At 69.4% G+C, this 56038-nt stretch carries 56 protein-coding genes and 4 pseudogenes (2 of these 60 running past the window's edge); 26 read left to right on the forward strand and 34 right to left on the reverse strand.

Features of this window, described 5'->3' with window-relative positions:
• The 4 genes from IPG68_02465 to IPG68_02480 all read right to left on the reverse strand — a co-directional run.
• Positions 1–299: the 5' end (the start) of a N(G),N(G)-dimethylarginine dimethylaminohydrolase gene (locus IPG68_02465; protein MBK6762198.1), read on the reverse strand. The gene continues 448 nt to the left of window position 1, outside the view; the window shows 299 of its 747 coding nt (coding positions 1–299); its start codon is at positions 297–299; its stop codon lies beyond the left edge, outside the window.
• Positions 296–688, reverse strand: a complete 393-nt coding sequence (locus IPG68_02470; protein ID MBK6762199.1) for a nuclear transport factor 2 family protein — start codon at positions 686–688, stop codon at positions 296–298. The genes IPG68_02465 and IPG68_02470 overlap by 4 nt, the downstream gene beginning before the upstream one ends.
• A 2-nt stretch (positions 689–690) precedes the next feature.
• The gene (locus IPG68_02475) at positions 691–1875 is read right to left on the reverse strand and encodes a CDP-glycerol--glycerophosphate glycerophosphotransferase (GenBank protein ID MBK6762200.1); all 1185 of its coding nucleotides are present in this window, start codon (positions 1873–1875) and stop codon (positions 691–693) included.
• A 65-nt stretch (positions 1876–1940) separates the two neighbouring features.
• On the reverse strand, positions 1941–3011 hold the full coding sequence (locus tag IPG68_02480; protein MBK6762201.1) for a CDP-glycerol glycerophosphotransferase family protein: 1071 nt from the start codon (positions 3009–3011) through the stop codon (positions 1941–1943).
• 28 nt (positions 3012–3039) lie between these two features.
• Here IPG68_02480 and IPG68_02485 point away from each other — a divergent pair, with 28 nt between their 5' ends.
• From IPG68_02485 to rnhA, 3 genes are all read left to right on the forward strand, one after another.
• Positions 3040–4035, forward strand: a complete 996-nt coding sequence (locus tag IPG68_02485) for a glycosyltransferase (protein MBK6762202.1) — start codon at positions 3040–3042, stop codon at positions 4033–4035.
• A 282-nt stretch (positions 4036–4317) separates the two neighbouring features.
• The gene (rocD, locus tag IPG68_02490; GenBank protein MBK6762203.1) at positions 4318–5517 is read left to right on the forward strand and encodes an ornithine--oxo-acid transaminase; all 1200 of its coding nucleotides are present in this window, start codon (positions 4318–4320) and stop codon (positions 5515–5517) included.
• Positions 5514–5951 carry a ribonuclease HI gene (gene rnhA / locus IPG68_02495; protein ID MBK6762204.1) on the forward strand — a complete coding sequence of 146 codons (438 nt, stop codon included), beginning with the start codon at positions 5514–5516 and terminating at the stop codon, positions 5949–5951. Before rocD ends, rnhA begins: the two co-directional genes overlap by 4 nt.
• A gap of 154 nt (positions 5952–6105) precedes the next feature.
• Here rnhA and IPG68_02500 read toward each other — a convergent pair whose 3' ends face one another.
• Positions 6106–7422 (reverse strand): NAD(P)/FAD-dependent oxidoreductase, encoded by a 1317-nt coding sequence (locus IPG68_02500; GenBank protein MBK6762205.1) that lies wholly within the window; start codon positions 7420–7422, stop codon positions 6106–6108.
• A gap of 58 nt (positions 7423–7480) precedes the next feature.
• On the opposite strand from IPG68_02500, the gene IPG68_02505 reads away from it, so the two are divergent.
• Together IPG68_02505 and IPG68_02510 are read left to right on the forward strand one after the other, a co-directional pair.
• Positions 7481–8002 carry a shikimate kinase gene (locus IPG68_02505; GenBank protein ID MBK6762206.1) on the forward strand — a complete coding sequence of 174 codons (522 nt, stop codon included), beginning with the start codon at positions 7481–7483 and terminating at the stop codon, positions 8000–8002.
• A 131-nt stretch (positions 8003–8133) separates the two neighbouring features.
• Positions 8134–8799, forward strand: coding sequence for an alpha/beta hydrolase (locus IPG68_02510; GenBank protein MBK6762207.1), 666 nt, complete (start codon positions 8134–8136; stop codon positions 8797–8799).
• Here the strand turns inward: IPG68_02510 and IPG68_02515 are convergent.
• From IPG68_02515 to IPG68_02535, 5 genes are all read right to left on the reverse strand, one after another.
• Positions 8796–9353 carry a two pore domain potassium channel family protein gene (locus IPG68_02515; GenBank protein MBK6762208.1) on the reverse strand — a complete coding sequence of 186 codons (558 nt, stop codon included), beginning with the start codon at positions 9351–9353 and terminating at the stop codon, positions 8796–8798. The genes IPG68_02510 and IPG68_02515 overlap by 4 nt on opposite strands.
• A gap of 127 nt (positions 9354–9480) precedes the next feature.
• Positions 9481–11367 carry a glycosyltransferase family 39 protein gene (locus IPG68_02520; protein MBK6762209.1) on the reverse strand — a complete coding sequence of 629 codons (1887 nt, stop codon included), beginning with the start codon at positions 11365–11367 and terminating at the stop codon, positions 9481–9483.
• A 38-nt stretch (positions 11368–11405) separates the two neighbouring features.
• Positions 11406–12350 (reverse strand): NAD(P)-dependent oxidoreductase, encoded by a 945-nt coding sequence (locus tag IPG68_02525; GenBank protein ID MBK6762210.1) that lies wholly within the window; start codon positions 12348–12350, stop codon positions 11406–11408.
• 21 nt (positions 12351–12371) lie between these two features.
• Positions 12372–13238 carry a universal stress protein gene (locus IPG68_02530; GenBank protein MBK6762211.1) on the reverse strand — a complete coding sequence of 289 codons (867 nt, stop codon included), beginning with the start codon at positions 13236–13238 and terminating at the stop codon, positions 12372–12374.
• A gap of 6 nt (positions 13239–13244) precedes the next feature.
• The gene (locus IPG68_02535) at positions 13245–14705 is read right to left on the reverse strand and encodes an amino acid permease (protein MBK6762212.1); all 1461 of its coding nucleotides are present in this window, start codon (positions 14703–14705) and stop codon (positions 13245–13247) included.
• Between the two features lie 91 nt (positions 14706–14796).
• On the opposite strand from IPG68_02535, the gene IPG68_02540 reads away from it, so the two are divergent.
• Positions 14797–15681, forward strand: a complete 885-nt coding sequence (locus tag IPG68_02540; GenBank protein ID MBK6762213.1) for a universal stress protein — start codon at positions 14797–14799, stop codon at positions 15679–15681.
• 39 nt (positions 15682–15720) lie between these two features.
• Here the strand turns inward: IPG68_02540 and IPG68_02545 are convergent, their stop codons facing one another.
• Positions 15721–15897 carry an antitoxin gene (locus tag IPG68_02545; GenBank protein MBK6762214.1) on the reverse strand — a complete coding sequence of 59 codons (177 nt, stop codon included), beginning with the start codon at positions 15895–15897 and terminating at the stop codon, positions 15721–15723.
• Between the two features lie 248 nt (positions 15898–16145).
• On the opposite strand from IPG68_02545, the gene IPG68_02550 reads away from it, so the two are divergent.
• Entirely contained in the window at positions 16146–17036 is an 891-nt protein-coding gene (locus IPG68_02550; protein ID MBK6762215.1) for an enoyl-CoA hydratase/isomerase family protein, read from the forward strand.
• A 2-nt stretch (positions 17037–17038) separates the two neighbouring features.
• Here the strand turns inward: IPG68_02550 and IPG68_02555 are convergent, their stop codons facing one another.
• Positions 17039–18514: a GMC family oxidoreductase gene (locus IPG68_02555; protein ID MBK6762216.1), complete on the reverse strand. Its 1476-nt coding sequence runs from the start codon at positions 18512–18514 to the stop codon at positions 17039–17041.
• On the opposite strand from IPG68_02555, the gene IPG68_02560 reads away from it, so the two are divergent.
• The 4 genes from IPG68_02560 to IPG68_02575 all read left to right on the forward strand — a co-directional run bounded on the left by IPG68_02560 (position 18513) and on the right by IPG68_02575 (position 22737).
• Positions 18513–20243, forward strand: coding sequence for a DUF1254 domain-containing protein (locus IPG68_02560; protein ID MBK6762217.1), 1731 nt, complete (start codon positions 18513–18515; stop codon positions 20241–20243). The two genes, IPG68_02555 and IPG68_02560, sit on opposite strands and share 2 nt — an antisense overlap.
• Before the next feature lie 116 nt (positions 20244–20359).
• Positions 20360–20572 carry a DUF2892 domain-containing protein gene (locus tag IPG68_02565; protein MBK6762218.1) on the forward strand — a complete coding sequence of 71 codons (213 nt, stop codon included), beginning with the start codon at positions 20360–20362 and terminating at the stop codon, positions 20570–20572.
• An 11-nt stretch (positions 20573–20583) separates the two neighbouring features.
• The gene (locus IPG68_02570; GenBank protein ID MBK6762219.1) at positions 20584–21348 is read left to right on the forward strand and encodes a sigma-70 family RNA polymerase sigma factor; all 765 of its coding nucleotides are present in this window, start codon (positions 20584–20586) and stop codon (positions 21346–21348) included.
• A gap of 15 nt (positions 21349–21363) precedes the next feature.
• Entirely contained in the window at positions 21364–22737 is a 1374-nt protein-coding gene (locus IPG68_02575; protein ID MBK6762220.1) for an MBL fold metallo-hydrolase, read from the forward strand.
• Positions 22738–22807: 70 nt separating this feature from the next.
• Here the strand turns inward: IPG68_02575 and IPG68_02580 are convergent, their stop codons facing one another.
• The 4 genes from IPG68_02580 to IPG68_02595 form a co-directional block, all read right to left on the reverse strand.
• Positions 22808–23428 carry an ABC transporter ATP-binding protein gene (locus IPG68_02580; GenBank protein ID MBK6762221.1) on the reverse strand — a complete coding sequence of 207 codons (621 nt, stop codon included), beginning with the start codon at positions 23426–23428 and terminating at the stop codon, positions 22808–22810.
• Between the two features lie 152 nt (positions 23429–23580).
• A complete protein-coding gene (locus IPG68_02585; protein ID MBK6762222.1) occupies positions 23581–24372 on the reverse strand; it encodes an ABC transporter permease in 792 nt (263 codons plus the stop codon).
• The gene (locus IPG68_02590; GenBank protein MBK6762223.1) at positions 24321–24686 is read right to left on the reverse strand and encodes a hypothetical protein; all 366 of its coding nucleotides are present in this window, start codon (positions 24684–24686) and stop codon (positions 24321–24323) included. Before IPG68_02590 ends, IPG68_02585 begins: the two co-directional genes overlap by 52 nt.
• Entirely contained in the window at positions 24683–25774 is a 1092-nt protein-coding gene (locus IPG68_02595) for an ABC transporter permease (GenBank protein ID MBK6762224.1), read from the reverse strand. Before IPG68_02595 ends, IPG68_02590 begins: the two co-directional genes overlap by 4 nt.
• Positions 25775–25898: 124 nt before the next feature.
• Here IPG68_02595 and IPG68_02600 point away from each other — a divergent pair, with 124 nt between their 5' ends.
• The gene (locus IPG68_02600; GenBank protein MBK6762225.1) at positions 25899–26348 is read left to right on the forward strand and encodes a MarR family transcriptional regulator; all 450 of its coding nucleotides are present in this window, start codon (positions 25899–25901) and stop codon (positions 26346–26348) included.
• Here the strand turns inward: IPG68_02600 and yaaA are convergent.
• Genes yaaA through IPG68_02630 form a run of 6 tightly spaced genes read right to left on the reverse strand, consistent with a single transcriptional unit; the run spans position 26330 to position 31991 of the window.
• A complete protein-coding gene (yaaA, locus tag IPG68_02605; GenBank protein MBK6762226.1) occupies positions 26330–27094 on the reverse strand; it encodes a peroxide stress protein YaaA in 765 nt (254 codons plus the stop codon). The genes IPG68_02600 and yaaA overlap by 19 nt on opposite strands.
• A gap of 17 nt (positions 27095–27111) precedes the next feature.
• Entirely contained in the window at positions 27112–28047 is a 936-nt protein-coding gene (locus tag IPG68_02610; GenBank protein ID MBK6762227.1) for an FUSC family protein, read from the reverse strand.
• 33 nt (positions 28048–28080) lie between these two features.
• A complete protein-coding gene (locus IPG68_02615; GenBank protein ID MBK6762228.1) occupies positions 28081–29295 on the reverse strand; it encodes a hypothetical protein in 1215 nt (404 codons plus the stop codon).
• Positions 29296–29346: 51 nt separating this feature from the next.
• On the reverse strand, positions 29347–29973 hold the full coding sequence (locus IPG68_02620; GenBank protein MBK6762229.1) for a response regulator transcription factor: 627 nt from the start codon (positions 29971–29973) through the stop codon (positions 29347–29349).
• Positions 29970–31247, reverse strand: a complete 1278-nt coding sequence (locus tag IPG68_02625; protein MBK6762230.1) for a sensor histidine kinase — start codon at positions 31245–31247, stop codon at positions 29970–29972. The genes IPG68_02620 and IPG68_02625 overlap by 4 nt, the downstream gene beginning before the upstream one ends.
• A gap of 18 nt (positions 31248–31265) precedes the next feature.
• On the reverse strand, positions 31266–31991 hold the full coding sequence (locus tag IPG68_02630) for a hypothetical protein (protein MBK6762231.1): 726 nt from the start codon (positions 31989–31991) through the stop codon (positions 31266–31268).
• Here IPG68_02630 and IPG68_02635 point away from each other — a divergent pair.
• Both IPG68_02635 and IPG68_02640 read left to right on the forward strand, forming a co-directional pair.
• On the forward strand, positions 31990–32754 hold the full coding sequence (locus IPG68_02635; GenBank protein ID MBK6762232.1) for a 3'-5' exonuclease: 765 nt from the start codon (positions 31990–31992) through the stop codon (positions 32752–32754). The genes IPG68_02630 and IPG68_02635 overlap by 2 nt on opposite strands.
• Positions 32755–32804: 50 nt before the next feature.
• On the forward strand, positions 32805–35048 hold the full coding sequence (locus IPG68_02640) for a heavy metal translocating P-type ATPase (GenBank protein MBK6762233.1): 2244 nt from the start codon (positions 32805–32807) through the stop codon (positions 35046–35048).
• Positions 35049–35055: 7 nt separating this feature from the next.
• Here the strand turns inward: IPG68_02640 and IPG68_02645 are convergent, their stop codons facing one another.
• Positions 35056–35952, reverse strand: coding sequence for a patatin-like phospholipase family protein (locus IPG68_02645; GenBank protein ID MBK6762234.1), 897 nt, complete (start codon positions 35950–35952; stop codon positions 35056–35058).
• Positions 35953–35975: 23 nt separating this feature from the next.
• On the opposite strand from IPG68_02645, the gene IPG68_02650 reads away from it, so the two are divergent.
• From IPG68_02650 to IPG68_02660, 3 genes are all read left to right on the forward strand, one after another.
• Positions 35976–36458 (forward strand): GNAT family N-acetyltransferase, encoded by a 483-nt coding sequence (locus IPG68_02650; GenBank protein ID MBK6762235.1) that lies wholly within the window; start codon positions 35976–35978, stop codon positions 36456–36458.
• A gap of 129 nt (positions 36459–36587) precedes the next feature.
• A complete protein-coding gene (locus IPG68_02655) occupies positions 36588–37124 on the forward strand; it encodes a vitamin K epoxide reductase family protein (protein ID MBK6762236.1) in 537 nt (178 codons plus the stop codon).
• A 2-nt stretch (positions 37125–37126) separates the two neighbouring features.
• On the forward strand, positions 37127–37447 hold the full coding sequence (locus IPG68_02660; GenBank protein MBK6762237.1) for a cupin domain-containing protein: 321 nt from the start codon (positions 37127–37129) through the stop codon (positions 37445–37447).
• Here IPG68_02660 and IPG68_02665 read toward each other — a convergent pair.
• The 4 genes and pseudogenes from IPG68_02665 to IPG68_02680 form a co-directional block, all read right to left on the reverse strand.
• A pseudogene (locus IPG68_02665) lies at positions 37448–38921 on the reverse strand (carotenoid oxygenase family protein).
• Between the two features lie 175 nt (positions 38922–39096).
• Positions 39097–40713 (reverse strand): SulP family inorganic anion transporter, encoded by a 1617-nt coding sequence (locus IPG68_02670; GenBank protein MBK6762238.1) that lies wholly within the window; start codon positions 40711–40713, stop codon positions 39097–39099.
• An 80-nt stretch (positions 40714–40793) separates the two neighbouring features.
• Positions 40794–41132, reverse strand: a complete 339-nt coding sequence (locus tag IPG68_02675; GenBank protein MBK6762239.1) for a winged helix-turn-helix transcriptional regulator — start codon at positions 41130–41132, stop codon at positions 40794–40796.
• 63 nt (positions 41133–41195) lie between these two features.
• Positions 41196–42393: pseudogene (locus tag IPG68_02680) on the reverse strand (thiolase domain-containing protein).
• Positions 42394–42425: 32 nt separating this feature from the next.
• Between IPG68_02680 and IPG68_02685 the strand changes: the two are divergent.
• Positions 42426–43592 (forward strand): acetyl-CoA C-acyltransferase, encoded by a 1167-nt coding sequence (locus IPG68_02685; GenBank protein ID MBK6762240.1) that lies wholly within the window; start codon positions 42426–42428, stop codon positions 43590–43592.
• Positions 43593–43605: 13 nt separating this feature from the next.
• Here the strand turns inward: IPG68_02685 and IPG68_02690 are convergent, their stop codons facing one another.
• The 3 genes from IPG68_02690 to IPG68_02700 form a co-directional block, all read right to left on the reverse strand.
• Entirely contained in the window at positions 43606–44541 is a 936-nt protein-coding gene (locus IPG68_02690; protein MBK6762241.1) for a M20/M25/M40 family metallo-hydrolase, read from the reverse strand.
• A gap of 67 nt (positions 44542–44608) precedes the next feature.
• Positions 44609–45040, reverse strand: coding sequence for a hypothetical protein (locus tag IPG68_02695; GenBank protein MBK6762242.1), 432 nt, complete (start codon positions 45038–45040; stop codon positions 44609–44611).
• Between the two features lie 120 nt (positions 45041–45160).
• Positions 45161–46507, reverse strand: coding sequence for an FAD-binding oxidoreductase (locus tag IPG68_02700; protein ID MBK6762243.1), 1347 nt, complete (start codon positions 46505–46507; stop codon positions 45161–45163).
• Between the two features lie 144 nt (positions 46508–46651).
• Here IPG68_02700 and IPG68_02705 point away from each other — a divergent pair, with 144 nt between their 5' ends.
• Together IPG68_02705 and IPG68_02710 are read left to right on the forward strand one after the other, a co-directional pair.
• Positions 46652–47125, forward strand: coding sequence for a YbaK/EbsC family protein (locus tag IPG68_02705; protein ID MBK6762244.1), 474 nt, complete (start codon positions 46652–46654; stop codon positions 47123–47125).
• Between the two features lie 71 nt (positions 47126–47196).
• Entirely contained in the window at positions 47197–48231 is a 1035-nt protein-coding gene (locus IPG68_02710; protein MBK6762245.1) for a MaoC family dehydratase, read from the forward strand.
• 92 nt (positions 48232–48323) lie between these two features.
• Here IPG68_02710 and IPG68_02715 read toward each other — a convergent pair whose 3' ends face one another.
• The 3 genes from IPG68_02715 to IPG68_02725 are packed head-to-tail and all read right to left on the reverse strand — an operon-like array spanning position 48324 to position 50394.
• Positions 48324–48779 carry an NAD(P)H-dependent oxidoreductase gene (locus tag IPG68_02715; GenBank protein MBK6762246.1) on the reverse strand — a complete coding sequence of 152 codons (456 nt, stop codon included), beginning with the start codon at positions 48777–48779 and terminating at the stop codon, positions 48324–48326.
• A 2-nt stretch (positions 48780–48781) separates the two neighbouring features.
• Positions 48782–49390, reverse strand: a complete 609-nt coding sequence (locus IPG68_02720; protein ID MBK6762247.1) for a DUF47 family protein — start codon at positions 49388–49390, stop codon at positions 48782–48784.
• Positions 49387–50394: an inorganic phosphate transporter gene (locus tag IPG68_02725; GenBank protein MBK6762248.1), complete on the reverse strand. Its 1008-nt coding sequence runs from the start codon at positions 50392–50394 to the stop codon at positions 49387–49389. Before IPG68_02725 ends, IPG68_02720 begins: the two co-directional genes overlap by 4 nt.
• Before the next feature lie 64 nt (positions 50395–50458).
• On the opposite strand from IPG68_02725, the gene IPG68_02730 reads away from it, so the two are divergent.
• From IPG68_02730 to IPG68_02755, 6 genes and pseudogenes are all read left to right on the forward strand, one after another.
• On the forward strand, positions 50459–51112 hold the full coding sequence (locus tag IPG68_02730; protein ID MBK6762249.1) for a hypothetical protein: 654 nt from the start codon (positions 50459–50461) through the stop codon (positions 51110–51112).
• 63 nt (positions 51113–51175) lie between these two features.
• A pseudogene (locus tag IPG68_02735) lies at positions 51176–52362 on the forward strand (TIGR04053 family radical SAM/SPASM domain-containing protein).
• Positions 52363–52398: 36 nt separating this feature from the next.
• Positions 52399–52914, forward strand: coding sequence for a hypothetical protein (locus tag IPG68_02740; GenBank protein MBK6762250.1), 516 nt, complete (start codon positions 52399–52401; stop codon positions 52912–52914).
• A gap of 56 nt (positions 52915–52970) precedes the next feature.
• On the forward strand, positions 52971–53900 hold the full coding sequence (locus IPG68_02745) for an ABC transporter ATP-binding protein (protein MBK6762251.1): 930 nt from the start codon (positions 52971–52973) through the stop codon (positions 53898–53900).
• Positions 53897–54712: an ABC transporter permease gene (locus IPG68_02750; GenBank protein MBK6762252.1), complete on the forward strand. Its 816-nt coding sequence runs from the start codon at positions 53897–53899 to the stop codon at positions 54710–54712. Before IPG68_02745 ends, IPG68_02750 begins: the two co-directional genes overlap by 4 nt.
• A 185-nt stretch (positions 54713–54897) precedes the next feature.
• A complete protein-coding gene (locus IPG68_02755) occupies positions 54898–55854 on the forward strand; it encodes an ADP-ribosylglycohydrolase family protein (protein ID MBK6762253.1) in 957 nt (318 codons plus the stop codon).
• Here IPG68_02755 and IPG68_02760 read toward each other — a convergent pair.
• Positions 55855–56038: pseudogene (locus tag IPG68_02760) on the reverse strand (DUF3427 domain-containing protein) (it continues 2866 nt past the right edge of the window).

Raw genomic sequence — 56038 nt, forward strand, 5'->3', positions numbered from 1 at the left:
AGTCCGAGGGCGACGACCGCATCCCGCGTACCCGCCGTTTCTCCGCGGCGCTCCGGGGCACCGGGCCGGGCGATGAGCGCCTTGCCGCCATGCACGACCACGGTGTCCTCGACGAAGACGCCGTCGGGGTGGTCCGGTGCTGCGGCGACGGCCACCGGCTCCCAGCCCACCGATTCCAGCGCCGCCACGTAGCCGTCCCACTGGCGGCGGGCGAGGTCATAGTCGACGGGGTTGCGGTCGATGTGGGTGAGCAGCCCGTGGGCCAACTGCGGGCTCGGCTCCCGGACCAGTGCCCTCACGTCAGCCGCTGCAGCAGTTCGGCCATCCGCTGATGTACCACGTTCACGGCCTTCAGCGGCCGGACCATCACCTTGAAGTCGCTGATGAGACCGTTGTCGTCCCAGTTGATCATGTCCACCCCGTTGACGTGCACGTCGTCGATCTCGGTCTCGAACTCCAGCACCGCGTCGTTGCCGTCGACGAGTTCCCGCACGTAGCGGAACGACGGGTTGGCGATGACGTGCATCGCCCCGGTCAGGTACAGGGCGACCATGTCACGGCCCTGTTGGGGGCGGAAGAGGATCGGGGAATGGAAGACGGCATCCTCGGCCAGGATCTGATTGAGCAGGGCGGGGTTGCGCGTGCGCACGACCTCGTGCCAGCGCTCCAAACGGGGGTCCACCGCCATGACTATTCCGCCGCCCGGTCGCCGGCGTCAACTCCGGCGAGGTCCAGGACCGCGGCCACGAAGGTGTGCACGTCGCCCGGGGCGAAGTAGTAGTCCGACCATTCGCCCAGGCGCGCTCGCGCCACGGGGGTGGCCGCCGCGTCCAGGGCGGCGACCACCTCGTCGGCCGACTCCACCGACAGCAGGGGCAGGGACGCCAGCATGCCGCCGGAGAGGATCGGCGCCAGCGGTTGCACGGGTTTGGTGACCACCAGCGGCTTGCCGGTGGGCAACCAGTCGACGGCCACCGCCGAGATGTCGCAGAGCAGGGCGTCGCCGACGTCGCGCTGCCACCCGAAACGCGGCGTGGAGTCCACGTAGTGCCCGCCGGGGGCCTGGGCCAGCAGTTCGGCGATCCGCCGGGCCGCGGCGGCGTGCGACGACAGCCGGCGCCCCGCCTGTGGGTGCGGGCGGAAGATGATCCGGCAGGAACCTTCTGCCAGGAGGGCCTGCACCATCGCCACTCCATGGCTGGCCAGCGAGCCGTACTCCATCGGCGAGGCACTGCCCTCCGTGGTCGGCGCGTACACAACCGTGCGGGGGCGGTCGGTCTCCGGAAGGTCGTCGGGCGGCGGCTCGGGGACGTGCAACTGGGGCCTGCCGATGACCCGCAACTTCGTGTCCGTGTCGAAGTCGTGCAGCGCCGCGCGATACCGGTCGACCGCCGCCTGCCCCGCCACGAATGTGACGTCGTAGGCCTTGGCCTGGTTGGAGACCATGTAGACCTTGTCACTCTCCCCGTGACTGAGGAAGACGTGCTGCGGACGGGCGTAGGCCAGCAGATCGAAGTTGGAGACGTTCTGGTTGACGTAGAGGACAACGTCGGGCAGGTACGTGTTCATGAGGTCGTCGAGATCAGCCAGCCACCGGGCCAGCAGCACAGGCAGCGGGGTCATCGAGCTCAGCGCCACCGCGACCCGCGGATCTCGTACGAGCAGCGCGACAGGGGCTTGCTCGGCCACCGCGGCAAGCGGGGCCAGCCAGTCCCGGATCTGGTACAGGTACTGCTCGCCGGAGCCGAAGTAGACGAAGATGCGGCTGTGCTCAGGGCGGGCGACCCCCCGCCGCTGCCAGGCGCGCAGAGCGGTCCGGCCACCGAGCACGGAGCGTCCGCGATCCACAGCGATGCGCAGCGGTCCTCCTGCCATGGGCCCAACCTAATGCGTGCACGACCGGGCGCCGCGAGGAAGTGCCGCGCAAACCCTGAGGCGCCTCAGCGGTCGAGCATCGCCGCGACCGCGCGTGCCGTGGCGAGGCCGTCCTCGTGCGGGCAGTAGCGCGCCCGGGCATCCGTCAGCGGCAACGGCGCCGGCGGTGGGCCACCGGACAACCATGACTGCAGGGTGGCCAGGTCCGCCGTGCGGGGCCCGGGCCACTGGTCCTCGGCGAGGTAAACGCCCCGCGGGTAGTCGACCGGTGTGAAGAACAGCACCTGCGAACCGGTGGCCAGGAAGTCGAACGCGACGCTGGAGAAATCCGTGATGAGTGTCCGGCACCGGCGCAACACCACATTGGTGGTCACCTCCGGCGGGATCAGGAACGGTTGCAGCCGGGGGTCGCGGGCGGCCCGCAGAGCGAGTTTCCCGTGCACCCGTAGCACCGGGCGCAGACCCGACGGGACCGCTGCCGCGATGGCGTTCATCCTGGCGGCGACCTCGTCGAGGTCGTTCACAGCCTGCGTGTACGACGCCTCCTGCCAGGTGGGCGCGTACAGCACCAGATCGGGCTCGTGGTCGGGCGGGAACTGCATGTCAACTCGTGGCGATCCGATCTCCAGCACGTGGTCGGTGGCGACCCCGTAGGCGCCCGCATACATCGTGCTCGTCATGTACTCGCCGCTGGACAGCAGCAGGTCGGCGACCTCGAAGTTGGCCACGGTGTTGGCGATCAGGCTGTACGGCGAGCCGACGTCGCGGCCCATGCGCTTGAGGGGCGTGCCGTGCCAGGTGTTCAGGTAGACCTGCTCGTCGCGCTTGTCGAACAGCGGCGGGAATGTCACGTTGTTCACCAGGTACTTGGTCGTGGCCAGGGCGCGGTAGTACCCCGCGGAGCGGTACCGGACCGACCGGATCCGGGGTTGGTCGAACGGCACCGGGTCCCGCAGGGCCCAGATCAGCGGAAGGTCGGTGTGGTTCAGCACGTGCTCGGCGATGGCCCCCGGATTGCACCCCACCGAGGTGCCCTCGTAGGCCTCGAGCAGGACTTCCTCGCGCAGCGGCGCCCGTCGCCATCGGTCGTACACGCGCCGAGCCGCCTCCCGGGCCACGTTCCGCACGCCGCTCACGCCTGCAGGCTACCCATAGGCTGGAGCGGTGCGGGTCCTGCATCTCATCTCCAGCAGCGGCGTCTACGGCGCCGAGAAGATGGTGGTGGGGTTGTGTGAGGCACTACCGGCCCACGACGTGCAACCGGTGCTCGAGGTGTTCGACAACGCCCACAGCCGCAATGTGGATGTGGCCGAGTACGCCACCGCCGCCGGGGTGCCCGTGCGACTGTTGCGCTGCGGCGGCCGTTTCGACCTCTCCGCAGTCCGCCGCCTGCGGCGCGACATCCGCGACCAGGGCATCGATCTGGTCCACGCCCACGGGTACAAGGCCAACCTCTACGGCTTCCTCGCCACCCGTCGCGGGGTGCCCATCGTGGCCACGAACCACCGCTTCGACACCGGACCGCAGAACCGTTTCGACAAACCCGTCCTGCAGCGCGTCGACGCGGTCTATGCGGTGTCCGACGAGGCCCGCGACAGCCTGCGCGCGGAGTACGGGATCGCCGGCGCCACGACCATCCCGAACGGCGTGGATCCGCGGGGTGCGCACACTGCCGCTGCGACGCTGGACCTTCCGCACCCACTGGTCGGGATGGTGGCGCGGCTGGCACCGGAGAAGGCGCCCGAGGACTTCCTGGCCGTTGCCGCAGCCACGCCGGAGGCCACATTCGCTCTCGTCGGTGACGGCCCGCTGCGTTCCGAACTCGAGCAGCGAGCGGGCCCCAACGTGCGCCTGCTCGGATTCCGTGACGACATGCCAGGTGTGTACGCCAGCCTCGACGTGCTGGTCCAGCCCTCCTACCGGGAGGGCATGCCGATGACGATCCTGGAGGCCATGGCCGCGGGGGTTCCGGTGGTCGCCACCCGGGTCGGCGCGGCGGCCGACGTCATCGAGGACGGGCGCACCGGCCTGCTCGTCGACGCCGGCGACGTGGCCGGGCTCACGCAGGCCGTGGGGTCGCTGCTTGCTGACGATGCCGCGCGTGCGCAGATGGGGCAGCCGCCCGCGAGACGGTCGCGCGCGAGTTCACCGTGGACGTGATGGCCCGGCGGTACGCCGAGGCGTACCGCCGGGTGCTCAGCGCCTGACTAGAAGCGGAACCAGCCACCCCGCGGCTTCGGCTGGCAGGGCGCAACGCTGGTCGGCTGGCAGGTGGCCGAGGATCTGCTCGACATGACTGCCGCAACCGGAGTACGTGGCCTTCTTACAGGTCTGGCAGACAGCAGGACTGCACATGGACGATCCTCCGAGAACAGGGTTGCAGATACCCCCCCACCCTATCAGGAGACCACCGATCGATGGGTTCAGAGGTACGGTGGGGCCATGGACAGCGCGTCGTACATCGCACTTGAGGAACGCTCCGGAGCCCACAACTACCACCCCCTTCCGGTGGTCGTCGCACAGGGGAACGGCGCGTGGGTCACCGACGTCGAGGGCCGCCGTTATCTGGACTTCCTCAGCGCCTACTCGGCCCTGAACTTCGGACACGGCCATCCGCGACTGCTGGAGGTCGCGCACCGGCAACTGGACCGGCTGACATTGACGTCAAGAGCCATCCATTCCGATCAACTCGGGCCGTTCTGCGCCGAGCTCACCGATCTCGTGGGGATGGACCGGGCGCTGCCCATGAACTCCGGGGCAGAAGCGGTGGAATCGGCCATCAAGACCGCACGGGCATGGGGCTACCGCCGCAAGGGGGTGCCCGACGGGGAGGCGGTGATCCTCGTGGCACACCAGAACTTCCACGGCCGGACGACCACGATCATCTCCTTCAGCGACGACCCCGTGGCCCGCAACGACTTCGGCCCGTACACCCCGGGCTTCCAGGTCATCGGCTTCGGGGACATCGACGCGCTGCGGGTCGCCTTGGCGAACCCGAACGTCGTGGCCTTCCTCGTCGAGCCGATCCAGGGGGAGGCGGGGATCATCGTGCCGCCCGAGGGGTACCTGCCGGCGGCGGCCGCGGCCTGCCGCGACGCCGACGTCTTGTTCATCGCCGACGAGATCCAATCAGGCCTCGGCCGCACCGGCCATACCCTGGCCTGCGACGCCGAAGGGGTCGTCCCGGACGTGCTGCTGCTGGGCAAGGCCCTTGGTGGGGGGATACTCCCGATCTCCGCAGTGGTGTCCCGCGACGACGTCCTCGGGGTCCTGCGACCCGGTGAGCACGGATCCACGTTCGGCGGGAACCCGCTGGCCCTGGCCATCGCGCGCGAAGTGATCGCGCTGCTGGCGACCGGGGAGTACCAGCAGCGCAGTGCCGAGCTCGGCGCCCACATGCTGCAGCGCCTGCGCGACGAGGCGCCGCCGACGGTACGCGAGGTGCGCGGCAAGGGCCTGTGGGCAGGCGTCGAGGTGCACGAGCAGTACGCGCCGGTGCGCCCGCGCTGTGAGGCGGCACTGGACGCCGGGGTCATCGTCAAGGACACGCACTCCACGACCCTGCGCCTGGCACCGCCCCTGACCATCTCCCGCGAGGACCTCGACCACGGCATCGATGTGGTCCTCAAGGTCCTCGGGTGAGTGTGCACGCTTTCACCGATGGGGCGTGTTCGGGCAATCCCGGCCCCGGCGGATGGGGCGTGGTTCTGCGCTGGAACGACCACGAGAAGGAGTTGTTCGGCGGCGAGTCCGAGACCACCAACAACCGCATGGAGCTGATGGCGGCGATCAGTGCACTGGAATCGCTGACCCGGCCCGCGGAGGTGGTCATCACCACGGACTCGACGTACGTCCTGAAAGGCATCACCGAGTGGCTGCCCAACTGGAAACGCCGCAACTGGCAGACCGCGTCCAAACAGCCGGTGAAGAACGTGGATCTCTGGCAGCGGCTCGATGAGGCCGTCTCCCGGCACACCGTGACGTGGGAATGGGTCAAGGGCCACAACGGCCACCCTGAGAACGAACGCGCCGACGAACTCGCCCGCCGGGGGATCGCCGACATCCGGCAAGGGTGAGCCTCGAGTGTCCGCCTGGTCGGGCGTGTTCGGTGGGGCTCGTGCAGTTGGGTGGGGCTCGTGCAGTTGGTTGAGGTCCGTCGCCGCCTAAGCGTCAACCATCTACCCGAACGCCATCCAACGCCGGCCCACTGATTCCGCGGGACGGCCCGGGCTAGGCCGCTCGATGGATCCGCGGCTCGCGTTCCTCGGTGAGCGCCCCGCGGGACTGCTCCAGGGTGAAGGTGCGTTCGGCGCGGCTGCGACCGATGAACGCCACGGCCCAGTGGCCCAGGGTCGAGATCTTCTCCTGGAAGCCCACGAGGTACAGGATGTGGATGAACAACCACGCGATCCACGCCAGGAACCCGCGCAGTTCCAACTTCCCGACGTTGGCCACCGCACGGAACCGGGAGATGGTCGCCATGCTGCCCTTGTCGAAGTACTCGAAGCGCTCCTTCTCGGGCTTGTCTTCCAGCCGGGCCCGGATCTTGGCGGCGCTGAACTTCGCACCCTGCATGGCCACCTGCGCCACGCCGGGCAGGTCATCGAGGGCGATCATGTCGCCGATCACGAAGACCTCGGGGTGACCGGGCAGGGTGAGGTCCGGCAGCACCTGCACCCGGCCGGCCCGGTCGAGCCCGGCGCCACTCTGCTCGGCCAGTTGCGCCCCGAGCGGCGAGGCCTGCACCCCGGCGGCCCAGATGACGCACCGCGAGTCGATGCGCTCCGCCTGACCGTCGCGGTAGGTGACCTGTACCCCGGCGCTGTCCACGGAGTCGACCATCCCCTGCAACCGCACGTCGATGCCCATGCGTTCCAGCTGTTCCTGGGCCTTCGCCGACTGCTTCGACCCGAAACCGGACAGCACGCCATCGCCACCCTCGACGAGAATGACGCGCGCCTGCCGCGGATCGATGCGCCGGAAGTCGCGCTTGATCGTGCGGCGGGACAATTCCACGATCTGCCCGGCGAGCTCCACACCCGTGGGGCCGGCACCGACCACCACGAACGTCAGCCAGCGAGCGGCGTCTGCGGGATCCTCCTGCAGCTCGGCCATCTCGAACGCCCCGTAGATCCGTGCCCGCAACTCCAGGGCGTCGTCGATGCTCTTGAGCCCGGGCGCGAAGGGCTCGAAGTCGTCGTGCCCGAAGTAGCCGGTACCCGCACCGGCGGCGACGATGAGCGAGTCGTACTCGGTGACGGTGCGCTGCGAGCCCACCGAGGACACGACCGTGCGCGTGGTCAGATCGATGTCCGTCACCTCGCCGAGCAGGACCTGGGTGTCCTTGTGCCGCTTCAGGACCTCGCGGGTGGCCGGGGCGATCTCGCCCTGCGACAGGATCCCGGTTGCCACCTGGTACAGCAACGGCTGGAAGGTGTGGTGGGACTCCCGGGAGATGAGGGTGACGTCCACGTCGGCCCGCTTGAGCCGCTTGGCCGCGAACAGTCCCCCGAAACCCGAACCGATGATCACTACACGATGCCTCATACCTTCACTGTTCCAGGCAGAGGCCGGGGCAAACCGTGATCCGTGGCACATTGGGGCGGTGAACATCGTGCTCATCGGCATGCGGGGGGTCGGGAAGACCAACATCGCCCGCCGGGTCGGCTTCCTGACCAAGCGGCCGGTCATGTCCACCGACGTGCTCGTGGAGTACGAGTCGGGCCTGCCCATCCCGGAGTTCGTCGAGCACCGCGGCTGGCCCGCGTTCCGGGACGCCGAGTACGAAGTGGTCCGCAAGTTGTCGCGCCTCGACGGGCTGATCATCGACGCCGGGGGCGGCATCCTCGTCGATCTCGATGACCAGGGCGAGGAGTGCTACAGCGAACGCAAGGCGGAGCTGCTGAAATCCGGTGGGACGGTCGTCTTCCTGGCCGGGGACATCGAACGCCTGGCCGCAAAGGTCGCCGGCGACCCGCGCCGGCCCACCCTGGACTCCCGGACATCGGCCGCGGCGCTGATGCGGGCGCGGCTGCCTCTCTACCAACGCGCTGCGGACTGGACCATCGACGTGGAGGGCCGCCAGCGCGGGGATATCGCTGCCGACATCGCCGCTGCCTGCACCTGAAATCCCGGTCACTCTTGGCTACGGTGGTGTGGTAATCGCTACTCCGAGGAGGGAAACCCGTGCCGGTTGCCGTCCCCATCGTTGCCGGTACCGCCATCCGAGGCGTGGCCGCGACCCTGATGATGCGACGCGTGCTGGAGCGACACCCGAACGCGTTCCTCATCACCCTGGCCAACTTCGGCGTCACCCTGCCCATGCACAAGTCCCAGGAGCACCTCACCCGGGACATCCAGCGGGGCCTGGAGAAGCAGGGCCGGGCGCCTGACTCACCCGTCGTGCTCGTCGGCCATTCCCAGGGGGCCGTAGCATCGCTGCGCTACGCGGTGGACCATCCGCACCAGGTGCTGCACGTCATCAGCGTTGGCGCTCCCTGGCAGGGATCGCTGAGCGCGAAGCGCGTCTCGCGGATCTTCCGGTGGACCCCCCGCGACATCACGCCGGCGCTGTCCGACATGGCGGAGGGATCGCCCTTCCTGGAGCAACTCCATGACGACCTGCCGGTCATCGCCGACCGGGTGACCAACATCTACAGCACGCATGAGTTGTTCATGAGTCCTTACACCGCGGCGCACATCGACATCCCGGGCGTCACCAACTACCTCATCTCCACCGCAGCCGAGTACAAACGCCACATGGCGGCCTACCCGGATCTGCCGCTGGACGGGCACATCGAGGGCCGAATCACGCACATCGGCGAGATGAACGCCCCGGAGGTGCGGGCGGTGATCTGGGCCAAGGTGCAGGAGATCACCGACGCCGTCCGCCGCGGCGACATCGGTGAGGGCCGGCCCGCTTAGTCCACCAGCCCCTGGTGACCCATCTTGCGTTGCGTGGCACTGCGCGCGGCGGCCACGATGACCCGGGCCAGCGCCGTCAGCAGCGTCAGGCCAACCACCATCTGCAGCATGACCGCGATCTGCCCCGCTTCACTGGTGGCCACGATGTCCCCGAAACCCACCGTGGCCAGGATGGTCATCGTGAAGTAGAGGGCGCTGACCTTCGTCAGCGGGACGTTGAAGTTGCCCGGGTCGCTGGCGCTGAGCGACAAGTAGGTCAAAGCGAATATCACGACCATGGCCGTGATCATCACCGAAAGCAGGACGAAGCCCGTGCGCATGGGGTGCGGCGATTGGTTGATGCGCACCAAGGCCCACACGGCGGCCGCGGAGTACACCAGCAGCACCACCACGATGGTGATGAGCACCGACCAGGGCCGGTCGTCGTCCTTGGGGGTGGGCACCAGCAGGTAGACGGCGATCATCGCCGCCACCACGGCCAGCCCGGCCATGACCCCGGGGACCCACATCCGCACGACATGCCGCGTGCTCGACAACTGCTGCGGGTGGGTCACGCCCCTACGGTGCCACAGTCACGCCCCACCACGGGGGCTGCGACGTGCACGAGGTTGGAGAAGCCACGCGTGCGTCATCCAACCTCGCGGTCAACTCGCGGCTGGGGCACCGTCCCACAGCGCAGCCCTACGGCACCGGCCACGTCGGGGGCGGGTACAGAGGCTCCTTCGTACCCGGGCCGAGCCGGGGACCGATCGCCACCTCACCGACACACGCCTGGACCGCCGGGTCCGTCCCTCGCAGCGTGACCTGCGTGACCGGGCCTTCCACCTGGAAGAAGACGGTGTGCAGCCCCTCCCGCAGCGGAACCTGATGGGTCGTCGGCCCGATGGTCATCTGCGCGGTGGTGTCCGCGGAACTGAGGTAGGACACCTGGGCGACGAAGGACCATTGCGGGACCTCCGTGGTCATCGGCACGACCACCGGCCGGGAGGTGACGGGGTACCCACAGACCCCCTCGGGCTGGGACAGGATGCCCGGCACGAACTGCTGCTCCGCAGCGCCGTCGGGGGCGAATCCGAACAGCCCGTCGGTGGCGTACTGGACGAACGGGCGGAATTCAGGGTCCGGGGAGAAGACCACCTCAGTACTGGCGAAGGGAAGCATGAGCATGGGGTGGACGAGGTCGGTCACCGTCTTCTGCGGCAGGAACTCCGCGTTCTCGGGGATCGCCGCCATGGAACGCCCAGCGGTGTGCACGTAGTCCTTGGTCTGGCTGTTGACCCATCGCAGGCTCGGTTCCACCGCGGACACCAGGCAAGAGGTGGTGAAGGCCGCGGCGACCAGCAGCGCGACGGTGCGCCGTGAGATGCCGCGCGCGGCGAGCCGGTCGGCCAGCCGGCGGGTGCGACTGCCCCAGGGCTGCGCCTCCCCCATCACCGGGTAGAACAGCAGCGGCACGAAGAACGCCAGCAGGATCCAGAAATCCGAGGTGTACCGATACCCGGCTGAGGCGACCAGCCCGCCACCGCGGCCGTACGCCGCCACCGCGGACAGCCCCACCGCGTAGGCGATCATGCACACCAGATAGCCGGTCAGGATCGGCCGGTACCGCCGAACGATGACCACCACCGCGATGAGCAGCACGACCGCCAGGAGAGCCAAGAACGTCGCGTAGCGTGGGATGACAAGGACGCCGTTCCAGGTCTCGCCCTGCGCGCTGAACCACCACCAGGGCCCGCCGGCCGAGCCGTTCACGATGTTCAGCAGGAAGAGGTCGCGGCCGTAGCGCAGGGCCCGCAGCAGGCTCCAATCAGGGTCGCGCGAGATCGGCGCGTGCAGGCGCAGGAACAAGGCGTACCCGATCGTGAACGCGGTGACGAGGACCCAGAAGGCGGGCTTGAGCCGGAACGTGGCCCGCAGGCCGCGGGGACGGGACGCTCCGATCGGCAGATACGCGGCGAACGCCACGAGCGCGAGCAGGAACAGCGTGCCCTTGCTGATCGACATGACCGCTGCCGCAAACGCCAGCCCGGACCACAACCACCATCGGCCCGGCTGCCCTTCCAGCGCACGGACCAGGGCCCACAGCGACACCATCATGAACAGCCCGTACGGCGCGCTCTCGATGATCATGCACCACCACACGCCGACCTCGAACGTGAACGACGACAGGGCGGGCACCAAGAACGCCAGCAGCCCGGCCACCTGTGAGCCGGTCAGCCGCAGGACTATGCGCCACAGCAGCGCGAGCGTGGCCAACTGCATGAGCACCGACCACACCATGAGCGCGGTCCAGGAGCCCGGCCATGCCGCTTGCAGGACCCACTGCGCCAGCAGTCCCCAGGGCTGCACATGGCCGTAGTAGGAGCGGAAGAGGTACTCGGGGGTCAGCGACGACGTCGAGGCCCAGTAGCGCAGGGCGAAGTCGTCGGCGTAGAGGTAACCGGAGAACATCACGGTGCCGCGTACCACCAGGTAACCCAGCAGCGCGAACACCATGAGCCGGTACTGCGGCCAGCGCCGGGCCGGCGCAGGGGCCGGTGCGGCGGTCAGTGTGTTGTCGGTGCTCACCTGGTACGCCTCGTCACGCAGTCGACCGTAGCCGAACCTCAGGCAAGCAAGCCCTCGGCCTGCAGCCAGTCCGCCGTGCGCGCCATCCCCTCCCGCAGGTCCACCGCGGGTCGCCAGTCCAGGAGTCGGTCGGCCTTGGCGATGGAGTACGTGCCCTTGCGATCGGCGAGATACCGCACGGCCGCCGGACTCAATTCGATCGTGCGCCGCAGGCGGTTCGCGACGCCGGCCTGCGCCCCCGCCGCGGCGAGCATGACCGACCGGGGCAACCGCGGCACCGAGGAACGGCCCAGCATGCGCGCGTAGTGGTCGAAGTACTCACCGGTGGGCACCGCCACCCCACCGGACAGCGTGATGATCTGGCCCGCCGCGGGGCCCGTGGTCGCGGCCCGCACGATGCCCTCGGCCACATCCGTGACATAGACCGGGCTGTGCATGCCGGTGGTCGGCGCGGCGACCCGGCGGCTGCGGATCATCTGCACCGGCAGCAGGGTCCACGGCCGGCTGCGCGGACCGTACACGTCGCCGGGACGCACGATGGTCACGTCGATCCCGGAGCGGATGTGCTCGTCGAGGCACAGGTGTTCGGCGGCGATCTTCGTGTCCGCGTACGGCACCCCGGTGGGCCTGGTCGGGTACTCCTCGGTGACGCCGTCGGGGAAGTCGTTGCCGAACACCGTGACGCTGGACAGCAGGACGAACCGGTGGGCGCCGCTGTCCCGGGCAGCATCCAGGACATGGCGGGTACCCAGTGTGTTCACCCGCCAGAACGCATCGGTCCGCGACGGCATGCCGACCATGGCGGCGGTGTGGATGACGGCGTCGACGGCGCCGAGGTCCTGCCAGGCGCCGGGTTCAGCCACGTCGGCCTCGATGTCCGCGCCTGCCAGGTCCAGGCCCCGCACTTCGTGACCGGCGCCGCGCAGCGCGCGCACCACCTCGTCACCGATGAAACCGGCTGCGCCGGAGACCACGACTCGCATCCGGCCACTCTAGGGCCGGACTCAGGTGTGGCGCGGCAGTACGACCACAGGCACCGGGGAGGCGCGCACGAGTTTGTAGGTCATGTCCCCGAGGAACACCCGGCGCAGGATGCTGCCGCCGGAGGCCAGCACGAACAGTTCATCGCCGTTCCAGTCGAAGCGGCGCACGGCGGCCAGGGAGTCGTCGCCAATGCTGATCGCGGCGTCCGCCGAGGTCCCCAGCGCCCGCAGCGCCGAGTCCAGCGCGGTGCGGGCGTCGTCCTCCACCTGCCGGGCCACGAGTGCCTCGCCGTTGAACGCCTGCGTGCTGCCCATCACCCGGTGCCGGACGAGCACCGTCAGCGCCGTCAGTTGCCGGTCGCCGGCGTGTTCGGCGGCCCATTCCAAGGCAGCGTGGCTCTCCGGGGTGTCCTGGAAAGCGACCACCAGCCGCTGCAGCCGCTCCGGGCTGACCCGCCGGTAGCCGGCCGGCGCCAGCGCCACCGGGATGTGACTGCCGTGCAGGAGCTGGTCGGCGGTCGAACCGATCAGGAACCGTCCGTTGGACGCCCCCGGCGCGCTGCCGATCACGATCAGGTCCGCGTGCAGGTCGTGGGCCAGCTCCTCCAGCCCGACGCCACTGGCGCGATGGCCGTGCACCGCGGTGCCGAAATCCGTCAGGCCCCGGCGCGGCGCTTCAGCAGCCGCGTCTGCGACCACCTCGACGGCGTCCGTGCGCAGGTACTCGACCCATTCGGCGTCCACCTTGCGCTTCCCGGACTGGTCGCTGGGCGCGGCGAAGATGTTCGCGAGCACCACCTCACCGCCGAACGCCGCCTGCAGGACGCCCGCCAGGACCATCGCGTCGGACGCGGACGAATCCGGGATCACCCCGACCAGGATCTTCATGGTCGATCACCCCACCACGGGTGGCTCGGGGTCCTGCGTCCAGTCGGCCTCCCCGCGGGCCAGCCGGGACTTGCGATAGCCGTAGGTGAAGTAGACGATCATCCCCACCGTCAGCCACAGCACGAACACCAGCCAGGTGATCGACGCCAACGAGGAGATCAGGTACAGGCAGCCGATGACCCCCAGGATCGGCGTGAGCGGGTACAGGGGGGTCTTGAAGGAACGATCCATGTTCGGCCGGGAACGCCGCAGGCTGATCACCCCGGCGTTCACGATCATGAACGCGAACAGGGTGCCGATGGAGGTCGCCTCCGCCAGTTGCCCCAGGGGAACGAACGCGGCGAGGACGGAGATGATCACCGCCACGATGATGGTGTTGTTGACCGGGGTCTGGGTGCGCGGGTTCACGCGGGTGAACACCTTCGGGAGCAGGCCGTCGCGGCCCATCGCGAACAGGATGCGGGTCTGCCCGTACATGGTCACCAGGACCACCGAGAAGATCGAGATGACCGCGCCGAGGGCGATGATCGCCCCGGCCCACGTGCCGCCGGTAGCCTCGTTGGCCACCCGGGCGAGGACCGCCTCGCTGCTCTGCCCCTCGTAGTCCGCCGGCTGACCACCGTTCGCGCCGATGGTGGCGACGGTGACCAGCAGGTAGAAGACGGTGACCACGATCAGGGAACCGATGATGGCCAGCGGCAGGTCCCGCTTGGGGTTCTTGGCCTCCTCGCCGGCAGTGGAGGCGGCGTCGAAGCCGATGTAGGAGAAAAACACCTGACCGGCGGCCGCCCCGATGCCGGCGATGCCCAACGGGGCGAACGGGGCGAAGTTGCTGCCGTCGAAGGCGGTGAAGGCCACCGCGCAGAAGAAGATCAGGACCCCCAGTTTGAGGATCACCATGATGTTGTTCATCGTGGCTGACTCGCTGGCACCTCGCAGCAGCAGGAACATGCAGGCCAGCACCACGAACACGGCCGGGATGTTGAACACGCCGCCGCCCCCCGGCGGGCTGGCGAACTCCGGTGGGATCGTGATGCCGAAGGTGGCGAGGAACTCGTTGAGGTACTGCCCCCAGCCGACGGCCACCGCGGCCACCGCGACGCCGTACTCGAGCATCAGGCACCACCCGCAGATCCACGCGATGATCTCGCCGAGAGTCGCGTAGGCGTAGGAGTACGAGGACCCGGACACGGGGATGGTACCGGCGAGTTCGGCGTAGGACAGGGCGGAGAAGGCACACACCACGGCGGCGAGCACGAACGAGAGGATGACCGCCGGCCCGGCCTTCGGGATCGCCTCACCGAGGATGACGAAGATACCGGTGCCGATGATGCTGCCCACGCTGAACATGAGCAGCGCGAAAAGGCCCATGCTGCGCTTCAGGCCCCCGTGGTCGCCCTCTTCCACGATGTGGTCGGGGTTCTTGACCCGCATCACCTGCTTGAGCAAGGGCTGGCTGCTGGACATCGGTGCTCCCGTCCGTCGACCCGCAAAGTGCGCGTCGACGGCGCTACGGTACTTGCCTAGGCAGGTGCATTGCAGGATGGCGGGAGTCGCGATGAAGTTGGTAATCGGAGTGGCCGACGACGCCACCTCTGTCGACGCGGTGGCATTCGGTGCGACCCTGGCCCGGACCTTCCGCGCCGAGGTGACCCTGGTGACCGTCAGCGCCACGGCCGACGAGTACATCAACGACCACCTGAACCCCCGGGTGCAGCAACGCCGCGGTGACGAGGCCGCCGACCTCGTCGACGACGTGGCGCAGAGACTGTCCGCCGACCACGGGATCCGGGCCCAGACCGTGGTTCACCACCATCGGTCGCTGGGGACCGGGCTGTCGGAGATCGCCGCGGAACTCGACGCCGACCTGCTGGTGGTCGGCAGCGGGCCCGGCGGGTCGATCGGGCGGTTCACGATGGGCAGCACCACCAACCAGTTGCTGCACCACTGCACCCGTCCGCTGGTGCTCGTCCCGTCCGGCTACGCGCGGCACTCGGTACCCAAGGTCGGCCGGGTACTGGTCGCGTTCGCCCAGGGGCCGGAGGGCGAAGTGGCCCTGGCCCGCGGTGCTGACCTCGCCCGCGCAGCCGGCCTGCCACTACGGGTCCTCACGATCCTGGTGCGCCACCGGGTGTACGGCACCGAACTGGGAGCCGATGCCGAGGGCGGGGTGCTGAACGAGTCGCTGGCCATGCTCCGTGGCTACCAGGAACACGCACTGTCGCTGACCGACATCAAGGGCCTGGACATCAGCACCGACGTGCTCGTCGGCGACTCCCCCCTGGCGGCGATGAGCCGCGAGGACTGGGAGCCCGGCGACCTGCTGGTCGTCGCCTCAGCGGGCGGCGGCATCCTGCGCCGGGTCTTCCTCGGTGACACCAACTACAAGATCCTGCGTGCGGCCACCGTGCCCACGATGGTGTTGCCGCGCCACCACGACTGAGACGTTTCGGTCAGGTCCGCCCGCGTTTCGCCAATCGGGCTACTCGCCGCTGATCGCGCCCTTGGCAGTCTCCGCTGCCTTGTCCACCATGCCATCGACCTGATCCGGGGTCATCTCCTTGACCTTCTCCGCGGCGGTGTCCACGGCGTCGGCCACCTTGTCGGCATGCTGCCCGGCGAGGTTCTTGGCCTGGTTGGCGATGTCTTCGATACCCATGAATGCTCCTTGGTCGGGGTCCCACGGTAAGACCGATGGCGGCCTTGCGCATTTTGTGGTTCGGGTCGCCCACCGGTTGCCGCACCCCCGCGGCGTTGGAGAACGTGCACCGCGTTGGAGAACGCACACGTGGGTTCTCCAACCTCGTGAACAACCTCCAACCTCGCCGTGGGACCGACCGAGGCAGACCGCCCTACCGCCCCCCGGGATCCGGTTCACCGTGCCCGCGGGCATGAAACGATGCGATCATGCAGCTGCCCACCCTGGTCCTGGAGCGCCGTGGACCGGTGCTCACCGTTCGCATCAGCAATCCTCCTGACGACCTGCTCGACGGCCGGGTGATCGCGGACCTCGACGTGCTGGGCCGGCGCCTGCTGGCCGACCGGTCGATCCGGGCCGTCGTCCTCACTGGTCCGCGGCCGGGGGTCTTCATCCCCCACTACGACATCGCGGAGATCGCCGACGGCGCGGAGAGCCTCGGCCTGGCCACCCCCTACGCAGGGGCACGGGTGAGCCTCGCCGCACTCAAGGCCCTTCGCCACGTCCCGGGGGCGTACGGCCTGCTGCGCCACACACCGTTGGCACCCGCCCTGGACCTGCCGACTACGCACGCCGCCCTGGCGCGGTTCAGCCGGTTGCCGCAGGTGGTCATCGCCGCCATCGACGGCGACGCGATGGGCGGCGGCTGCGAAGTGGCGCTGGCCTGCGACATCCGGCTCATGTCCGACGGCGACCACCGCATCGGGCTCCCCGAGATCAGCACCGGGATCCCACCGGGGGCTGGTGGCACGCAGCGGCTCGCGCAGGTCGTGGGACCGGGCCGGGCGGTGGCGATGGTTCTGCAGGCGCGCGTGCTCACACCGCAGCAGGCGCTCGACCACGGCCTGGTCGACCAGGTCTGCGACGACGTGCAGGAGGCGGCCATGGAGGTCGCGCAGCGCGTCGCGGCCTGGAACCCCATGGCCGTGCGCAGCGCGAAGCGCGCGATGCTGCCGCCGAGGGGCCTCGACGTGGAGGCGGCCGGGTTCATGGCGACCGCCTCCCACAAGGAGGCCATCAGCCGTATGCGCGAGTTCGGTGCGCAGCCGCAGTCCCCGTGGCGCGACCGGTCCTGGGTGCACCAGCGCACCGAGGTTTGATCTCAGGCCGCCAACCAGCGGGCACAGGCCCTTTCCGCCAGCGCCGTGATGGTCCAGGAGGGGTTGACCCCGATGTTCTCCGGCACCACCGAGCCGTCCATGACCCGCAAGCCCTCGTAGCCGAACACCCGGTGGTCGGGGTCGACCACCCCCACCGACGGGTCCGGGCCGAGCACCGCGCCGCCAAGGATGTGCGCGGTCGCACCCATCCCGAGCAGGCTCTCCAAGACGGTGGAGTACGCACGGCCACCGGAAACCTCGGCCACCGCCCGCCCCGCCGCGTCGGCCTGCGGAAGGGACACCGGCACCGGGTCCACCCCCACCGGGATCCGCGAGCGCAAGCGCCACCCTGCCAGTCCCTTGCGCAACTCCAGCGCCATCTCGTTGTCGGCCTTCTGCATGACCGTCAGGATCGTGACCCGCTTGTGCCAGTCCCGCGCCCGGGCGTTCGCTGTGGCTGTCCCCGGGTGGCGCAGCATCGCCTTCAGCGTCTGGCGCCGGCGGTTGCCCGACACCAGCGGGCTGAGATACCAGCGCATGAACCCGTAGGACTGCGGGAACCGGTTGTTGGTCACATGGGTGCCCGGGTCGGGGTAGAAGTCCCCTGAAATGGTGGCGCCCTGCGAGATGTCGGTGCCCGGTGGGTGCAGGATCGCCGAGAAGGCCTCAGAGTTCGTCCGCACCTGCCGGCCGAGCATGGGGGACAGATCCGGCAGCGTGCGCCACCGGTCGCGGCAGGCGGACAGCAGTTCCACGGTCCCGAGCACACCGGCGGCCAGGACCAGTTCCTTGGCCTCGACGCTGGACACCTGCCCGGTTACCGGATCGCGGGTCACCACGCGCCACCCCGGGTTCAGTGGGACCAGGACCTCCGCCTTCGACAACGGCTGGATCCGGGCGCCCAGTTCCTCGGCCTGCGCCAAGTAGGTGATGTCGGTGGACTGCTTGGCGCCGTAGGGGCAGCCGGTGATGCACTGCCCGCAGGCCACGCAGTCGGCGAAGTGAATCCCCTGGTACGTCGCGCCGTAGGTGTGACCCACCCCCAGCCGCTCGGCGGCCGCCTGCAGCCACTCGTCCTGCAGCCCGCGCTGCGGGTTGCGTTCGCGGCCCAGCATGCGCCCCGCCTCGTCGAAATGCGGTGCGAGTTCGCCGGCCCAGTCCACTCCCGCCCGCTGCCAGCCCGGAGCGTCGTAGTGCTTGGGTTGCAGCAGCACGGCTGCGTACACGATCGAGCCGCCGCCCACACCGATGCCGCCCACCACGGTCAGGTGCCGCAGGACCGTCTGCCGGAAGTAGCCGTGCAGACCCACACCCGGCTCCCAGAGCAGGGAGGTCGCCCGCTGCGAACCGGCTTGCAGATCCTCGGGCGTCAGTCGCCGGCCCTGCTCGAGGACGACCACGCTCCTGCCCGCCTGCGCGGCACGCAGGGCCGCCACGCTGCCGCCGAACCCGGAGCCGATGATCGCCACGTCGTACATGGGTCCATTACATCGCTGGCTGCTGCGCGTCACGGTTCCGGACCCGGACTGGACCACTCCATGCAGCGTCTGCCGCGGCACTGCGGTGGAAGCTGTTGTCGCAGCCGCCGGTGCCCCGCATAGTCCTTGCATCGCGGGTAGCCTTGGGGTCAACGCGCGGGAGGTCGTTGTGCAACTGGATCGGGAACCGTTCGGTCACGTGCCCGTGACGATCACGACGCCGGACACCGTCGATTCGCGGATCGGTGAGTTGTCGTTCACCGATGGGTTTCCCACCGCAGCGACTGCGGCGCTCCTCCAGGACGAACTCGATTACCTTCACGGTGTCGAAGCGTTCATGAACACCATCCAGGCCGTGTCACTGTGGGCGTTGCGGCGAGGGTTCGCCGATGCCGGCATCCAGGACAACGAGTTCCTCATCTTCTCGGAGATGATGGACGCGACGTCCTTGTTCCTGACCGCGAACGCCGACACCGTGTACTTCTGGAGCAACATCAATCTGGCCGACGGCCCGATGGTCATCGAGACGCCGCCGGGTGCTTTCGGCGTCATCGACGATTTCTGGTTCCGATGGATCGGCGATTTCGGCTTGCCCGGGCCTGATCGCGGCGAGGGAGGACGATACCTGCTGGTGCCGAGCGGGTACGACGGTCCGGAACCTGACGGCTTCATCGTCTATCGCTCCCGCACGAGCCTCGTGATGATGGTGGGTCGCCAATTCCTCGTGGACGACGATCCCGCGCCCGCGGTCGCATCCATCCGCGAGAACTTGAGGGCGTACCGCTACCGCCCGGGAGGGGTCGGCACAAGCATCGGAGCGTTCCTCGCCGGGCGCGCGCCGTTGGTGCCGCTGACCGAGCCGACACCGCCACGCCTCGTGGAAGGCAGCGGCTTGGAGATCCACACGATCCCGCCGAACGACTTCGGGCACTTCGAGATGCTCGATGAGCTGGTGCAGCACGAGTCGGCTGACGCGTTGGATGTCGAATTGGCCGGGCAGTTCGCCGCGATCGGTATCCGGAAGGGCGAGCCATTCAACCCCGACCCCAGGTTGCGGGCCGCGCTGGAACAAGCAGTCGCCGTGGGCAATGCCGCGGCGCGCATGCTGGGGATGGGCGCCGGCCCCTCGGACCAATGGCGCTACTACGGGCCGGAATCATCATGGTGGAATCCGCTCTTCGAGGGCGGATACGAGTTCCTCGACCCGCCTCCGATCGTCACACCGGACCATGCCGTCGAACAGTTCCCGCGGCGCGGAGCCCGGCGATTGCACTCCCGGACCTCGATGTTCTACATAGCCACGGGCGTCACTCCCGCGATGTGCATGCGGCTGACCAATATCGGGTCGCAGTACCTGGTCTGCGCGGTCGACTCGGAGGGGGAGCCGTTCGACGGCTCACGAACCTACGTCATGGCCCTCCCGCCCGACATCCCAGCGGGACGGTTCTGGTCGACGACCGTCTATGACAATCAGTCCCGCTCGATGCTGCGGACGCCGCAACGGTTCCCACGGGCTGGCAGCCAGGGCTATCCGACACCGGCAGCCACTCCCGATGCGGACGGGTTCACGAGGATCTACTTCGGGCCCACTGTGCCCGACGGGGTGCAGCCGGGCAACTGGATCCAGACCGATCCCGCCAGGGGATGGTTCCAAATCCTCCGCTGTTACGCGCCGCTGCAGCCGTTCTTCGACAAGACCTGGCAAGCAGGGGAGGTCGAACCGCTCTAGATGGCGGTTCGGTCTCCAGTGGCGCGATCTGGCTCTCCTTGCGTTCTCGCGCCGGGGGTTTTGTATCCCTCACGGCCGTTCGAACGTCCTGACCGGTGAGAACCCAAGGAGGAACAATGACCACCAACGAATCGACCGCCGACCGCAGCATCCGTGCCTTCGTCGGCGTCGCCGCGCTCATCGCCGCCTTCGTCATCGGCATCGGCAGTGTCGGCGGGATCATCCTCGCCGTGGTCGGCGTCGTGATGCTTGTGACCGCTGCGATCGGCTTCTGCCCGATCTACCGCGTGTTCGGGCTGAGCACTCGCAAGGTCCCGCAGCAGAGGTAGCATTCGGCGCGGTGGACGCGAGTGAACTGGCCGGGGCCCTGCCCGCGCAGATGCCGTCGCTGTACCGGTACGTGCGGTCCATCAGTCGTGACGACGCCACGGCGGAGGACCTCACCCAGGAGACGCTCGCACGGGCCCTGGAGAAGGCTGCCACGGTGAAGTCACCGGGGAGTCTGCGGTCATGGCTTTTCCGCATCGCCCACAACACGACCATCGACTTCTACCGGCGGCACCGCGAGGAGCCCAGCGAGGATGTCGCGCTGGAGGTGGAGAGCCGGTGGCACGACGACGACTACACCGTCGACGCCGCGGTGGTCGTCACCCGCAGCGAGACCGCTGACGAGGTGCGCGACGCCCTGGTGCGCATCCCTGTGAGCTACCGCAGCGTGGTGGTCCTGCACGACGCCGAGGGGTGGACCAGCCAGGAGATCGCCGACGTCATGGACCTGAGCCTGCCGGCGGCCAAACAGCGCCTGCGCCGGGGGCGCATGATGCTGGTCTCGGCGATGGCCCGGGATCACGAACGCCGTGTCGCCACCGCCGATGTCCCGCTGCGCTGCTGGGACGCCCGCAAGCACGTCAGCGCGTACCTCGACGCCGAGTTGCCCGCGGCGACCGCAACTGCAGTGGAACAGCATTTGGCCGGCTGTCCGACGTGTCCACCTCTGTACGCTTCCCTGGTCAGCGTGCGCGACGCGATGTCGTCGGGATTGCAGGATCCGGACACGGTGATCCCAGAGGCGGTGGCGGCGCGCATCCGCACATTGCAGGGGTAGGACCACAATGGAGGGGTGGACCTGTCCCTGACTTTCCTCGGCGCGGCCGGCACTGTCACCGGCAGCAAGTTCCTCATCCGCACCGACGGCACGCAGGTCCTGGTGGACGCCGGGCTGTTCCAGGGCGTCAAGTCCCTGCGCCGGCGCAACTGGGACCCGCTGGGTTTTCCGGCTCCGGCCCTCGACGCGGTCGTGGTCAGCCATGCCCACCTCGACCATTGCGGGTATTTGCCGGCGTTGGTCCGGCAGGGGTTCAACGGCCGGATCGTGCTCACCGGGGACACCGCCGCACTCGCTGAGATCGTGCTGCGCGACAGCGCGAAACTGCAGGAGGAGGACGCGAAGTACGCCGCGGCGAAGGGGTTCTCCAAACACCGGCCGCCGAAACCGCTGTACGACGCGGACGACGTCGAACGGACCCTGCCGTTGTTCACCGTCGTGGACTTCGACACGGAGGTCCCGTTCGCGCCGGGGCTGGCAGTGCGGCTGCCCACGGCCGGTCACATCCTCGGATCCACTTCCCCGGTCGTCAGCGCCGATTCGACGTCCATCGGCTTCTCCGGTGACCTGGGTAGGCCCAACCATCCGCTGCTGCGACCGCCTGCCCCGCCGCCCGCGGCGCAGGCCCTGGTCGTCGAGTCCACCTACGGCGACCGCGTCCACCCACCGAACCCGCAGGACGACCTGGCCGCGGCGATCACCCGCACCATCGAACGGTCGGGGTCGGTGGTCATCCCGGCGTTCGCGGTGGACCGCACCGAGTTGCTCCTGCTGACTCTGCGGGACCTGATCCGCGCAGGGCGCATTCCGCGCGTGCCGTTCTTCGTGGACAGCCCGATGGCGCTGCGAGGGTTGTCCGTCTACCGCGACGCGGTCGCCGCCGGCCACGGCGATCTGCGCCCGGATCTGGCGCCGGACGTGCTGCACGACGGCGACATCCACGCAGCGTCGTCAGCGGCGCAGTCGGAAGCGCTCAACGACCCCTCCGTGCCGTGCATCATCATCTCGGCGTCGGGTATGGCCAGCGGCGGACGGGTGCTGCACCACCTCAAGCACATGCTGCCCGATCCCCGGCACAGTGTGCTGCTGGTCGGCTATCAGGCCGTGGGCACCCGCGGCCGGGACCTCGCCGACGGTGCCACGCAAGTGAAGATCCACGGCGAGTACGTGCCCGTCCGCGCCGAGGTCGTCGATGTGCAGGGGTTCAGCGTTCATGCCGATGCCGACGAGTTGCTGGCCTGGCTGGGATCCGCCCCCGCGCCGCCCACCGTCGTCTACGTCGTGCACGGCGAGCCGGCCGCCTCCGCCGAGCTGGCCCGCCGCATCGCCAGCGAGTTGGGCTGGCTGGCGGTGGTCGCACGCGACGGGGAACGGGTCCGGGTCCGCTGAAGCACGGGTTTGGGTAACGCGGGACAACTCAGTTGTCTGACGTTACCCGGACTTGCACGACGGCCGGCCCTCAGTGCGCCAGCGCGCTCGGCTGCTCCACGTGGGTCAGATGACCGTCGAGGATCTCGAAGACCCGGTCGGTGTACTCGACCATGCGCAAGTCGTGGGTGACCATGATGCCGGTCTTGCCGCGCTGCTTGATCTCGCGCGCAAGCAACTCGACGACCTGCCGGCCCAGCTTGGTGTCCAGCGCCGCGGTGGGCTCGTCGACGAGGATCAGGTCGGGGTCGTTCATCAACGCCCGCCCGATCGCCACGCGCTGCCGTTCGCCGCCGGACAACTGCTCGGGCACGTTCTTGGCCCGCGGCGCCAGGCCGAGTTCCTCGAGCAGTTGGTCGGCCCGCCTGTGCGCCTCCTTGCGCCCGACGAGCTTCTGCAGCGTGGAGACGTACAGCAGGTTCTCCCGCGCGGTCAGGAACGGCACCAGGTTCGCGGCCTGGAACACGAAGCCAACCCTTTCCGCGCGGAACGCGGTCAGGTCCCGCTTCGACAGGCCCGCGACGTCGGTGCCCGCCAGGGCGATCGTCCCGCTGGACGGGGACAACAGCCCACCGATCATGGAGATGAGCGTGGTCTTGCCCGAGCCGGACGGGCCCAGCAGGGCGACGAACTCACCCTGATCGACCGCCATGGTCGCGCTGCTCACTGCGTGTACCTCGGTGTCACCCGACCGGTAGACCTTGCTGACATCGCGGACCTGCAGGATCGCGCCGGCATGGGCCTGGGCGTCCTGCGCCGGATCGAGTCCGGGGTCCAGCGGGTGGGCGGGCACGAAGTCCTCGTTCACAGCGTTCCTCCGATGGCGGTGGCGGGGTCGATCCTGGAAATCCGGCGCAGGGAGAAGGCGGCGCCCACCACGCCCGCGACCACGGTGAATACGGCAATGGTGATGAGGGTCTCGGTGCGGAACAGCGTCGGCACCTCGTCCGGTACGACTGCTCCGAGCCCGCGCGAGGCCAGCGCACCGATCAACACACCGATGGCCGACGCAATGATGGCCTGCACGACCACCCCCGCGCCCAGCTTGCGGGTCGGGGTCCCGAGTGCCTTGAGAGCCGCGAAGAGTTCCCGCTTCTCCAGCACGATCAGCGCGAAGAACAGCGCGACCACCAGTGCTGCCACGGCGAGCGCCGTGTAGATGATCGAGTTCAAGGTGGACTTCTGCTGCTCGACGCCGGGGATGGCCAGTCCGGTCGCCTCCGCGCTGAGCACCGTGAGGTCGCCGATCTCACCCTGGATCTGCTCGGCACTCACTCCCGGCTCGGCCACGATGGCCACGGCGTTGACGTCGTCGGTGACACCGGTGAACTCGGGGCGCACCTCGTTGCGCATGGCCCGCCACGTGTCGATCGACGTCCAGACCGTGGGTTGCAGTTGGTAGGCCGAGTCGCGCACGATGCCGACCACCTCGACGGGCTGATCACCCACAGTGACCTCGTCACCGATGGCCACGCCCTCGTCAGCGAGGTCCTTGTCGATGGCGGCCACGCCGTCCTCCCCCGGCGCCGGCAGCCGGCCATCGGTCAACGTCGTGGGGACCCCCGCCCCGTCCGACTGCACACCGAAGACGGCCACGTCGTACTCACCCGAGGGCGCTTTGCCCGCGGTGAGCAGAATCCCGACCCCGCTGGCCTGCGCCACCCCGGGGCATCGGCGACCTCGCGCACCTGTTGCGGGTCGAGACTGGAGCGGATCAACGATCCCTTGGCGTCGGAGCTGAACGCGTACGCCGTCGCGTTGGTGGACCGTACCGCGCCAGTGGCGCCGTAGAACAGCCCGTCGGACAGCGCGCCCAGCGTGAGGACCAGGAAGACGATCAGGGACAGCGCCGCGATGATCGAGGCGAATCGGCCCCCGCCGCGACGGATCTCATTGAGTGCCAGCATCATCGTGCACCTGCCGCGGTGAAGGGGTCGATCTGGGAGATCCTGCGGATGCTCAGCAGGCCCGCCAGCAGCGAGAAGATCAGGACAGCCCCGATCGTGCCCCCGACCAGGCCGGGCGACAGCGACACCGGAATGCCGGAGTTCAGCCCGCGCACCGCGAGCAGGGTCAGCACGACCGCGATCGCCGAGGCGACCAGGACCACGACGGTGATCTGCAGCGCGACCACCCCGGAGAGCTTCGCAGGCCCGGCGCCGATGGCCCGCAGGAGCGTGAAGGACTTCAACTTCTGCACCGTGAGGATGAGGAAGAAGAACCCGATGACGACGATACCGATGATGAACGTCAGACCCACGAGGATGCCGAACGTCTGGCTGATCGATGCCACCCCGGGGATGAGGCTGACGGCGTCGTCCTTCGTGTACGCCTTCGTGCCGGCAACCTCCTGGTTGATCGCGTTCACGACGGCTGCCGGGTCACCGCCGGTCTGGACCGCCACCGCGTTGACCGGGACGAACGGCACGTTCGGGTTGGTCACCCGCACGAGCTCGCCGTAGACCTCCTCGGTGAGGTAGGCGGTGGGTGAGGCGTTGAACTGCGCACCGCGCAGCAGCCCCACGACGGTCAGCTTCTTCTCGGCGGCGGTCAGGTCGAGGGTGTCGCCGACCTCGTAACCGCCACCATCCATCGCCACCTCCGTCGCGTTCTGCGGCAGGCGGCCCTCGCTCAGGCCCGTCGGTGCCCCCGGCTGCCCGGGCTGGAAACCGAACACTTGCAAGTCCTCGGTCCCATCCTTCAATGCCGCAGACGTGGTGAGAACGGAGATCGGCCCGGCCGCCGTCACGCCGCCGACAGCCGCCACCTGCTCCACCGTGCCAGGTTCCAGCCGGCTGGCTTGCAGGTTGTCGCGCGCAGTCTCGGAGTAGACGAGGACCGTTGCGTCCACGCCCTTCAGGGCCCCCGTGATGGAGTTCACCAGGGCGTTGGACAGCGTGGTGAGCAGCAGTACGAGGAAGACCAGCAGCGACACGGCACCCGCGAGCAGGCCGAACCGCAACTTGGATCTGCGCATCTCGGTGAGCGCGAGGTTCATGCGCGCCTCCAGATGCGGGACCTGTCCACCGGCCTTACCGTCGGAGCAGAAGTTCTCACGGACCCAAATTTACTTCACACCCTGATTGTCAGCAACCTGAGGAATTTCGGGATAGCGTGGGACCGTGACGACCGCCCCCGACGCCCCGGTGGAGAGGTGGCCGCTGAGCCGGCTTCTGATCACGGCCAGCCGCCTGGTCGAGCACGACATCGCCGAGCAACTGCGCCCCTACAGGCTGACCCACGCCAGTTTTGGGGTGCTGGCGCTGGTCTCCCTGGGCCCCATGTCCCAGCGTGCCCTCGCCCGCGCCAGCCGGGTGGAGGAGCAGACGATCAGCCAGACGGTCGACCGGCTGGAACGCATGGGCATGGTGACCAGGGAGAAGGATCCGGAGGACCGCCGCCGCTTCCTCGTGACCATGACAGGTGCCGGCCGCGAGGCCTTCCGCCACGCCACGAGCAAGGACCGCGCCGAACAGGCGCTGGCAGGCCTTCCAGAGGCCGATCATCTGCGAGCTGCGCTCGCCACCCTCATCCGGCGCCTGGGCGGGGAGAACTACGTGCCCGCGGGCTGAGCGCCACCGCGCATCACGTCGAGGCGCCGCCCGTCCAGATCAGCCGCGAAGCCGGCGCCCCGGACCAGCTCGAGCAACTCCCGCGGGGTGCGGGGCTGCTGCGGGGCGCGGGCCAACGCCCGCGCGAGATGTCCCTTCGTGGCCTTGTTGAAATGGCTGGCCGCGGTGCGCTGACCTGCCGGCCCGGTCTGCCATACCTTCACCGTCACCGCACCCGGCGGCAGGCTTACGAAGCCGGCGTACGGGGTGGGCAGCATGTCCACCACCAAACCGCGGTACGCCGCCACCTCGTCGCTGACCGCAAGGCGCCAATAGGCAGGCAACGAACCGACCCCGGGCAGCCGGGAACCACCGGACAGCCGGTAGGCGGGGATGCGGTCAGTGGGCCGCAGGAGCCCGAACAGGGCAGACACGATCGCAATCCTGCGATTCACCCGGCGCAGTTCCTGCCCCGACAGCGACGGATAGCCGAGCGCGGTGTACAGCACTCCCGTGTACACGCGGCTGGCGGCAGTGGTGGCCGCCGTGGCCAGTTCGCTGTTCTGGACCACCAGGGCGAACTGCGTCGGGCCGAGGCCGAGGGCGTCGATGGCGGTCGCCGGATCGGTCTGGCACAAGTGCCGCAGAGTGTCCAGCACCCCGCGGCGCAGGCCCGTGAGTGCCGGGGCCGAGAGCGTCGCGAGATCCAGGGGCCGCCCTCGCGCGGGGGCGTGTTTCGACTCCGAGGGGGGCAGCAGGATCAGCACGCGGCCATCGTGGCAGATCAGCCCGTCGCGGCTGGTTCACTGTCCGGGCCACGCGCCAGGGCCAGGGACAGCAGGCCGCCGGCCACGCATGCACCCACGGTGTAGAGGACCCGCAGGCCGTCCATGTGCATCGTGTCGCCGACCGATCCAGAGCTCACCAGGAAGATGACCATGGGGGTCATGAACGTGACCTGTAGCACGTAGTTCCGCTCGGCCATGTACGCGAACATCAGCATCATGCAGATGGCGGCCAGCCCGATCTGCCACGGTCTGGGCAGCGGCGACAGGACGACCGCGATGATGGCGCCGAGCACCGTACCGACGACCCGCTGGCGGTTCTTGGTGAGCGAATCGATCGTGTAGGGCCGTAGGACGATCGCCAGTGTCATGACCAGCCAGTAGGCCTTCGGCATGTCGTAGTGCAGACCGATCGCCGTGGCCGCGCCACACGCGACCGCCATCACGATGGCGTGCCGCACGGCCGCATCGAACGGCACCGGGGTGGGCTCGAGGTGCGCTTTCAGCAGGTGCACCACGAGGATCACGTACGCACACACCGCGGCCATCACCAGCGCAACCGTCAGCGGCGGATTCGCCGGGGGGTTCATCCCCATCACGGCGGCCACGACCGGCCCCACTCCGAACACCCCCGCGCTGAATCTGCTGAGCAAACCCGCGGCCAGGCAGGTCACCACCACAAGTGCGACCACCGCCACATGGTTGTCGTGCACGGCCGTCCCAAGTGCGCCCACCCCGACCAGCGCGGCGGACATGCCGATCGCCTGCCGGGTCGTGCAGTACGGCACGAAAGCGGTACTCAACAGCGCCATCACGGCGGGCAGTATCGCCTTGCCGCCGACGACCAGCACCGTGGCGATCATGGGCACCAGCACCACGGCCGTGATCTTCAGGGCCGCGGTCAGGGACTTCCCCTGAGGTGGGAACTGGCTCATAGGTTCACTGTGTCACCGGGGGCGGGACGCCGGTCACTGCGATCCGAACAGCGGGCCCACGGTCTGGGTCTGCTGCACGCTCGTGTCCGACGAGGACGTGGCCACCAGCGTGATCTGGTGGGACTTCCCGTCGCACGGCACGTCCGGCACATCGGCCTTGCCGGAGGTCGGCAGCCCCGCCTGCATGCCGGGATCCTCGCCATCCACCTCGAAGGCGACAGTCTGGGCGTCCGTCGTCCGATAGGTGGCCTTCGCCCTCACCGTCGAGCCCTGGCAGCCCTGGGCGTCGAGGGTGTACGAGTCGATGACCGGCTTGGTGCCGCCACCGGAGGGGACGGTCGCCAGGGAGTGCACGACCGATGCCTGCTTGCCGTCCGGCGCGGTGACGACCAGCCCGATCTTCTGGGTCCCGTTGCGGCACGGGACGGTGACGGTGGCCGAACCGCTGGCCGACTGGTCCTTCGCCGCGACCCCGCCGTCCAGAGTCACCTCGGCGCTCTTGGCCCCGGTGCTCTGCCAAACGACCTTGACGTCGACGTCACTGCCCTGGCAGTGCACGGAACTGGCCACGGAGAATTGCGTGATCACCGGGACCGCCGCGCCCTTCACATACTGGGTGGCCTGCACACTCTGGCCGTCGGTGTTGGTGGCCACCAGCGTGATCTGGTGCGACTTCCCGTCGCACGGCACGTCGGGCACGTCCGCCGAACCGGAGGTGTCCAGACCGGCCTGGGCGCCGGGGGCCTGGCCGTCGACCTCGAATCCGACTGTCGTCGCGCCCGTCGTCCGGTACTGCGCCGGGACTGCCAGGGTCGAGCCCTCACACTGGCCGGCGGCCACCGTGAAGGCTTCGATGACCGGGGGTTCGGTGGGCTGCCCCTCGACTGTCTTCAACCGGTGGGTCTCGGAAGCCGTTTCCCCCGCCGCGTTGACCGCCGTGAGCATCACCTCGTGCGTCGCGTCCTGGCACGCGACGTTCACCGTGGCCGAGCCGGTGGGGTCGAGGTTCTTGCTCTCCCGGGTCCCGTCAACCGAGAGCCCCGCCGATTGTGCGCCCCGCGTGGCCCATTTGATCTCGACCGGCACGTTGCGTTCGGTGCAATGCACCGCGGACTTCATGGACAACTCGGTGATCACCGGGGCCGGGGCCACCGTGGTTGATGGCGACGACTGATCGCCGCCGGATCCGGACGAGCATCCGGCCAGCACCACCAGGCAGGCCGCGGTCAGTGTGACGATTCTGCGCACGCGCAGAGCCTAGGGGCGCGACGGTGTCGATGGCGCATCCGCACCGGCGCGTCAGGTGCTGCCGTGGCCACGGGTCGCCCACAGGGCCGCCTGCAGCCGGTCGGTCACCCCCAGCGCGGCGTAGATCGCCGTCAGGTGGGCCTTGACGGTCTTCTCGCTGATCCCGAGTTGCCGCGCGATCAGCCGGTTGGACATCCCGCGGGCCACCAGGTCCAGGACCTCGCGCTGCTTCTCAGTGAGCCGGGCAGGATCGGGCGTGGCGCCGGACTGGCGGGCGTCGATGAGGGCCCGGGCAGCCCGGGGGTCAAGAGGTGACCCACCGGCTGCAGCCGAGCGCAGGCCTGCGATCAGATCGCTGCCGCTGCTGTCCTTGAGCAGGTAACCCACCGCTCCGGCGTCCAGCGCCGCGAGCACCCGCTCGGACTCCCCGAAGGTCGTCAGCACGACGACCGCCGTACCGCTGCGCCCGCAGATCTGCCGCGTGGCCTCCACCCCTCCGACGCCGGGCATGGCCAGGTCCATGAGCACCACATCCGGGTCGTGCTCGGCCACGGCCGCCACCGCCTCCTCCCCGGACGCCACCGCGGCCACGACGGACAGGTCCGGTTCACCGGCGATAAGCAGGGTCAAGCCCTCCCGCACCACCGCGTGATCGTCGGCCACCACGACCCGGATCATGCGGGGCACCTCAAGGCGAAGCGCACCGTCGTCCCCTCGCCGGATGCCGAGGTGACCTGCAGGTCCCCACCCACCTGGGCGGCGAGGTCCTGCATCAGCGTCAGCCCCACGTGGCCGGTGTCACGACGGCCGGGGTCGAACCCCCGCCCGTCGTCACGCACCGTGAGCACCACATCATTGCCCTCCCTGTGCAACGTGATGGCAACCGCGGAGGCGCCAGCGTGCTTCGCGATGTTGCGCACCGACTCCCGGGCCACCCGGTAGAACGCCTGCTGGCTCTGGAGGTCGAGGGGCAGTCCCGGGTCGACGTCGACCTCAGCGTCCACCTCGTTGCCCAGGTCCTGCAAGGCGGACCCCAGACCGGCTTCGCGCAGGTTCGCCGGGTAGATGTCCACCAGCAACGTCCGCAGCGACCCGACCGCCTTGCGCGTGCGATCCGCCGCCCTGCTCGACTGATCAGCCGCGGGCGGCTCGGCGTGCTGGGCCAAAGCGGACAGACTGTAGGAGACCCCGGCGAGGTCCTGGACCACACCGTCGTGCAGATCTGCGGCGATCCGCCTGCGTTCGGCCTCCGAGGAGTTCACCGCGTAGAGCAGCAGTTCCTCGCGCTGCACCCGATCGCGATCCAGGCGCCGCGCCATGCGCCATGCCAGCAGCAGCAGGATCAGTGCCAGGACCGCGAGCGCGCCGAGCACGGCCGGTGCCAGGGCCATGAGCAGCCGTTGCGTGGAAGCGTCCAGCGACGCCTGCCGTGTGTAGACCTCCATGAGGTACGTGGTGCCATCTCCAGCCGTGACCGGAAGATACACCTCGATGAGTTCGCCGTAGGCACTCTCGAAGCGGTTCTCCGGCTTCTGCAGGTCGCTCACCTCGGCCTCGACGCCACCCTCGCGCAGCACCTGCTGCTCCTCGGCACCGAGATCGAACCGCTGGCCGATGAGTTGCGGCTTGTCGGAGTACACGATTGTGCCGTCCTCGCGCCACAGCCGCACTGAAACCACCGGGTCCTGCAGCAGACGCTGCCGCACCACACCGTCGACCTCCGCCAACGCCTGCGGATCACCTGTCGCCAGTCCGGGCTGCAGGTGCGGGCTCACCGCCCAGGCCCGAGCCTGCTGGGCGGCCACCACCGCGTCCCGCACGGACTCCTCGCCGGCCACGTTACGGGCCACCCAGAAGCTCAGCGCCGCCAGCAGACCCAGCAGGGTGAAGCCGGGGATCGCGAACGCTAAGACCTCCCGGCGGACGATCCCGCCCTCGGCGATGCTAGGCACGGGTCGATTGTGCCCGGATCAGGCGTCGATCGAGCAGTCTTCACGCCCGGAGGTGCGCTCGGCAGTGGCGGTGAGCTTGCCGGATCGCTTGGTCCGCACCTCGACACTGAAGGAACCGCTGCGCCCCTTCGTCCTGGCAACGCCCTTGCTGATCGTGGTGCGACCGCGCTGGATCGTGTAGCGCCACTTCTGGCCATTCCGGCCGGAGTCCACCTCGAGTTCGGCCTCGCGGCCCCCATCGCGTTTGCGGACCTTCAGCGTGATCTCAGACCCGGCGCTGCATTGGCCGCTCGTGACCTTGCGGCCACTGTCGTCCCCGGGGCCGTCGTGACTGCCGGGATTGTCGTCAGAACCGATGCCCTGCGCGCCGGTCGTGTCGCAGGTCTGCCCGGCGTGCGTCGCGACCGCGCGGAAGGAGTCCGTGGCCGCACCCGACGCGCGCACCTCCACGCTGAACGAGCCGCTCGGCGCCGTGGTCTGCCGGCTGCCGGTGGCCAGCACCCCGCCCGGGCCGCGCACCGTGTAGTCCCACTTCTGGCCCACCACGTTGGAGTCGACCTCGAACTCGACTTCGACTCCGCCGTCGCGCTCCTTGGCTTTCAGTTCCCAGCGGGCTGAGCCGGTGCACTGACCCGCACTGGACACCTCCACCCGGTCGTCGTTGGCCATGGCCGGTGCCATAGGCAGCGCCAGCACAAGTCCGGCGCCGGCGATCAGACCCGGGATCTTCTTGGTGTTCGACATGGTTTCCTCCTGGCACGTCTTCCTGGGCACCAGCCTGCTGGGCGGGGTGTCCAGGCGGCAATCGGACCTTGGTCCTAGGACCAAGCGCGTCATACCCCCGGCCTACGGTCGCATCGACACCGAAGGAGCGCCGATGTTCACGTATCCGAACAAACCAGCACGCTACGAGCATGGGACCCAGGGCTACGCGGTGGTCGATCTCGAGACCACTGGTTTCGACGCATTCGGCGCCGACCGCATCGTGGAGATCGCCATCGTCCGCGTGGACGCCCACGGCCGGGAACTGGGGTCATTCAGCACCCTTATCCATCCCGGCTGCGAAATGCGGGCCGGAGCCATCCACCACATCGACGACACGATGGTGGCCGACGCGCCCAGGTTCGCCGAGATCGCCCCGTCGGTGCTGGCCTGGCTGGAGGCAGTGGTGGTCGTGGCCCACAACGCCGCTTTCGAGGACGCGTTCCTCACCGCAGAATTCACGCGAGCGGGCTGGGTGACACCCGCCGTCCCCGCCCTCGACACGCTGCCACTGGCGCAGTCGTACGTACCCACCCACAACCACAAGCTGTCCACGGTGTGCCGATGGGCGGGGGTCGACATCAACGGTCCGCACACCGCACTCGGTGACGCGCAGGCCACTGCGCGCATGCTGCCGGTGCTGCTGCGGCGCGCCGGACCGCTGCGGTGGCGCGAACCACTGCCCCCTCTGGGCGGCCGGCTCACCGGGCGCTATCGTCCGCGCGAGATGCTGACGCCGTCGTAGCGACCGCCGCAGGCATACCCTGGAAGAGGCGCCTGGGGGAGGTGGTCCTGATGCGCAGGCCGGGCACGGTGTGGCTGATCGTTGCTGTGGGCCTGCTGGCGCGGGGCGTCATCGTACCCGCATGGCAGGACGCGGTGTGGGCTCTTGGTGGCGCACTGGGAGCAGCGGCCGCCCTGGTCGGGGTCTGGCGTGGCCTGCGCGCCGGGCGTGGCGGTGTGGACATCCTGGCGGTGCTGGCCATCCTGGGGGCGCTGGCCACCGGCGAGTACTTCGCCGCCGCGATCCTCACGGTGATGGTGGGCACCGGGGAGTACCTCGAGGAGCGCGCACAGGCTCGCGCTGAACGCGAGTTGCACCTACTGGCCCAACGGGCGCCGCGGGTGGCGCGGCGAGTGATCGGCGACGAGGTCCATGAGATCGACGTGAATGCCATCGAGGCCGGGGACACCCTGCTCCTGGCCGCCGGCGACATCGTCCCGACAGACGGCCGCCTCACCGCGTCCGGCACGTTCGACGAGTCGGTGCTCACCGGCGAGTCGTTGCCGGTCCACCGCGAGGCGGGCGAGGTGGTCCGCAGTGGCGTGGTCAACGCCGCACACCCGACGACCATGCTGGCCACGGCGCCCGCCGCCGAAAGCACCTACGCCGGGGTGATCCGCCTGGTCTCGCAGGCGCAGGCCTCGGCGGCACCGTTCGTGCGCATGGCTGGCCGCATGGCCTTCTGGTTCGTTCCGCTGGCCCTGGCGGTCGCCGCCTTCGCCTCGTGGTTCAACGGTTCGGCCAACGCGGCCGTCGCGGTGCTGGTGGTGGCCACTCCGTGCCCGCTGCTGCTGGCCGTGCCGATCGCCATCATCGGCGGGGGGTCGCAGTGCGCCAAGCGCGGCGTGGTCGTCAAGGGCGGGGCCGCTCTGGAACGCTTGGCGGCCGGCCGGATCCTGCTTTTCGACAAAACCGGCACCCTGACCGCCGGGCACCCGGAAGTCGTGCACGTCGGCCTGGCCCCCGGGGCCGACGACGCCGACGTGCTGCGGCTGGCGGCCAGCGTCGACCAGATGTCACCGCATGTGATGGCCACCGCCGTGGTCAACGCGGCCCGGCGGCGGGACGTGCGCCTGTCCATGCCGGAATCCGTCCGCGAGATACACGGCAAGGGTGTCGAAGGTGACGTCGATGGCCAAGCGGTGCGGATCGGGCGGCCCGAGTGGATCCTCGGCGACGAGGAGCCGCCGTGGGCGCACCGCGCGCGCCGGCGCGCCGACCTCGACGGCTCGCTGATCGCCTTCGTGTCCGTCGATGACACCCCCGTCGCCGCACTGCTGTTCGCCGACCGCATCCGCTCCGACGCACCCGGCATGGTCCGCACGCTGCGCGCCGACGGCATGAGCCGGATCGTGCTGGTCAGCGGGGACCGGGCCGACCTCGCGGAGTCCATCGGACGCATCGTTGGCGTCGATGCGGTGTGGGCCGGGCAGTCCCCGGCCGACAAGGTGGCCGTCGTCACCGAGGAGAGCGCCCGGGGCCCGTCGATCATGGTCGGCGACGGCATCAACGACGCGCCCGCACTGGCCGCAGCCGGCGTGGGGGTGGCGCTGGCCGCGCGCGGGGCGACCGCATCCTCCGAGGCCGCTGACGTGGTGCTGACCGTCGACCGGATCGACCGCCTCGGAGAGGCAGTCAGGATGGCCCGCAGCGCCCGGCGGACCGCCACACAGGCGGCGTGGATCGGGATGGGTCTGTGCTTCATCGCGATGGGCGCGGCCGCGGTGGGTGTGCTCCCGGCGGCCGCCGGTGCCGTCCTGCAGGAGGGCATCGACGCCATCGCGATCCTGTGGGCCCTGCGCGTGGGCCTGCTGCGCCCGCGCGGCACGCGGCGGATCCCCGCCGCCGATGCGGAAGTGCTCGCCCGCCTGGCCGACGACCACCGCGCCACCCTGGCCCTGGTCGAGCAGGTCCGGGACGTGGCCGACGGCCTGGAGGACGGTGCTGATCTGGCACCGGCGCGGGCCCTGCTGGACGACCTGGACGGCAAGTTGCTGCCTCACGAACGCTCCGAGGAGCGCGAGCTGGTGCCGGCCCTTGCGCGCATCACCGGCAATGCGGATGCAGCCGGAGCGCTCAGCCGCAGCCACGCCGAGATCGAACACCATGTCGCCGGACTGCACCGCCTGCTCGACGAACTCGACGGGGACGCCGAGACCGTCACGGACGTACGGCGCACGCTCTACGGTCTCTACGGCGTCCTGCGCCTGCACAACGCTCTGGAGGAGGAGAACGCCTTCGCCCTCATCGAGTGAGCGACCCTCACCACTGCCCAGCGAGGACCGTCCGGGCATATTCCAGCGCGGCGCGCGCCACCGGCGCCCGCTTGGCGACGACCATCGAGTTGGTGCCCATGATCGCGCGCATGGCGGCATCCGGAGCCACAGTGATGATCCGGGTGCCACCCAGCCTGCGGGCCTCGCGGCGCAGTTGGTTGCGCATCGCCACGCGCGGCAGATTACCCGGGTCGGCGGCCACCCAGTCGGTGGTCGACAGCGGCGCGGAGACGATGACGAGATCGAGGTCACGGCCGGCGAGCAGGTCCAGGCTCACCACCGAGTGCGCCCCGCCGTCGATGTAGCGACGACCCTCGATGACCACGGGCGCGAAGTACCCGGGAACCGCGCAGGAGGCCGCCACGGCATCGCCCACCGAAGGGTGGGCATCCCGGCCGAACACCACCCGCTGCCCGCTGTCGAGGTCCACCGCCACGATCCACAGATCCGCATCCGGCCAGCCCTCGAACAGGGTTCGCAGCCGCTGTGCACCCGGATCCACGGGCCGGGTGCCGGCGGGCAGCCAGGCGGCCAGTGCCACTCCGGGCGGGTAGCGCCAGGGCCGGCGCAGGGCCGAACGACCCAGAGCGGCCGATGCGGGCCGGCGCTCCCGCGCGGCCACGGCTGCCGGTTCGGACAGCGGTGGCATCCCGCCCAGGATGGCCCGTCCGGCGGCCGACATCGGTTCACCGGCCACCCGCGCCACGTAGTCGGTGGGCGGGAAGCCGGCCCGCATCAACGCCGCAGCGGTCGAGCCCGCCGACGTGCCGACGATCACCTCGGCCTCCCGGGCGTCGAAATGCTGGGCCAGCGCATTGAGCACCCCGGCGTGGAACGCAGTCCCGGTGAGCCCACCACCGCCAAGGGCCAGTCCCACTCGCATGACCCCATCCTGACAATGGAGAGGTGCACATCCGCAGGGCCACCCTCTCCGACGCCGCTGCCGTCCGCACGATCATCGAGCAGGTCTACGTCGGCGGCGGCTGGGCAGACCCCGACACCTCGCCTGAGTACGTGCACTCGTTACTCGCTGCCGAGGACCGCATCGTCGGCGCCACGGTCCTGCTCGCCGTGATCGACGGCGAACCCGTCGGCACCGTGACCGCTACCGAGGGCGCTCCCTACGCGAACATCGCGGTCCCGGGCGAACTCGAGGTCCGCATGCTCGGCGTCCTGCCAGAGGTCCGGCGGCACGGCGTGGCGCGGGCATTGATGGCTGCCTGCGAGGACCTCGCCCGGCAGCGCGGGCGGCACCGTGTGGTCCTGTCCACCGAACCGGAGATGACAGCGGCCCAGGCCCTGTACGTGGGCCTCGGTTACGCGCGCACCCCGGATCGCGATTGGACCATCAATGGCTTCGGCCTGATCACCTACAGCCGATCCGTGTGAGTCGGTCGGCACCAGGGTCACGTGTAGCCGACTGCCGTCCGACACACTGGTGCGGTGACCAGCAGTGACACCGTCCCGACCGAGCCGCCCCCGGTATTCGTCCGGCGCCACACCTGGGCCTACACGGAGATGCTGATCTCCTCGCTGCTGGGGCTGGTCGCCTCGCTCGTGCTATCGATCGATGCGATCGCACTCGCCGCGAACCCCAACGCTGACCTGTCCTGCAACATCAACGCCAACATCTCCTGCGGCGCCGTGGGCCTGACCTGGCAGGCCAACCTCTTAGGTTTCCCCAACGCGTTCATCGGCCTCATCGCCGAGCCCGTGGTGATCACCGTCGCAACAGCTGCCCTCGGCGGCGTGCGGTTCCCGCGGTGGTTCATGATCACCGCGCAGGCCATCTACTCGATCGGTTTTGTGTTCGCGCTCTGGCTGTTCTACGAGGCCTACTTCGTGATCGGCGCGCTGTGCCCCTGGTGCCTGCTCATCACGGTGACCACCACGTTGGTCTTCACCTCGATGACCCGGGTGAACCTGCTTGAGGGCAACCTCGGGGAGCACCTGCAACGCTGGAGCCGCAAACCGCTGGCGTACCTCGCTGATGTCGGCGGGACGCTGATCGTGATCGCCATCCTGGCCGCAATGGTGATTGTGAGGTACTTGTAGGTATGAGCGAAATGACATTCCTGCCCGACCTGGGTGAACTGATCGAGATCAACGACGATGCCACCGTCTCCCGGACGGTGCTCAAGGCGGAGGGCGCGCGCGTCGTGCTGTTCTCCTTCGACGCCGGTCAGGAACTCAGCGAACACACCGCCGCGATGCCGGTGCTGATCCACCTCATCGATGGCCGCCTGCGGGTGACCGGGGGCGACGAGACCGTGGAACTGGCCCCCGGCGGCGTCGTCCACCTCACCACCCGCCTGCCCCACGCGATCGTCGCCCTGGAACCGTCCCGGATGGTGCTCACGATGCTGGACGCGCGTTAGTCAGGCCGCGTCCCACCCCGGCAGCGCGGACCCGGGCGCCCACGTCGAGTGGGTGCCACTGCTGATCCGCTCGGGTAGCGTGACCCGCGCGATCGGCCCGTCCGGCGACCCGGGCCGCGTCGAAGACCAAAGCCTGCGAGCGGTCCTCGGGCATGTCGATGGTGAACGTGACCAGGTACCCGTCGTCCTCGCCGGTGCCACCCACCCGGGGGGCCATCGCGGTCTCACTGCAGTAGACCCCCTCCGGCAGCGCGAACCGCTCCTCCCCGCCGGTGACCACATCGTGCTTGACCAACCCGTTGAACAGGAACCGGCCGGGCACCCCGGTCGCGGCGTAGGCGTAGCGGTGCTCCCGGCCACCGTGCAGGCCGTTGATCATGCCGAACTCCGAGATCGTGTCCGACAGGCGCTCCTCCTTCACCAGCCCCGTGGCCAGGTTGAGCCGCCAGCGGTGCAGGTGGGTCTGCATCCCGTCCAGCGACAGGAACCGCGAGATCCGCTCGTAGTACGAGGCGTCGGGCGCCACCTGCGGTTGCGGGTCGTCCTGGAAGAAACCGTCGAGCACGATCTCATCACCGTCCTCGAAGGCGTTCAGCCAGTGCAGGACGTAGGTGGGGGCGGCATCGAACCAGCGGATCTGGTCGGGTGCCCCGCGGCGCGGGATGACCCCGAGGCGGGTGGGAAGTTCCCGATGGAACGCCGGTGCGTACACGCCCTTGCCCACCAGCGCCGGCTCCCAGAACAGCGGGCAGTCGTTGAGGATCGCGTAGTTCTGCGTGAACGCCATGTCGTGCGGGATCCGCGGGCCCGGCAGGTCGATCGGCACGTAGTGGACCAAGGTGTCGCTCGCGTCGACCACACCGTAGTTGAGGTAGGGCTGGTCGACGCTGTAGTTGAAGAACATCAGCTCACCGGTGTGCTCATCGACCTTGGTGTGCGCCGAGGTCCCGCGCTCTGGCGTCCACGGCGCCTTGCCGCGCGGGTCCAGGGTCAGCGGGTCCATACGGTAGGCGTCGCCGCACTCGAAATGGCTGGACAACGCGAAGCCGTTGTGCACCACCACATCGGTGCTCGACGCGTCCTTGAGCATGCGGCGGGCACCCCAGCCGGGGCGCTTGGCCCTGTCCGGGCGCTCGGCCAGTCCCGCCCACAGCGGCCTGCCCTCCTGCTGTTCGGCCAGAAGGGCGTCGGTACGCACGAACTTGTTGCGGTAGAAGGCCCGGCCGTCCTTGAACCCGACGAGGTGGATCATGCCGTCGCCGTCGAAGGGGTGGTACCGGCCGATCGCCGGGTGGACCGGGTTCTCGGTGTTGCGCAGGTACACGCCGTCGAGGTCGGCGGGCAGTTCGCCCTCCACCTCCAGGTCGTCGGCGCGCCATTCGGTGTTCTGCGGGCGCCACGGGCCGGTGCGGTACGGATGGTCGTCGTCCTCGGGGAGGTTGCTGAGCATGCGGCCGACGATCTCGATGTCCATGGGCTTCAGGGTATGCGCGGTGACCGCCGTGCAGCCCGATTGTGATGAAGGTACGGCCCAACGGTCCGAATGCGACGACAGTGCGCCCTTCCGGACCCTGCAACCAGCACCACCATCACAAACCAGCCCCGAAGCCCTACACCTTCGTCACAATCACGGGCCGGGTCGCCGCCGGTCACGCTGCCAGGTGGTGCCCGTCCCGGGCGACATGACGGCGGGCGTGGGCGATGGCATCCGGGGTGTGGGCGAAGGCGTGGTTCTGGCCGGCGAGATGCTCCAGGATGCCGGTCGCCGTCAGCCGTGGCACGAACTTGTCCGGCAGTCCCGAGATCAGCACCGTGATCCCGCGGTGCTCCAGGCTGCGGATGGTGTCCGACAGCACCGCCGCCCCCGTGGCATCGAGGGTCGTCACGTGGGACAGCCGCAGGATGACCACGCGGATGTCGCTGACCTCGGCGAGTTCCAGCAGCGCCGAGTGCGCCCCGCCGAAGAAGAGGGGGCCCTCGAACCGGAACGCCACGATGTGCTCGTCGAGAAGGCTGCGCTCCTCGGCCGTGTGCGTGTCAGAACCCGCGTCCAGCGGGGTCTCCGTGAGCGTCGCCGAGCGTGCCACCTGCCGCAGGGCGATAGCGCCGGCGGCCACGATCCCGAGGATCACCGCGGTGGCCAGGTCGAGGGCGACCGTGGCCACGAAGGTGACCCCGAGCACCAGCGCATCGCTGCGACCGGACCGCAGCAGCGCACGCAGACTGGACACCTCGACCATCCGCAGAGCAGTGGCGATCAACACGCCGGCCAGCGCGGCCAGCGGGATGAGGCCCACCACCGTCCCCAGCGCCAGCACCACGACCAGCAGCACCGCTGAATGGACCAAGGCCGCGAGGCGCGAGACGGCGCCGGTGCGCACGTTGACCGCGGTGCGGGCGATCGCCGCCGTCGCCGGAATCCCCCCGAACAGTGGACTGGCGAGGTTGGCCAGGCCCTGCCCGAACAACTCCCGGTCGGGGTCATGGCGCTGGGACACACTCATCGCGTCGGCCACGCTGGCCGACAGCAGGCTCTCCAGAGCCGCCAGAGCCGCGACGGCAACCGCAGGTGCGGCCAGAATGCGCAGATCCGCCCATGCGAACACCGGGACGGTGGGTGCCGGCAGCGTCGACGGCAGGGCCCCGATGGTGGCCACGTCAAGCGCGGCAACTTGGGCCACGACCGTGGCGGCGGCGACCCCGATGAGCGCCACCGGGACGGCGGGCTTGATCCGCAGCCGCGCGGCCACGATCATCAACCCGGCGACTCCGCCGGCGATGAGGACGGAGACCCACTGCGGCGATGCCAGCCACAGCCCCACGGCCCGAACGGCCCCCACGACCACCTGCTCGCCGCCCCCCTCGACCCCCAGTGCGGCCGGGACCTGCTGCAACGCGATGATCACCGCGATGCCGAGGGTGAAACCCTCGATCACCGGCAACGGGATGAAGCGCACGTAGCGGCCCAGCCCCACCAGCGCCATGACGACCAGCAACAGGCCCGCCAGCAAGCCCACGACGAGCACGCCGTTGGCGCCGAACTGCGCGACGATCGGGACCAGGACGACGGTCATCGCCCCGGTCGGGCCGGACACCTGAACGTTGCTACCCCCGAAGACTGCCGCCACGGTGCCGGCGATGATCGCGGTGATCAGGCCGGCGGCGGCTCCTAGGCCAGAGGTGATCCCGAAGGCCAGCGCCAACGGCAACGCCACCACGCCAACCGTGATCCCGGCGATGAGGTCCCGCTGCGGCGCGATCCGCATCGCCCGGTAGTCCGCCTTTCGCGGGAGCAGCGCCGCGAGGCGTCCGCCCAGCCACGCGGTGGCCTCCCGCGCATCCCCGCTCACTGGCCGGAGACCTGACGCGCGAATTCGTCGACGAGTCCGCCAGGGCCCCCCGCCCGGGTCTGCAGGATCTCCCGTGCGGATGCCAGCAACTGCTCCACCGCCGGTAGCGCCAGCGAGTAGATCACCTCGCGGTTCTCATGCCGCTTGGAGACCAGGCCCGCAAGGCGCAGCACCGACAGTTGTTGGGAGAGACTGGCCGCTTCGATGTCCACGGCGGCACGCAACTCGTGGACGGGCTTGTCGCCCTCTGCCAGCAACTCCAGCACGCGGATGCGCACCGGATGGCCCAGCGTGCGGAAGAACTCGGCCTTCGCCTGGTAGAGCGGCACTGGCATGATGACCCCTGACTTGCAGAACTATGCAACTCTGCAAGTCTACAGCGGGGAGGCGGGGTCGGGTCAGTCGGTCAGCTCCGGCGCCCCCACGACGAAACTCACCGTGGTCGCGGTACTGCCGCCGATGTTGAGCGTCGCGAACCGGCGGGCTCCGGCCACCTGGTAGTCCCCAGCGCCGCCTGTCACCTGCTTGTGCGCGTCCAGCACCATGCGCACCCCGGTCGCCCCCACCGGATGCCCCACCCCGATCAGCCCGCCGCTGGGATTGATCGGAATGACTCCGTCCATGGCGATCGCGCCGGACTCCACGGCCTGCCAACTGCGGCCCGGCGGGGTGATCCCGAAGTGGTCGATGGCCATGTACTCGCTGGGGGTGAAGCAGTCGTGGGTCTCGATCCCGTCGATCTGGCTCACCCCGGCAACCCCAGCGCGGCCGAACGCATCGCGCACGGTGGCCGCCACATGGGGCATCACCAGCTCGTCAGCACCGGCCAGTTTGGCGTCCAGGCCCAAGCCGACCGTGCGATGCCCCCAGCCGAGGATGAGACCCCGGACGGCGCCCGGACCGTTCGCTGACCAGCACCACCCCGGCCGCACCGTCTGTGACCTGGCTGCAGTCGTGGCGGCGCAACCGCCCCTCGACCAGAGGGTTCGCCACGTCGTCGGCGGCGAACGACTCCGGAGTCAGCGTCCAGGTGCGGGTCTGCGCGAGTGGGTTGCGACGGGCGTTGGTCAGGTTCAACTCCCCGATCGCCCGCAGATGGGCGTCATTCAGGCCGTAACGCCGCTCGTACTCGTCGGCCAGCGCACTGAACGACCACGGCCACACGTACTTCGCACCCTGCGCATCCCGGCCGACCCAGGACGCGGCCCCCATGAAGTCGGCGGCCTGGTCCCCGGGGACGCTGCGCTCAAGTTCCACCCCGAGCACCAGCGCCGTTTCGTACCGGCCCGCCTCGAGGTCGGCCATCGCGGACAGCAGCGCGATCCCCCCGGACGCGCAGGCCGCTTCGTGCCGGGACGCCGGTATACCCGCGAGCAGCGGCTCGACCGTCGCCGGCATCGCCCCGAGGTGACCCTGACCGGTGAACAACTGCCCGAACGCGTTGCCGACGTGGATGACCCCGATGTCCTCGGCGTCCACCCCGGCCGCCTGCAGGGTTCCGGAGACGACCTCAGCCACCATCGCGGTGACGTCCGCGCCCTCCTTGGTCCAGTTGCGCGCGAAGTCCGTCTGGTACCCGCCGAGTATCCCGATCATGCGGCCCAGCGTAGGCGCATACGCTGGGCCCCGTGACCGACGTCTACATCCTGGACTGGGTGCGCACCCCCCGCGGCAAAGCCAGCCCCAGGGGCGGACTGCACGACCTCACGGCACTGGACCTGGTGACTGGGCTGCAGGCTGCCCTGGTCCAGCGCACCGGCATCAACACCGACGACGTGCAGGACGTGGTCCTCGGGGTGGCTTCGCAGATCGGTGAGCAGGGGGCCGACCTGGCCCGCACCGCGAACCTGCTGTCCGGATGGCCCGCCCCGGGGGTGACGCTCAACCGCTTCTGCGCGTCCGGCATCGATGCAGTGGCGACAGCAGCCGCCCGCATCCGCGCCGGTGACTACAGCCTGGTCGTGGCCGGCGGGGTGGAAACCGTGTCGCGGGTGCCGATCTTCAGCGATGGTGGCGCGCTGTGGTCCGATGCCGCTGTGGTCGACGCCGTCGGGTCGGTCCACATGGGGATCGCCGCGGACCTCAACGCCACGCTGGAGGGATTCACCCGCGAACAGCTCGACGCCTACGCAGTGGAGACCCACGCGAAGGCGGCGGCGGCCTGGGAGTCGGGGGCGTTCGAGGCCAGCATCGTCCGGCTCAACAGCCTGGACCGCGACGAGTTGGTGCGGCCCGGCACGACTGCCGAACAACTCGCGAGCCTCGCGCCGGCCTTCACTGACCGCCCCGGCGACGACGCCCTTGTCCTCAAGCGGTACGACACCATCGACCACCTGCACACGGTTGGCACCTCACCGCAGATGGCCGACGGCGCGGCGCTGGTGCTGCTGGGGACCGCGGAGCAGGCCGACCGGTTGGGCATCACACCGCAGGCGCGCATCCTGTCCAGCGCCACCGCCACCTGCGACCCCGTGCTCATGCTGACGGCCGGGCAGGAGGCCATGCAGTCGGCCATCGACCGCGCCGGCCTGCAACCGGCGGACATCGACGTCTTCGAATTCGCCGAGGCGTTCGCGGCACGGTGCCTGCGATTCCGCCGGGACCTCGACGCCGGGCCGGACCGGATGAACCCCAATGGCGGGACGATGGCGATGGGCCACGCCTTCGGCGCCACCGGCACGATCATGGTGGGCCAGTGCGTGGACGAACTGCAGTCCCGGCAGGCGCGGTACGGGGTGGCCGGGGTCAGCGGCGCCGCTGGTCTGGGTGTGGGAGTGGTCCTCGAGCGGCTCTAGCCCGTGCGCAGGTCTACAGGGATTTCAGGAACTCCAGCGTCACCTTCGTGAACGTGTACAAGCGCACGCCCGGCCGGTAGGGGTAGTCCCGCTCGATCACCGCGAGGGTGTCGTTCGGGGTGTGCCAGTACGACCCGTGGTCCTCGGTCTGGGTGTACCCGTCCTTCTCGTCGATCTCCCAGTTGGTGGCCTCGAAGGCGACCACCGGGATCCGGGCCTTGTTGAACGCGGTGTAGTCGCTGAAGCCGTTGGGAGTCAGGCCCGCGGGGTACTCGGGGTTCCAGCCGGGCTGGGTGCGCAAGGGCAGATCGAAGCGCTGGGCGATACGCAGCATCCGGTCGCGGCCCCAGGTCTTCTTGTTGGCTCCGGCGTGCACGTACATGTGGTCACCGACGATCAACGAGTCGTAGTTGATCATCAGTTGGGTCCGCGCCACCTGCTTCGCGCTCAGGGACCTGACGTAGCGGTTGGAGCCCACCAGGCCGCCCGGGTTCTCCTCGGCGCCGAAGGCCACGAACTTCACCGTGACCGGGAGGTTCCGGTCGGCCATGCGCCGGGCCACTTCGAGCATCACGCCCACCCCGGATGCGTTGTCGTCGGCTCCGAATCCCTCCACCCGGTTGTCGTAGTGCGCGCCGATGACGATCACTGGGGGCTTCTCCCCCGCCCCCTTGAGCGTGGCGGTGACGTTCTGCGAGCGGTACGTCGTGCCCTTGCGGGTGAACGTGAACCGCTGGGTCTTCGGCGAGTAGCCGGCGTTGCGCAGCCAGGTGCGGATCTTCCCGGCGGCAGCACGCTCCCCTGGAGTGCCCTGCACACGTTGGGCAGAGTTCAGTTCCTGAACAACCTTGTGGGCGAAGTCCCCCACCAGGTGTGGATCGTCCGCGGCCGCAGCAGGGACGGCGATCAGCGGGACGGCGGCACAGACAGCGACGACCGGCTTGAGCATGGCTCAACGGTAGACCCACGATGGCCCGCCCCTGCCGGTGCTGCTGGGACGGGCCGTCGGGTGGCGCCTACAGCGAGGACTGCTTGTACTTCAGGGTGATGGTGGTCGGGGTGTCCGCGGCCTGGAAGGTGCACTTCCACTTGACCTTCGCGTACTCCCCGGCCGTGCCCGGGTTCACCAACGCGTAACTGGTCGCCTTGCAGCGGAAACCCTCCGCCTTGACGATGGTGCCCTTCTTGGTGGCCTCCCCGTCCGTGGCGGCCACGACCTTGCTGACCGACTTGTAGGTCGTCATATTGACGAACGCGCGCGAGACCTCTTGGGCATCAACCTGTACCTTCGGCATCTTGCCGGCCGAACTCAGCGGCCCGACGTACTGCGCGTCGAGAGCCGGGATGACGACCTCGGACGGATCGGTGGCAGCCGCCGCCGGGGCGACCGCCGCCGCCCCCAGAACGGGCACGGTGAGAGCGGCCGCAATGGCCGTCGACTTCTTCATATGTTGCTCCTCCCAATCGGATGACCTCCCCGAGGGTAGGGCACGCACAGGTCAGCCGGTGCGCGAAACGCACGGGCTTGCCGATCGTTTACCGGAGAGGTACCGCGGCGTTGCCCGCACTCAGTCGAGCGGTTGATGCGCGCGCAACATGCCGTCGGGATCGTGCTGCGCCCGGACGGCGCGAAGGCGTTCGAGGGAAGGGCCGAACAGCCGCTGCGGATCGGTGGGTGACTCGCGGAAGTTCGTGAAGGAGCGCGGCGCCGCCACCGCCTGCAGGGTCGCCAGTGCCCCACCCACCGCTGCGGACACCCCGGCCGCCGCCTCGGGCACGGGGACCATCCCGACGGCGAAGCACAAGAAGTCGCCGTCGAGCGCGGCCACCGCACCCCCCTCAGCGCGGTCCGCCCGCAGCGCCCCACCGAGGTGCCGGAACTCCCCGGACAACAGCATCGGATTCTCTGCCGCCCGCACGAAGTCGTTGATCGTGGTCCCGTCCAGATCGTTGAGTAAGAGGCCGTCTGCCAACGCCGGTGACGGGCCAGGGGGATCCATGTGAAGCCCTGCCAGTGCGGGCATCGGGATGCGGGCGAACGTATCGATCGCTGGGCCCAACTGCCGCAACGGCGCCAACAGGTCCGCGCCGGATTCGTCGTCCACGAGCATGGCGGCTTCGACAACCGCGAACGACTTGCCGCGCAGCGGTTCGGGCAACTCCGGCAGCGGCGGCAGGTTGAGCACGCGGGCGACCGATGTCACCGATTCCGGTACGCCGTCCACCCAGGTGCGCCAGGCGGACAGCACCTCGGCTGCGCGGTCTATCGGCCAGAACATCGCCCCGGCGAAGATGTCCGGGACGTCCAGCAGACCGAACTCGAGCGCGGTCACCACAGCGACGTTGCCGCCGCCGCCGCGCAACGCCCAGAAGAGTTCGGGCTCGTGGGTGGCGTCGACCACCCGTTGCTGCGCGTCAGCGGTCACCACCTCCGCCGCGATCACCTGGTTCGCGGCCAGCCCGTGAGCACGCGCCATCCAACTCAGACCGCCACCGAGGGTGTATCCCACCACTCCCACGTCCGGCGACGAGCCCGCCAGTGCCGCGAGCCCGTGCTCGGCGGCGGGTTGGGTCACCTCGGCCCAGACGACGCCCGCCTCCACGCGCGCGGTGCGTGCGGCCGGGTCGATCGTGACACTGCGCATCCTGGACATGTTGAGCAGCAACGTGTCTGCCAACCCGCCCTGGGCTGCGAGGCCTGCTGCACTGTGCCCGGTTCCCTGGACCGCAACGCGCAGGCCGTGGCGGCGGGCAGCCGTCAGCGCTGCCACCACGTCGTCTGCGCCACGCGGATACGTCACCGCGGCTGGCCGCTGATCCACCGCGACGTTCCACGGGGTCCGGGCGGCATCCCAGTCGGGGTCGCCCGGCAGGATCGCGCCGGGCAGGTCGTCTGCGAGGGTCTGCGCCGTCATGGCACCTCCCGGGTCGGGGTGTGGCATCCCTGGACAGGTCCGCACAACGCACACGAGGATACGAGCCAGAGGCCGGTTCCGACAGGCCCGGACGACCGATGGGCCGGGGTACATCCGGCCCACACCGGACCCTGAGGAGCAACGATGACCGCAGCCCCGACCGACCGGGCCCGGGCGGCCATCGAGGCCAGCGGGTTGGCGCACCGGACGACCGAACACGGGCCGGTGGCCAGCCTGCAGGAGGCAGCGCAGGCCCGCGGTCTGACACCGGACCGGGTACTGAAGTCCATCGTGGTGCGGCGCGGCGAGGCCGATCACCTGTTCGTGCTGGTCCCGGGCGGGCGCACGATCAGCTGGCCCAAGTTGCGCGCATTGCTCGGGGTGAACCGGCTGTCCATGCCCAGCGCCGACGACGCCCGCGAGGTCACCGGCTACGCCCGCGGCACCATCACACCCTTCGGATCACTCACCCCGCTACCGGTCATCGCTGACGCCGCCATCCCCAACGGGCCGGTGTCGATCGGCGGGGGCGGGCACGGGGTGGCATTCACCGTGGATTCTGCGGCCTTGATCGCCGTCCTCGACGCCCAGGCGGCCGACGTCACGCAACCCGAGTAACTCGCTGCCCCGGCAGCCGCGGGTGGGAGCCACCGGTCCGGCGGTCCACCACCAAGCGATAGTTTCGGGCCATGAGCAAGACGAACCCCGGCAACTTCTTCGAGGACTTCACCGTCGGTCAGGTGATCGAGCACGCGACCCCGCGCACCGTCACCGAGGGCGACCGCGCCGTGTACGGTGCGCTGTACCCCACACGCTTCGCGGTCCCGTCGTCAGCCTCGTTCGCTGCGGCCGTGGGGCTGGACCCCCACCCCGTCGAAGAACTCATCGGGTTCCACATCGCCTTCGGCAAGACGGTGCCGGACGTCTCGTTGAACGCCGTGGCGAACCTGGGGTACGCCGAGTGCCGATTCCACACGCCAGTCGTCCCGGGCGACACCTTGCGCACGACGTCCACCGTGATCGGGCTCAAGCAGAACTCCAACGGCAAGAGCGGCGTGGTCTACGTGCGGTCGGTGGCGACCAACCAGCGCGGACAGGTGGCCATCGAGTGGGCCCGCTGGGTGATGGTGCACAAGCGGGACGTCGACGCACCCGCCCCGGAAACCGTCCTGCCCGAACTTGCCAAGGTCGTCGACGCGGCGGATCTCGTGATCCCCGCAGGGCTGGACTTCAGCAACTACGACTTCGCCGCGGCCGGTGAACCGCACCGCTTCGACGACTTCGCGGTGGGAGAGAAGATCGACCACGTCGACGGGGTGACGCTGACCGACCCCGAGCACATGATGGCCACGCGGTTGTGGCAGAACACCGCGAAGGTGCACTTCAACACGCAGGCCCGCCCCGACGGGCAGCGACTCATCTACGGCGGGCACATCATCTCGATGGCACGGGCCCTGTCCTTCAACGGCCTGGCCAATGCCCAACTGATCGCGGCCATCAACGCCGGGGCCCACACCTCGCCCGCGTTCGCCGGCGACACCGTCTACGCGTGGTCGGAGGTGCTGGACAAGGCCGAGACCGCGGCGCCCGGGGTGGGTGCCCTGCGGCTTCGACTGGTGGCGACCAAGGACCGCGACGAGTCGATGACCCTGCGCGGGGAGGACGGGAAGTACGCGCCGGACGTGCTGCTCGACCTCGACCTCTGGGCCCTGATCCCGCAGTAGGGGGTTCTGGGTAACCACGTGCAACCCAGTTGCCTGAGGTCTGGGTAACCACGTGCAACCCAGTTGCCTGCGGTTACCCAACTCCGCCGCGGTCACCCGCCCAGCGCCGCGAGGCCCAGCACCGATGCCGCATCCCGGACCGCATCGATCGCGGCACGGTCCGGTGCCCCCACCACTTCGATCGCCGGCACCGCCGCCCGCCACTTCATCGCCTCGGCGATCCTGACCACAGACCGCAACGCACCTGCGGTGTCGTTGTTGCCGTGCACCACCACCCCGTAGGGCAGACCGACGGTCGCATCCAGGCAGGGGTAGTACACGGTGTCGAAGAAGTGTTTCATCGCCCCGCTCATGTACCCGATGTTCGCCGGGGTGAGCAGCAGCACGGCGTCCGCAGCCAACAGGTCACTGGCGGTCGCCGAGAGGGCCGGTTCGAGGGCCACCGAGACCGCGTCGAGCTCCGGCACGCCGGCACCGGCAACCGCGGCCTCCAGCAACTCCTGCACCGCCGGGGACGGGGTGTGGTGGACGATCAGCAGACCGGCCATGGTCACGCCTCCTTGACCACTGCGTACCAGATCCGGTCCGCGACCATCTCGATACACTCGCCGATCCGAAGGCAGCGCTGGTAGTGCTCACGCATGGGCAGCGCATCGTGGAAGTCCGGCAGCGACGCGATCTCCTGGATCCCCCGCGCGTACAGCTTCTCCATGTGCCGACCGCACTTGGTGGCGGCGTCCGCCCTCGCGGTTGCGGCGTCCGGGTCGTCCAGCAGGACATCGAAGGCAGCCGCCAGGTTCTCCACCCCGGCCAGGGCCTCCTCGGCCAGCCGACCCGTGATCGGGGTGGGCGTGACCCCGAGCAAGTCCGCCTCCCGCACGACGTTCTTCGCCGTGTTGATGACCGTGTCCAGCCGCTCGGACAAGGTGAACAGATCCTCCTGGTCCACCGGGGTGGTGAAGGCGTTGCGCAACTGCTGGGCCAAGTGGCGGCGGACATCATCGGCTTCATGTTCGGCCTGTCGCAACACATCGGCCTGCGCGGCATCGCCGGCGGACCAGGCGACGAAGGCCGAGAGCCCGCGCCGTGTCACATCGGCCTGCTCGTGCAAGGTGGCCAACACGTCGGGGGTCTCCGGCAGGAACCAGCGCTTACTCATACGACCATCCTGACAAGCGCACACACCAGTGCACCCAGCAATGCGCAACCAGGCAGCGTCACGATCCACGCCAGCAGGATGTCCCGCACCACCGTCCAGCCCACATGCCGCCGGCGCTGGCTGGCGCCCACACCGACCACGGAGGATGAGACAACGTGGGTGGTGCTGACCGGCGCACCAACCGCGGATGCCAGCCCGATGATCACCGAGCTCGACCCCGAACTCACCAGGCCGTCGAGCGGGCGCAGCCGGTAGATCCGCCGGCCGATGGTGCGCACGATGCGCCAACCACCCAAAGCCGTCCCGACGGTCAGCGCCAGCCCGCAGACGATCTTGACCCACAGCGGGACGACAAACTCCGGGATCACCCCACCGGCGACCAGCGCGAGGGTGAGCAGACCCATGGTCTTCTGGGCATCGTTGGCCCCGTGGGCGAAGGAGAGCGTGGCCGCCGTCACCCACTCGCCGCGCAACACCGGCGTCCGCACCTGCCGCGATGCCCGCCGGGTGGCACGGGTTGCCGCCACCGCGACGACCCAGGCGACAGCGGCCCCGAGCAGCGGGGAGATCGCCAACCCGACGAGCACCCCCAGCACGCCGTACGGGAACACCCCGTTGAAACCGCCCCAGACGACGGCCGACGGTCCGGCAACGACCAGGGCAGCGCCCACCAGGCCACCGACCAAGGCGTGTGAGGACGACGACGGCAGGCCCCGGTACCAGGTGGCGATGTTCCACAGGAGACCGGCGACCAGAGCGCTGAGGAGGACAGCCATCGTCTGTTCCGGATCGACGTCCAGCAGGCCGCCCACGGTGTCAGCCACCGCAGTGGCCACCAGGATCGGCCCGAGGATGGTGAACACCGAGGCCAGCACCACCGCCGGACCCGGGCGCGCCGCACGGGTCGCGACCAGCGCGGCGATGGCGTTGGAGGAGTCGTGGAAGCCGTTGGAGACGTCGAAGGCAATCCCGAGCAGGATCACGAGCAATACCGCCCCCTCCATGCCTCCGGTGTAGCACCCGGACCGGGACAAGCGCCCGCGCATTCCTGGGAGGCACACTGGAAAGGTGCCGGACGAGTCCGAAGAGTTGTCGCTGGCGATGCAGATGCGACCTACGTTGTTCGTCACGCTGCAGACCGACCTCAGGCAAATGCCGACGCCGGTTCAGCCCTATCGCGCCTCCCTCGCGGTGCGGTGGTCGCCCGACGACGGGCCCGATGTGGATCTCGCGGAATTGTCGGAACGCACCGGCGTCGACGTGCGCAACTACGTGCCCGAGGTGGGCAACGTCATGCCCGACGGGCTGGTCGCCAGCGTGGGGGAAGGCCGCTTCACCACCGTCGACCTCAGTGCACCCGACTGCTGGGAGTGTCTGACGGGGAACGGACAGGACCTCGCAATGGTCGGCGAGGCACTGCTCGGCGAGAAATTCGACCAGGCCGAACTGCGCGCCGCCTTCCCAGTGGTGCACCAGCGGGCGGTCATCGTGGAGCACGTGGAGGTTGTGCCGGAATGGCGGGGAGCCGGATACGGCCTGGTAGCCATCGAGATTGTTCTGCGTGAGCTGGGACGGTGTGCCGACGTGGCCGCCCTGTATCCCATGCAACCCGGGCTGACGGATCTGGCCGAACGCCAGGAAGCATCGGAACGGCTCACCCGTCACTGGGGGCGGCTGGGCTTCGCAGACTTCAACGGCATCATGGCCAAGGCGCTGGGGTAAGGCGAACCTTCAGCATTTGCCACAGTTTCTGCGTAGTAAATTCCCTCGTGGGAGGGAGTCCGCATGACGGCACGAGCACTGCGCCGGACCCGCATCGACCTGAGCCAACGGCCCTTCATCGTCATCTGGGAGGCCACACAGGCGTGCGCCCTGGCCTGCAAACACTGCCGGGCCACCTCGGTGCCGCACCGGGACAGCCGCGAACTGACAACGGCGCAGGCCTGCGCACTGATGGACCAGGTCCTCGAGTTCGGGTCGCCCCCACCCTTCTTCGTGATCACCGGCGGTGACCCGTTCATGCGCCCGGACCTGTTCGAACTCGTCGCGCATGGCGCTGCCATCGGGCTGCCCGTCGCGGTGTCGCCATCCGGCACGCCGGCGCTCAACCGGGACAACCTCGCGCGACTGCGTGACGCGGGTGCGCACGCCATCTCCCTAAGCGTGGACGGCGCCACCGCCGCGACCCACGATGCGTTCCGCGGTGTCCCCGGAAGTTTCGATCTGACGCTGCGCGGCTGGCAGGACGCGCAGGAACTGGGCATGAAGGTGCAGATCAACACCACGGCCACGCGGACGAACCTGCACGAACTGCCCGCCATCCTCGACACCATCAAGCGCCGGGGGGTCATGACGTGGAGCATGTTCTTCCTGGTACCGACCGGGCGGGGTCGGCGCTGCAGCAGTTCACCACACAGCAGGCGGAGGACGTCCTGAACTTCTGTTACGAGGCGGACAAGGTCGTGTCGCTGAAGACGACCGAGGCCCCGGCCTTCCGCCGGGTGTGCATCCAGCGCACGATCTGCGAGGAGCAGGGGCTCGATCCCGCCACCGCTATGCGGCTCGGGCCGGACTACCGGGCCCTCACCGCGCAACTGACCGACCTCGGCCTGCAGCCGGATGGTCACCAGCTGCGACGGCCGCCGCTGCCGATCAACGCCGCCCGCGGATTCGTGTTCGTCTCACACACCGGCGAGGTGTTCCCCAGCGGCTTCCTGCCACGCTCGGCCGGCGACGTGCACGCCCGCCCGCTGGCCGAGATCTACCGCGACTCGGACCTCTTCACGATGCTGCGCGACACCGACCGGCCCACCGGACGGTGTGGGCGATGCGAGTTCCGGACCGTGTGCGGGGGTTCGCGGCCCCGGGCCTACGGCGCGACCGCCGACGTGCTGGAGGACGACCCGCTGTGCGGTTACGAACCCGGCACGTTCGGGTTCGGTGAGCGGGTGCGGGCGCTGATCGCGGGCTGAGGCTACCCTGGATAGTCCGGCCTGAGGAGGTGCACCATGCGCGCAGTGCTTGCGGCGGTCGTCCTGCTCATTGTCACCGCACCGGCCGCGAGCGGGGCCACGGTCACGATCCCGGATGACGTCGGCGACATCATCGTCGGCCCGGAGATCTCCGACATCGTCGAGGCGCACGTCACCTACTCCGCCAAGCGCCTGACCGTCAGCGTGACGCACCGCGACTGGCGCTGGGAGTGGGGCCACAAGCGGGCGGCTACCGGCGGTCTGGTGACCTTCGGCAATGGCCGCTCGTTCGTCATCGTGCCCAACAACACCGGCCGCCGGTCCCAGTTGTACACCCGCAAGGGCTTACGGAACTGCCCGGACGGCCAATCCTGCAAACTCCCTGTGACGGCTGGCGCTACCAGGTCGATGAGGACGCGCGGACGACCGCGGTCAGTGTGCCCGTGCGGTGTTTCGGAACCAGGTCCGCCCGAGTCAAGGTGCGGCCGTTCCACGTCATCCCCATCACCGGCCAGCAACCCGTCGTCGACCCGGTGTCCACCAGCCCCTTGATCGCACGGGGCTGAACCGCCGCCCAGCCGGCCACCCCAGTGCCCGAGAATGGTGTCATGAGCCCGCAGTTCGACCCCGACGACGGGGTGGTCGCTGTCACCGGTGTGACGAAGCGATTCGGCCAGGTCACGGCGGTGGACGACTTGAGTTTCGCCGTCACACCTGGCCGGGTGACCGGCTTCCTCGGCCCGAACGGCGCCGGGAAGACCACCACGCTTCGCATGATCCTCGGCTTGGCGACCCCGGATGCCGGCTCGGTCACCATCGGTGGCATCACCTACGGTCAGCGTCCCCGCCCGGCCCAGCACGTCGGTGCGGCACTGGAGGCGGCCAGTTTCCACCCCGGGCGTACCGCCCGCGACCACCTGCGGGTCTACGCACCGGAAGTCGGCGTGCCCGACGCCCCGTGCGATGAGGTCCTGGCGACCGTCGGGCTCGACGACGCCGCCGAACGACGGGTGGGTGGGTTCTCCACCGGGATGCGCCAGCGACTCGCCCTGGCCACGACCCTGCTCGGCGACCCCCAGGTCCTACTGCTCGACGAACCAGCGAACGGACTGGACCCCGAGGGCATCGCGTGGTTGCGGCAGTTCCTGCGATACCTGGCCGGCCAGGGTCGCACCGTGCTGGTCTCCTCACACGTTCTGTCCGAGGTCGAGCAGACCGTGGATGACGTCGTGATCATCGCCAGGGGCCGGCTCGTGCACGCCTCATCGCTGGCGCAGCTCGCGGCCATGGCCCGGCCGGCGGCGCGGATCGTCTCGCCGGATGCCGACGGGCTGGCGCGCGTGGTCGCGGATAACGGGTGGGACGCCGATTTCGACACCCCCAACATCGCCGTCGTCCAGGACCACCATCCGGTGGACGTCGGAGTGGCTGCCTTCCGGCAGGGACTGGAACTGCATGAACTCGCCCCGGCCGGCACCAGCCTGGAGGCGCTGTTCCTCCAGTTGACCAGCCCCGCGGCGCAGGAGGTGGGGCGATGATCACCGCGCTGCGCACCGAACTACGCAAGATCACCACCACCCGGGCCTGGTGGATCAACGCCGTCGTGATGTTCGGCTACATGGTGGTCATGTCGGCGATCATGGCCGCGTCCTTCGTGCTCGGAATGCGCGCGGCCGAGGGGACCGAGGCCTCCCCCGGGGAGCTCGTGCTGGACCCGCAGGCCGCGGCGTCGTCGGTCTACACGCTGGCCGTGGCGCTGGGCTACATCTTCCCCGCGCTGCTCGGAGCCATGGTCGTCACCACTGAGTTCCGCCACCACACGATCACCCCGACGCTGCTGGCCGAACCGCGGCGCAGCCTGGTGCTGGGGTGCAAACTGGCCGCCGTGCTGCCGTTCGGGATCGCGGTGGCGGTGGCGGGCGTGCTGGGTGCGGTCATCGGAGGCGCGGCGACGCTGGCCGTGATGGGCGAACCGACTTTCCTCTCCGACGCCCAGATGCAGCGCACGATCGCCCTGTCGGTGGTCGCCCTTGTGATCTGGTCGCTGGTCGGGGTCGGCTTCGGCTCGGTGTTGACCAACCAGGTCGCAGCGATCGTCGTGCTGCTGGCGTTCACCCAGTTCGTAGAGCCCTTGCTGCGACTGCTGCTCGCACAGTTCGACGCCACGGAGATGATCTCGAAGTTCCTGCCGGGCGCCGCCGGGGAGGCCATCGCCGGCTCGAGCCTCTACGTCAGTTCCGGTCTGGCCGATCTGCTGCAGCCGTGGCAGGGAGTGCTGGTGCTGCTCGCCTACGCCGTCGTGTTCACGGTCATCGGGCGACTGACGACGTTCCGCCGGGACATCGGCTAGCTGCTGCTGCCTGTTGGCCAGCGAGTGGTCCGGGACGACCGCGCCACGACTGCCACAGGTGCTGCCGGATGGCCTGTCGCCGGTCGGTCGCCAGAAGCGTCATCACGTCCAGAACCTCCCCGACGGGGCTCGGTGGAGCATGCTGGATACCAGCCGACGGCAGGGAGAAGCAGATGAACGATTCGATGGACCCCGAGGTCCTGGACCGGGCAGTTGGCGTCCTGCTCGCGTCCGCCTGCGGAGATGCGCTCGGCGCCGGGTACGAGTTCCTGCCGCCGACGAGCATCCGCCCACCCGTCGGCATGATCGGGGGCGGTTCGTTCGCCTGGGAGCCGGGCGAATGGACCGACGACACCTCGATGGCCTGGGTGATCGCGCGGGTGGCGGCGACGGGCGTGGATCTGCGCACCGAAGATGCACAGGACCAGATCACGGCGGGGTGGTTCGCGTGGCAGCAGGAGGCCAAGGACATCGGAATCCAGACCCACGCAGCGCTGGCGCGGGCCGGTCACGAATCCGGCGGGACCCCCACCGCCGCGCACCTGCGGGAGGCCGCTGCGCGCTACCACGACCGGGAGGGCCGGTCCGGCGGCAACGGCTCACTCATGCGGACCGCGCCCGTCGCTCTGGCCTATCTCGACGATTCCGACCGCCTCACGGAAGCCGCGATGCAAATCAGCGCCCTCACCCACTTCGACCCGGAAGCCGGCGAGGCCTGCGTACTGCAGTGTCAGGCGATTCGCCACGCCGTTCGCACCGGGGAGTTGGACCTGCGGGTCGGCTTGCGGCACCTGGATCGGCCACGGGCACGACTGTGGCATTCCCGCATCGACGACGCGGAAGGCCGCACGCCGCAGTCCTTCACGCGCAACGGGTGGGGAGTGGAGGCGCTCATGGGCGCCTGGAGTGCCGTCGTGGGCACCGCCCAGCACGACGTCCAGGGCACTCTGGAGGCCGCGGTGCTGGGCGGGCACGACACCGACACCGTCGCGGCCATCGCGGGGGCGCTCGTGGGCGCCGAGCACGGCGCGACGTCGGTGCCGCGGCAGTGGCGGGAGATCCTGCACGGCTGGCCTGGCAAGACCGGCGACGACCTGGTCGAGGTGGGACTGCGGATCGTGGCGGGAGGGACTGACCAGTAGTCAGCGGGCCACGACGGAGGCCTGCTGAAAGACCTCGCCCGGCATGCGCCGGGCCAACTGCCAAGTGATGGCGATCGGCCTCTCACCGCGGTGATCGACGTACGAGACCGGCCCCAGGCACAGGAACGGCACGGCGCCGAGTTCGTCGGTGGGGCGCTCGCGGACGAACAGCAGGACATGGGTT

The organism is Micrococcales bacterium, assembly GCA_016703125.1.
Taxonomy (GTDB): Bacteria; Actinomycetota; Actinomycetes; order S36-B12; family UBA10799; genus JADKAV01.

Excerpts from the sequence above, each read along its gene's own strand:
- IPG68_02470 (MBK6762199.1), bottom strand. The coding sequence starts at position 688 with ATGGCGGTGGACCCCCGTTTGGAGCGCTGGCACGAGGTCGTGCGCACG.
- IPG68_02475 (MBK6762200.1), bottom strand. The coding sequence starts at position 1,875 with ATGGCAGGAGGACCGCTGCGCATCGCTGTGGATCGCGGACGCTCCGTG.
- rocD (MBK6762203.1), top strand. The coding sequence starts at position 4,318 with ATGGACAGCGCGTCGTACATCGCACTTGAGGAACGCTCCGGAGCCCAC.
- IPG68_02500 (MBK6762205.1), bottom strand. The coding sequence starts at position 7,422 with ATGAGGCATCGTGTAGTGATCATCGGTTCGGGTTTCGGGGGACTGTTC.
- IPG68_02525 (MBK6762210.1), bottom strand. The coding sequence starts at position 12,350 with ATGCGAGTCGTGGTCTCCGGCGCAGCCGGTTTCATCGGTGACGAGGTG.
- IPG68_02530 (MBK6762211.1), bottom strand. The coding sequence starts at position 13,238 with ATGAAGATCCTGGTCGGGGTGATCCCGGATTCGTCCGCGTCCGACGCG.
- IPG68_02535 (MBK6762212.1), bottom strand. The coding sequence starts at position 14,705 with ATGTCCAGCAGCCAGCCCTTGCTCAAGCAGGTGATGCGGGTCAAGAAC.
- IPG68_02540 (MBK6762213.1), top strand. The coding sequence starts at position 14,797 with ATGAAGTTGGTAATCGGAGTGGCCGACGACGCCACCTCTGTCGACGCG.
- IPG68_02545 (MBK6762214.1), bottom strand. The coding sequence starts at position 15,897 with ATGGGTATCGAAGACATCGCCAACCAGGCCAAGAACCTCGCCGGGCAG.
- IPG68_02550 (MBK6762215.1), top strand. The coding sequence starts at position 16,146 with ATGCAGCTGCCCACCCTGGTCCTGGAGCGCCGTGGACCGGTGCTCACC.
- IPG68_02560 (MBK6762217.1), top strand. The coding sequence starts at position 18,513 with ATGGGTCCATTACATCGCTGGCTGCTGCGCGTCACGGTTCCGGACCCG.
- IPG68_02555 (MBK6762216.1), bottom strand. The coding sequence starts at position 18,514 with ATGTACGACGTGGCGATCATCGGCTCCGGGTTCGGCGGCAGCGTGGCG.
- IPG68_02565 (MBK6762218.1), top strand. The coding sequence starts at position 20,360 with ATGACCACCAACGAATCGACCGCCGACCGCAGCATCCGTGCCTTCGTC.
- IPG68_02580 (MBK6762221.1), bottom strand. The coding sequence starts at position 23,428 with ATGGCGGTCGATCAGGGTGAGTTCGTCGCCCTGCTGGGCCCGTCCGGC.
- IPG68_02590 (MBK6762223.1), bottom strand. The coding sequence starts at position 24,686 with ATGATGCTGGCACTCAATGAGATCCGTCGCGGCGGGGGCCGATTCGCC.
- IPG68_02595 (MBK6762224.1), bottom strand. The coding sequence starts at position 25,774 with ATGAACCTCGCGCTCACCGAGATGCGCAGATCCAAGTTGCGGTTCGGC.
- IPG68_02610 (MBK6762227.1), bottom strand. The coding sequence starts at position 28,047 with ATGAGCCAGTTCCCACCTCAGGGGAAGTCCCTGACCGCGGCCCTGAAG.
- IPG68_02620 (MBK6762229.1), bottom strand. The coding sequence starts at position 29,973 with ATGATCCGGGTCGTGGTGGCCGACGATCACGCGGTGGTGCGGGAGGGC.
- IPG68_02635 (MBK6762232.1), top strand. The coding sequence starts at position 31,990 with ATGGTTTCCTCCTGGCACGTCTTCCTGGGCACCAGCCTGCTGGGCGGG.
- IPG68_02630 (MBK6762231.1), bottom strand. The coding sequence starts at position 31,991 with ATGTCGAACACCAAGAAGATCCCGGGTCTGATCGCCGGCGCCGGACTT.
- IPG68_02640 (MBK6762233.1), top strand. The coding sequence starts at position 32,805 with ATGCGCAGGCCGGGCACGGTGTGGCTGATCGTTGCTGTGGGCCTGCTG.
- IPG68_02645 (MBK6762234.1), bottom strand. The coding sequence starts at position 35,952 with ATGCGAGTGGGACTGGCCCTTGGCGGTGGTGGGCTCACCGGGACTGCG.
- IPG68_02655 (MBK6762236.1), top strand. The coding sequence starts at position 36,588 with ATGCTGATCTCCTCGCTGCTGGGGCTGGTCGCCTCGCTCGTGCTATCG.
- IPG68_02660 (MBK6762237.1), top strand. The coding sequence starts at position 37,127 with ATGAGCGAAATGACATTCCTGCCCGACCTGGGTGAACTGATCGAGATC.
- IPG68_02670 (MBK6762238.1), bottom strand. The coding sequence starts at position 40,713 with ATGCGGATCGCGCCGCAGCGGGACCTCATCGCCGGGATCACGGTTGGC.
- IPG68_02675 (MBK6762239.1), bottom strand. The coding sequence starts at position 41,132 with ATGCCAGTGCCGCTCTACCAGGCGAAGGCCGAGTTCTTCCGCACGCTG.
- IPG68_02690 (MBK6762241.1), bottom strand. The coding sequence starts at position 44,541 with ATGCTCAAGCCGGTCGTCGCTGTCTGTGCCGCCGTCCCGCTGATCGCC.
- IPG68_02695 (MBK6762242.1), bottom strand. The coding sequence starts at position 45,040 with ATGAAGAAGTCGACGGCCATTGCGGCCGCTCTCACCGTGCCCGTTCTG.
- IPG68_02700 (MBK6762243.1), bottom strand. The coding sequence starts at position 46,507 with ATGACGGCGCAGACCCTCGCAGACGACCTGCCCGGCGCGATCCTGCCG.
- IPG68_02705 (MBK6762244.1), top strand. The coding sequence starts at position 46,652 with ATGACCGCAGCCCCGACCGACCGGGCCCGGGCGGCCATCGAGGCCAGC.
- IPG68_02710 (MBK6762245.1), top strand. The coding sequence starts at position 47,197 with ATGAGCAAGACGAACCCCGGCAACTTCTTCGAGGACTTCACCGTCGGT.
- IPG68_02715 (MBK6762246.1), bottom strand. The coding sequence starts at position 48,779 with ATGGCCGGTCTGCTGATCGTCCACCACACCCCGTCCCCGGCGGTGCAG.
- IPG68_02720 (MBK6762247.1), bottom strand. The coding sequence starts at position 49,390 with ATGAGTAAGCGCTGGTTCCTGCCGGAGACCCCCGACGTGTTGGCCACC.
- IPG68_02725 (MBK6762248.1), bottom strand. The coding sequence starts at position 50,394 with ATGGAGGGGGCGGTATTGCTCGTGATCCTGCTCGGGATTGCCTTCGAC.
- IPG68_02740 (MBK6762250.1), top strand. The coding sequence starts at position 52,399 with ATGCGCGCAGTGCTTGCGGCGGTCGTCCTGCTCATTGTCACCGCACCG.
- IPG68_02745 (MBK6762251.1), top strand. The coding sequence starts at position 52,971 with ATGAGCCCGCAGTTCGACCCCGACGACGGGGTGGTCGCTGTCACCGGT.
- IPG68_02750 (MBK6762252.1), top strand. The coding sequence starts at position 53,897 with ATGATCACCGCGCTGCGCACCGAACTACGCAAGATCACCACCACCCGG.
- IPG68_02755 (MBK6762253.1), top strand. The coding sequence starts at position 54,898 with ATGGACCCCGAGGTCCTGGACCGGGCAGTTGGCGTCCTGCTCGCGTCC.